Below are 55,279 nucleotides of genomic sequence, written 5' to 3'. Positions count from 1 at the left end.
CAGCGGAAACATGGAGATCGTCGAGTCGGATGCTCCCCGGAGTATCAAGGTCCGCCTTGAGTTCACAAAGCCGTTCAAGGCTGTGAATCCCACCACGTTTACGTTCACACCGGCCGACGGCGGGACCCAGGTCACGTGGCGGATGACCGGCGAGAACAAGGGGCTCGCGAAGATTTTCGCCATGATCGTGAACATGGACAAGATGGTCGGCGGCGACTTCGAGCGCGGGCTGGCCGCCCTCTCGGCCGCCGCGACGGTCAACAAGGCTTGACCCGGCGCTGCTGACGCCGGCGCTTGCCCGGCGTCAGCCGTTGAGGATCTGCTCGCGCAGAATATCGGCGTGCCCGCAATGCTGGGCGAACTCCCGCAGCACATGCAGGTACACCCAATGCAGCGGGAGCGGGCCGCGGCGGTTGCCGCGCAGCACGTCGTCGAGCTCCAACAACGACGTCGCCTCGCGCGATGCCTCGCAAGCCTCCCGGTGCGCGCGACGGACGCTGGCGATGGTGTCCTGGTCCGTGAGGATGAACGACTCGTCAGGTGTTGGGCGCGCACGGGCTGGCGGATGGCGTTCTCGGCGAACGCGGCTGAAGGAGCAGACATCCCCGAAGTATTGCAGGCAGGGGTCGCGGGCAATGCGCCGCTCGCTGGGGAAGGCCCGACGTCGGCCGCTCACCCATGGTGATCGCCGCGCCGCGCGCCTATGGTGAAGTCATGTCTGATTCCTTTTCGTCCTTCGTGGACACCTTCAAAAACATTGGCGTCACCAAGGCCTATGGCCCGGCCGTCCAGGTGGGCGGGGAAGAAATCATCCCGGTTGCACTGGTGTCCTTCGGGTTCGGGGGAGGCGGCGAAGCCGGTGACGGTGCCTCCGGCGGGGGTGGCGGCGGAATGGTGCTGCCGCTGGGTGTGTACCGGACCGTCGGCGGCCGCGCGGCGTTTCGCCCCAACACAGTGGTCACCCTGATGTGCCTGGTCCCGGTGATCCTGGCCGCCGGCGCAGCTGGGGCCCGGGCTATCCGCGCCGCGCAGTCCTAGCCGTACTGCCCGGTCAGAAGCCTGCCCCGCAGCCTGCCCAGAAGCCCGCCTGACCGGAGGGGCGACTAGCCGGAGACTCTGCGGTCGCGCGCCTGGCGTGCCAGCCGGATGAATCCATAGACGAAGACGGCCTCGATCAGCACCATCAGCCCGAGCAGCAGCCACTGCCCCTGCGCGATGAAGACCACCGCGCCGGTGAGGACCAGCATGGTTCCCAGCGCCAGCGCGTACACGGCGAAGCCGAGGGCCACTTTGGCGCTGCGCACACCCGTCCGGAAGCCAAAGCCCACCGGTTCGCCGCCGGGATAGCCGGCCACACGGTCCGGGACTGCGGGCTTGAGCCTGTCGAATTCCGCCCAGGGATCCGGGTCCTGATTGCTCATGCTTCCATTATCCCGCGGTTCCCGGCCCACTTGCGGCCGACGGATTCTGCTCAATCATTCGACGGCGGCATGCGGGCCGCCCCGGAAATCCAGCCCTGCCGACAGGGTGGGAGTGGATGATTGAGCAGAATCCGACGCGAGGCCCAGGCGCGCGGGGTTGCTCGATCAGGTTTGGTGGCTAAACCACCTGGTTGGGGACCAGAAGTGACAGGTCAACCGGGGTGAGCGGCTCGTAGATGGCGGGTTCCTGGTGGGTAACCACGACGGCGTCGCTCACCACGTCTGCCAGCCGGCCGTGGCGCGCGTAGGCCTGCCGCTGCAGCCTGGCGCCGGTTCCGTTGGCGAAGATCCGGTGCAGGGATTCCTCGACGTAGGCTGCATCGCCCGCCTCGACCAAGGCGTCGCGGACATGGTGGTGGAGCGCGGCGATGACATTGCGCGCGGACTCCGGCTTGTGGGTCAGCGGGTGGAGCAGTTCGCCCTGGATTCCCCACCGGCTGGCCAGCCAGGCCCCCTGGCGCAGGATGATGGCCGGAACCATGTCCGGCTCCTGGCCGGATTTCCATTCCCGGGCAGCGGTCTCCACCAGGCCCCGCACCAGGGCGGCGATCAGGACGGTGTCGCGGGGATCGAGGCAAACATCGGATACCCGGATCTCCACGGTGGGGTGGCGGGCGGAGAGGCGGGCGTCAAAATCAGGGTTGTTGACTACGCCCGTGGCAGCCAGGTCCGCCACGCGCTGGTGGTAGGCCTGCGCCGAGCCGAAGATTTCCGTCGGCCCGGCCGAGGACCAGCGATTCCAGGCCTGCGTGCGGAAGCTTGCATAGCCGCTGTCAGCGCCGTCCCAGAACGGTGAATTGGAGCTTAACGCCATCAGCGGCGGCAGCCAGGACCTGATCCGGTCCAGGATTGCGACGCCTTCCTCATCGGAGTCGACGGAGACATGGATGTGGCATCCGCAGGTCAGCTGCTCACGGGCTGTCAGGGCGAACTTTTCCAGCAGCGCGTCATAGCGGGGGTTGCTGGTGGAATGGGGTGTCACTGCCAACGGGGACGTGGCAAGCGCGGCGATTCTGGCGCCGACTTTCCGGGCAAGCGAGTCCGCGTAGGCGCGGCCTGACAGGATTTCGGCGGAGAGTCCGCTCAGGGTGCTGTGCGGGTGGGTGATCACTTCGAGCTGTTCCTGGTGAAGCTCGACGGCGAGCGCCGGGTGCGTGGAAAGGTCCGCCGGTTCGCCCGGGTCCTGGAGGCGCAGCAGGTCTGCTGCCAGGGGCAGGGGACTGCCGTTGGAGGGATCAACGATCAGGAATTCTTCTTCAACACCAAAAGTACGCACTAGCTAAGTGTGCGGCAACAACAGCGGCCCCGGATGCCATACTTGTTCCCGGCATCCGTGGGGCCTCCGGGAGGGACGCTCGAAGCGGTAGAAATCCCCTATATCCGCGAGTGCCCTTTCAGTTCCATAATGGCCACATAGGCTTCGGGGATCCTCTCGCTGATGATGGCTGGCGCGGCGCAGGAGAGTCCCAGGTGGCCGCTCCGGCACTTGGCGTAACGGGCGGCCACGCGGCACCGGACAACGGGGTTCCGGAACCGCCTCCGGGGGAGAGCATCGCCATCAACGCGAAAGCAAGGCACAAAGGAAATCATCATGCTCAAGGATCGAACCGTTATGGCTGTTCTCGCTGCGAAGGACATCAACAGGGCGAAGGATTTCTATCGGGACAAGCTGGGGCTGGAACCGTCCGATTCCATGGAGGACGACAGCCTGTTTTACAGCGGCGGCAACGGAACGGGTTTCCTGATTTACCAGACGGAGAATGCCGGGACGGCCAAGAACACCCAGATGGGCTGGGAAACGGACAACCTCGAAGCCGAGATGGAGGAACTGCGGGGCCGCGGGGTCGTCTTTGAAGACTACGATTTCCCCGGCCTGAAGACGGAGAACGGCGTTGCGGATAACGACTGGGGGAAGTCCGCCTGGTTCCTGGACAGCGAAGGGAACATTCTCAACATCTCCCAGCGCAAGTAGCCAGCCGCAGGGCTGATTGGCGCACGAAGGGGCCGCACTTGCCGCGAAGGCAGGTGCGGCCCCTCGCGCCACGCTCAGGAATAGCGCGTCACGCTCAGGAATAGAATGGGTGCCATGGGCTCCGTTGACATTCCTTGGCCGATCTTCCTGAGCCGGACCGCGGCTGCCTGCAACATGTGATCGATGTTGCAAGGGCCGTTGTGCCGGAGGCCGAGCAGGGGATGAGCTACGGGATGCCGGCCCTGAAATTTGAGGGAAAGCCTCTCGTGGGCGTCGTCCGGGCAGGCAAGCACCTCTCCGTCTTCCCGTTTTCCCCGGCGGTGATTGACGCCGTCGCCGGCCGGCTTGAAGGGTACTCCCTGTCCAAAGGGACCATCCGGTTCACGGCGGCGCATCCCCTCCCCAACGACGTGCTGGAGGACATCGTCCGGCTGCGCCGTGCCGAGATCCTCAAGTAGGGCCGGCGCCGATCAGTGTTTGGACAATTCCGGAAGCAGCCCGAGCTGTCCCAGGAAGTCCATCTGGTCAAAGTAGAAGTGGTGCGATGTGATCTGGCCACCCTCCACCCTGGCGATGTCGCAGCTTCTGACCCTGACCTGTTTGCCCGTGGCCGGCAGGGTTTCGCCGGAAGGCAGGCTCAACGGCCCGGTGTTGGTTCCGGCGACGAAACCCTCATCGATAGCCACATTCCCGGCCCCATGCTTATCGGCGTACTCATACGTGACGTCCGGCAGCGCTTCCCAGAAATGGAAGAGGTAGTTGGTGATTCCCTCCCGCCCGGTGAGCTCGCCTTCATCAGGAGTAAAGGCCACGGCGTCCTCGGCGTAGCACCCCGCTAGTGTTTCCTTGTCCTTTGCTGCCATGGCCGTGGTTAAGCGGTCCATGACCTCGCGTGCCTGTCCCATTTCGACCTCCATGTGTTGAGGGCGGCCGCACGGAAGCGTGGGCCGCTTCGTGATTTGTCCCTGCAATCACAGGCGCCATTTTAAGTACACGTCCGCCGTAGAGGAGTGTCAACGAACGGGGATGCCCTCTGTGAATACCGCGGAGGAAGAGGCAGCCAATGGGCACGGAAACAGTTGAGGCAGTTCTCCATGACGGCTCAACCATCCCCGTCACGGTTCAGGGAGACGGACCCGGAGTCCTCCTGCCGGTCAGCCTGGCGCCCCACACCGCGGCGGAGGCGGAGACGCTGCGCCAGTGGGGCGGGGACCCGGACCTGGGACCAAACCTCATCAACGGACTGGCACCAACCAACCGGGTGATAGCCGCGTACTACGAAGCGCACCGCATGGCCCACCCGGCGCCGCAGACGCTTCACCCCGGGGAACATCGCGAAGGATCTGCTGGCAATTGCCGATGCCGCCGGCGTCGACCGTTTTGCCTACTACGGCTACTCCTGGCTGGCGCTGTGCGGCCTGCAGCTCGCACTCCGCACCGACCGTCTGCGGGCGCTCGCCTTGGGCGGGTTCCCGCCGCTCGAGGGTCCGTACCGAAGCATGCTGGCCGTCACCCGCGCCCCGCACGCCATGTCCGTGGAAAAGGCCGGCGAACCGGCAGGCCAGGTCACGGAACCTGAACCGGGCGACTGGGATTCGGTGTCGGTCCAGACCACCGAGGCGCAGACGCAGCAGTTCGTCACCCTGTACGAAGCGCTGCAGGACTTTGACGATTCCGCCGCAGTGCTCCCGGGGGACCTGCCCAAACTCGCGTTCGCCGGCGCCGAGGACCAGATTGACTACAAACCGGTCTGGGGCGGAGTGCGGGTGTCCATCGGGGAGCCCCTGGCGAGGCATCAAGCGTCCCTGACCAAAGCCGGGTGGGACGTCCGCGTCCTGCCGGGCCTGGATCACATGGGCGCGATGCACAGTATCGACCATTCCTGGCCGGCAGCGACCCGCGGATCATTGCCGTGGACGCCAACCATGAAGTGGTGGGTCTCGCCGACTCGGGTCCCGCACGGGATGAGGACGGCCCGGAGGCGCTGGAACTGTATTCGCTGTACACACTCCGGCGGACGCACGGAAGCGGGCTGGGGGCCGCGTTGCTGAGCGCGGCCATCGGTGAGAGTCCGGCTTATCTCTGGGTGCTGGAGAACAATCCCCGGGCGCAGGCCTTCTACCTCAAACACGGCTTTCGCCCTGACGGCACGCGCGGCCAGCTGCCACCCGAGTGGGAAGAGCTGCCCAAAATCCGCATGGTCCGTCCGGCGAGGGCCCGGTCATGACTATGCGGACAGGATCCTTACCGGATAAGGGGTTGCTACCGCGCTGGGCCAGGATCGCCGTCGCCGTTTATCTGGCGGTGACGGTTGCCGCTGTCGGGGCTTCGCTCGTCACCGGTTCCTTCGAAACGGGGCTGGATGCCGTGTTCCGGGAGCGGCTGTGGCTGGCCGTGGTGGTTCTGACGCTGCCCGTTTCGGCGGCGTATTTCGCCGTGGTCTTCCTCCTTGATTCGTCGGGTCCGCCGCCGCAGGGTGGGTTGAGGCCGACGACGGTTATCCACTACCTGGGATTCCTCGCCCTTGCGGTGGTCAACGCAGCGCTCTTCCGGTGGATGGTCCTGAGCATCCGGAAGCCGGTTCCAGCCGCCAGGCCTCTCGCTATGCCTCAGGTTCCGGGGGTGACAATTCACGGGGTCACCCGGAACGTTCGGCACCTCTGGTGGACCGTGCCCCTCGCTGTCCTGCTGAGCTTTCCGCAGTGGCTCGTGGCGGGTCTTGCCTGGTGCGGGATCAGCGGCTGCAGCGGTGGAGGCTTCGGGGTGTCCACCGGTACCGAATGGTTGGCGGTCACCATGAGCGTGGTGAACGGGTTGATTCTCACGGTGGCTGTTTTTGCAGTGCGCTGGCTGTATCCCACGCGGAGGCGCGCCCTCATTGCCCTGGCGGCCGGAACGCTGTTCGGGCTTCTGGGGGCTGCCGTCACGCACGGGTAGCACCGCAGGACGGTGAGTGAACGGCCCTCGGCAACGCCGTCAATCGTAGGTACGGTTGCGTCATGCAAAAGATATCGATTGAGGCTTTGGCCCGTCAGCAGATCGCTGCCGCTGTTGCGGCACCGAGCGGGCGGGCAGCCGATACAGCGTTCGGCGGGCATGAGAAGAAACTGCGCCAGACCGTCATGGCCTTCCGTGCCGGCACGCAGCTCAGCGAGCACCAGAACCCCGGCGAGGCAACGGTCTACGTGCTGAAGGGATCGGTCTGGCTGAGGGCTGGCGGGGAGTCGTGGCAGGGCAAAGCCGGAGACCTGCTGATCGTGCCGGACGGGCTGCACAGCCTGGAAGCGGAAGAGGACTCGGCGGTGCTGTTCACGGTGGTCAAGACCGACCGGTAGCGCTGGGCTGGTTAACTGGCAGGAAAGTCGAGAGAAGGAGCACCCATGTCCGGTTTGCCCGCATCACCGAAACTACGGGTGAGTCTGCCCAGCCAGAACCTGGTGGACGCACTCGAGCCGTCCGCCGGCGTCGAACTCTTCCTGTGGGACCTGACCGGCCCGGCGCCGGCGGAGCAGTTCGACATTGTGGTGCCGCCCTACATGGGCGGGGTGGGGGCGCTGGCTGCGCTGGACTCCGTGGGCGTCGGCCTGGTGCAGAGCCAGCTGATCGGTTACGACGGCGTCGAGGCGGTGCTGCCCGCGGGGTGCCTTTTCGCCAACGCGGCGGGAGTGCATGAGACGTCGACGGCGGAACTTGCGTTGGGCATGATCATCGCCAGCCAGCGGGGGATCCCGGACTTTGTGCGGAATTCGGCGACGGGAACCTGGGACCACCGCGAGCGCCCTAGCCTGGCCGACAGGCGGGTGCTCCTGGTGGGTTATGGGGGAGTGGGGAAGGCGGTTGAGGCCCGGCTGCTGCCGTTCGAGACCGAGGTGACGCGGCTGGCCAGCCGCGGCCGCGACGATGAGGGCGGCAGGATCCACGGGATTGATTCCCTGTATGAGCAACTGCCGCTCCACGACATTGTGGTGGTCAGTGTTCCCCTGAGCGAGCAGACCCGGCACCTGGTTGACGCCCGGTTCCTGGCGGCGATGCCGGACGGCGCACTGCTGGTGAACGTGGCCCGCGGGCCGGTGGCCGATACCGAGGCATTGCTGCGCGAGACGTCGTCCGGCAGGCTCCGGGCCGCCCTGGACGTGACGGATCCGGAACCGCTGCCGCGCGATCATCCCCTGTGGACCGTGCCCGGTGTCCTCATCACCCCGCACGTGGGCGGGGCCAGCTCGGCCATGCTGCCGCGGGTGGCGCGGCTGATCCGGAAGCAAATCGGTTTGTTGCAGGCCGGGCAGGAGCCGGTGAACGTGGTGCTGGGCGGGCTTGCTGGGCGTTAGCGGCGGCCTGCGCATTCCGGGGGCGAGCCGTGTCCAGGCCTTTTCTCCAACGAATTGCGCCTAGCATGGCGCTGGTAGGCGCATCCACTATCTCCGAGTTGAAGGCCAGAGGCCCGGAAGCTATCCGTGACTTACGGAATGCGGTCCGATTGACGGGTGCCATGCCGCCCCACTGAATTCCTCACTGATTTCGCAATCCCGAGGAATCGCACATTTTTCGCGGTGCCGGACCTTTATCTTCAACCACTTAAGGATCCAATGCGCAACCGCTATCTAATCCCTGCCCTGACCGCTGCAACAGCACTCATGCTTTCGGGTTGTGTGGACAACAGCGCGCCGGCGGCGGCGGATAAAGCGTCTGCTTCCGCGGACACCGCAGTCCAGAAGAATGAGGAACTTGCGGCTTTGCTGCCGGAGAAAATGAAATCCGCGGGCGTCCTGAACGTGGGCATGGCCAACAATTACCCGCCCAACGAATTCAAGGATGGCAACGGCGCCCCGGCCGGCTGGTCGGTGGACCTCACCAATGCGTTGGGTGCCTCGCTCGGGCTGAAGGTCAACTTTGATATCGGCACGTTCGACAACATTCTGCCGTCCGTCAAGGCGGGCAAGGACGACATGGGCATGTCGTCGTTCACCGACACCCTGGAACGCGAAAAGCAGGTGGATTTTGTGAACTACTACTCGGCGGGCATCCAGTGGGCGGCGCCGAAGGGCAAGACCGTGGACCCGGACAACGCCTGCGGCCTGAAGGTTGCCGTCCAGGCCACCACCTATGAGGACACCCACGAGGTGCCGGCCAAGTCCAAGGCGTGCACGGATGCGGGCAAACCCGCGATTGAGATCTTCAAGTACGACGCGCAGGACCAGGCCACCAACGCCCTGGTGGTGGGCCAGGTGGACGCCATGAGTGCGGACTCGCCGGTGACCCTCTACGCGATCTCGCAGACAAAGGAGAAGCTGCAGACCGCGGGGGATGCCTTTGAAGTGGCGCCCTACGGGATTCCGGTGGACAAGGGGAGCGCGTTCACCCCGGTGCTGCAGAAGGCGCTGCAGGCCCTGATCGACGACGGCACCTACAACAGGATCCTGTCCAAATGGGGCGTGGAAAGCGGCGGCGTGAAGACGGCGGCGCTCAACGTGGCGTCGTCGGCCAAGTAACCAGCCGTGACTCTTCCCAAACATGCCGCCGTGGCGCGGCCCAACCCCGCAACCGGCGGAACTCAAGCGCAGGGGGACGCCATTGTGGCCGTTCCCCTGCGCCACCCCTGGCGGATCTCGATCGCCGTCGTCCTGGTGTTCCTGCTGGCGCTGTTCATCGTGGATGCGTCGCAGCGGCCCGACTACGGCTGGGCGGAGGTGGGCAAGTACCTCTTCGACCGCCGGATCAGCCAGGCGGCCTGGGTGACCCTGACGCTCACCATTTACGCCATGATCGGCGCTATCGTCCTGGGGCTCCTTCTGGCCATCATGCGGCTCTCGCCGAACCCGGTGGTCAAGAGCATCGCCTGGCTGTACCTGTGGATCTTCCGCGGGACCCCGGTCTACGTCCAGCTGGTGTTCTGGGGCATCGTGGCGCTCATCTACCCCGTGTTCACCATCGGGATACCATTCATGACGCCGTGGATCACCATTCCCAACGACGTGTTCACCAACCTCTACATCACCGCGGTGATCGGACTGGCGCTGAATGAGGCCGCCTACATGTCCGAGATTGTCCGCGCGGGACTGCTGTCCGTGGATGAGGGCCAGGAGGAGGCGTCGACGGCGCTCGCCATGTCATGGGGCCAGACCATGCGTTACGTGGTGGTTCCGCAGGCCATGAAGATCATCATTCCGCCCACAGGCAATGAGGTGATCTCCATGCTCAAAACCACCTCGCTCGTAGCGGCCATTCCGCTCAGCATCGACCTCTACGGGGTGTCCCGCGGCATCTCCGCGGTGACCTTCACCCCCGTTCCGCTGCTCATCGTGGCATCGATCTGGTACCTCCTGTTCACGTCTGTCCTGATGGTGGGGCAGCACTTCATCGAGAAGCGTTTCTCACGCGGAACGGGACGGCGGCAGGCGGGACCGGCGTCGGAAAGTGATCCTGGGGCGGCGGCAATGACTGCTGCGCCAATGGGCAATGATTTGGGAGGCAAAGGATGAGCGCTACTCCGATGGTGACCGCGGACCGGATCTCCAAGAGCTTCGGTTCCAACAACGTGCTGCGCAGCATCAGCCTGGAAGTGCAGGCCGGTGAGGTGCTGTGCATCGTGGGGCCCAGCGGCTCCGGCAAGTCCACTTTCCTGCGCTGTATCAACCACCTTGAAAAGATCGACGCCGGCCGGCTCTTCGTGGAGGGGCAGCTGGTGGGTTACCGGCAAAAGGGCGACAAGCTTCATGAGCTCAAGCCCAAGGAAGCAGCGCTCCAGCGCCGCGACATCGGCATGGTGTTCCAACGGTTCAACCTGTTTCCGCACATGACGGCGCTGGAAAACATCATCCAGGCGCCGATGCGGGTCAAACGCATTCCGAAAGCCAAGGCCACCCTGCGTGCCATGGAGCTGATGGAGCGCGTCGGGCTGGGGGACAAGGCGGATCACTACCCGGCGCACTTGTCCGGCGGGCAGCAGCAGCGCGTGGCCATCGCCCGGGCCCTGGCCATGGATCCGAAGCTGATGCTCTTCGACGAACCGACCAGTGCCCTAGACCCGGAGCTCGTGGGTGAGGTCCTGGACGTTATGAAGGAACTGGCCACGAGTGGCATGACCATGATCGTGGTGACCCACGAGATGGGCTTTGCCCGCGAAGTGGCGGACTCCATCGCCTTTATGGACGGCGGCGTGGTGGTCGAGGCGGGCCCGCCCCGTGAGCTGCTGGGCAATCCCCAGCAGGACCGGACCAAGGCGTTCCTCTCAAAGGTGCTGTGAAGGAGCGGCGCCCAAGAGCGTCTGGAATGCTGTTCGCATGACGATCAGCTTTGAATGGCGCGAAGACCAACGCTGGTCTATCCGGCTGCGCTAACAGCGCTGGCCGGTCAGCCAGAGAGCTGGATCCAATTGGCACGAAGGATTGTCGCGTGAACAACACTTTGGAGGCCATCCGGAACGCCGTGCTGAGTGCATCGGCCGTTGGTGGCATCAGGATAGTCGGCATTGCTGGGCCTTCCGGGTCCGGCAAGAGTGCGTGGGCGGGGAAATTGGCCCAATTGCTGTGAATCGCAGTGGTAAGTGGCGGTGTTTTTGCAGCGCTAAATGGCAGCCCTGGTGCACCTAAGCCGATCCTTACCGGGCGCTCCACACTCGGGCGGTGCTGGATCTTATGGGACCTTGCCAAGGTGCCTTGACAGGTTGCCGTCGTAAGGACACGCTGACGTTATGGCGAGATACAGCGGCGGGCCAACCGTCCATAGGGCAATGAAGGGGCCTCGATCCACGGGAGCGTCCATGTCGAGCCCACAGAGCTGGAAGGCGGAGGTAATCGCCACCCTGAGGGCTATCCAGCAGGTCCGCCAGACGTGCGACCACACCGAACTCACGACCGTGAAGTACGCACGGAAGGCGGGCCTGTCCTGGGCAGAGATCGCCACCGCTCTCGGGGTCACGCGCCAAGCGGCATGGGAGCGGTGGCATGAAATCGACGAGACCCTGCCCAAGAGCGACGCGTGGGGCCCCTTCTCACTGAACGACACGGTGCCCGAGCGCTTTCGCGGCTCCGGGCAAAGCACCGTCGCTGGCACCTCTGATCCCACATTTTCGCAGCGCTAAATGTTGCGCGCGTTGGAGCTCGCGGTAGACAGTGGCGCGTGAGACGTCGGAGAGCGTCCTGTCGTTTAGGTTTGGGCAAATCTCCATATCGGAGCAATCAGACGGAGTTGGACGAACCGACGGCCGGAGACTGAATCACTCCGCCCTCTAACTGGGCATTTTCCGGTATCGCGTATGCGGCGTCACCGGGGAGCAGCCACCAATATTGGCGCTCCGCATCGCCCGCCGGGTTCGTTGGACGATTCACCGGGCGGCTAAGGCAAGATCTGAAACTAATTTGTGGCCACCAGCTGGTTATCTTCTTCTGATCGTTTCATTCCACCCCTGTCAGAGCTGGGGAATCTGAATATGGGTTTGTGATCTGTGGGCTGGCCTCAAGGTTCCTGTAATCCGAGGATTGCAGCCACTGCTAGCCGCGTGTGGTGTTTGACTCGCGACCCCGGGTGAACCCGGTCAGGAGCGAGTCCCGGAGGCTACCGCGGGCGTCTTGCCCTGGGCCCTCCAATCCGGCCGCCATTGCAGCGATCCAGTCGCCGTAGCTTGTAATGTCCTGGCCAGTGGAGGCAGCCACAGCGTCGCAGGCGAAGCCGACAGCGCGAGTACCGTCTGCCAGACGAACGGAACCCAGGAGCATTGGCTCGGGCAGCGCGGCCAGGAACCGTCCCAGCGCCGCTTCCGGCAGCAGCCAGCGCTCTGCCACGAGCTCCGCCCCGTTCTCTGACCGGTACACCCCGGGTTTCGGTGGCTGGGTGTCCAGTGCGACCATGCGGTAGCAGGCCGCCGTACGCACATCCCCGTCCCAGGCGGCACCTAAGGTTTCGAGTTCGTGGGACAGGGGCTGCCCTCGTCGATGTGCCCCAACCACGACGAGCGGCTCAGCGGAGGCGCCCGCCCGCACCGGCCATGGTTTCCGGGGGCCGGCCGGGGGCGCCTGGACGGCTCCGGCCGCGAACTGGGCCGGTGGGGCAGGCGTTGTTTCGATTCTGCGGGCGATGTCAGCGGCAACCGCATCCTCGAACGTTCGCCCGACAACGGTGAGCCCGAACTGGAAGCCGTCCAATTCCCCGGCCGGTATGGCGACAGCGCACAGGTCGAAGAGATTGCAGAAATTGGTGTAAGTCCCCATCTTCGAGTTCACTCCGACAGGGTCGCGGGCGACGTCCGAGAGGCTCGGGTGGAAAGGTGCTGTGGGGACGATCAGTGCATCGAAGCCCCGCAAATGCGCCATTGCCTGGCTCTTGAGGTCGTTGAGCCTGCCGGTGTCCGAAACGTACCGGTGGGCAGGGACCTCGCCAGCCCGGAGGACAATTCCGGCCACGGTGGGATCCAACCCGTCAGAATTGCCGGAGTCAGCGGTAGCGGAGGCAACAAATGCTCCGACGGCGGCATAGCGCTCAGCCACCAGACCGCCGTCATAAAGCAGACGCGCGCCCTCAAGGAAGTCGTCGAACTCGATGGGCTCCGCATCAACTCCCGAAGCCTGAAGCCTGGCAATCTGGCGGCCGAATTCATCAGCCCAATCTTGCGGAAGTTCCGGCAAGGCCGATGGATAGGCAACTCGTGGCCGGGCCGGTGCGGCAAGCTTGGCGTCCGACGGCCAGGTTCGTGCGTTCCCTGCCATGATTCCCATGGCCAGTTCGGCTGTCGCCAGGTCCCGGGCGAACACAGTGACGGCGTCCCACGAGCGGCATGCCGGAACTACTCCGGCGGTGGAAACCACGTTGAGTGTGGCCTTGATGCCCACAATCCCCTGAAGTCCGGCGGGTACCCGTCCCGAGCCGGCGGTGTCCGTGCCGATCGCAACATCGGCGAGCCCCAGGGCCACTGCGACGGCGGAGCCTGAACTGGAACCGCCGGAAATATGGTCGGGTCGGCGGGAATCGCGGACGGCTCCGTGCGGGCTTCGCGTCCCTACCAGCCCGGTGGCGAACTGGTCCAGGTTGGTGGCGCCGAGAACCACGGCCCCGGCCGCCCGCAGCCGGGCTACGGCCTCGGCGTCCTGCTCCGGCATGTAGGCGAACCCGGGGCATGCCGCCGTGGTGCTGATCCCCGCCACGTCAACGTTGTTCTTCACGGCAAGGAGCATTCCGGCCAGAGGGAGGTCCGCGCCGGCGGCCACTGCAGTGTCGATACGGCCGGCCTCGGCCAGAAGTTGATCCGCCGGGCGCAGCGCAATCCAGATTTCCGGCCTGTCGACGGCGTCGATGGCGGCCAGTGCTGCTCGCACACGCTCGGTGGCGCATCGGCTTACGGGTACGGTGCTCATGCTGCAGCCTCTTCCAGTTCGTCGCTAACCACGTCGGAGTGCCCGGTTGCGTTCTGGTCCGCCGGTGGTGCAATGACCACGAGGGCCTCGCCTTGCACCACCTGGGAACCTGCCACAGGCAGGACCTGCTGGACCACGCCGTCGCACGGGGCAACCAACACCGTTTCCATTTTCATGGCCTCCAGCGAAACCAGCGGCTGGTCTTTGGCGACCCGGTCACCGGGAGCCACATCCACCTTCCACACGCTCGCGGCGAAAGGCGCGGCAACCAGCGTTCCTCCCTCGGGAACCACCAGCTCTTCGGCGATCGGAATAACGGCGGCTGCTGCGTCGGCGCGGTCAAACTCACCAGCGTCGGCCCACGCTTGGCGTTCGACGGTGAACGCTGCCGCCTGCTTCGCGCGGAACACCTCGATCGAGTCGCTGTTCCGGGCAAGGAAGTCCTCATGGTCCGCCAAGGAGAAGGTGCCCTCCTCGATCTCCACTCCGTGGCCCCGGCCCGCGGCCATGTCGGCCCGCAGGTCCAACAGTTCTTCGGGGCTGACCGGGTACCAGGAGATGCGGTCAAAGAACCGCAGCAGCCAGGGCGAACCGGCCTCGAACGGCGCGGAATCGGCGTAACGGGACCACACTTGGGTGGTACGGCCCACGAACTGGTATCCACCAGGGCCTTCCATCCCGTAAATGCACATGTACGCACCGCCGATTCCCACGGCATTTTCCGGTGTCCAGGTCCGGGCGGGGTTGTACTTGGTGGTCACCAGACGGTGGCGGGGGTCCAGCGGTGTAGCTACCGGGGCGCCAAGGTAGACATCGCCAAGGCCGAGGACCAGGTATTCGGCGTTGAAGACCGTGTCAAAGACCTCGTCCACAGAGTCCAGGCCGTTGATGCGCCTGATGAATTCGATATTCCACGGGCACCAGGGAGCGTCATCCCGGACACCGGCCATGTAGCGCTGGATGGCTTCGCGCGTGGCCGGGTCATCCCAGGACAGCGGAAGACGGACGGTGCGGCTGGGCACCACCAGCTCTGAACTTGCCGGCAGGGCAGCCTCGACTTCCTGCACCAGGCCCAACAGCTTCGGGGTCGGAAGCACCGAAGGGTCGACCTTGATCTGCAGGGAACGGATGCCGGGGGTGAGGTCAACGATCCCCGGCAAGCGGAGCCCTTCAATGTGCTGGTGCAGGGCATGCACACGGGCCCGCAGGCTGAGATCAAGGACCATGTCGCCATATTCAACCAGCAGGTTGTCGTCCCCCGAGCGGCGATACGTGACAGCAGGCCGGCCCGGGGCTTGGGGCACCCGTCCCAGCACGCCGTCGTCGCCGTCTCCTCGACGGAGACCGGGGGCCGACACCGCCCCGGATGCCCAGTCGTGATCGCCGGGCAGCACCAACTGCCGGGCGGGACCCAGATCCTTGGTCGACGGCGCCCGGCTGGCTTCCACTGGCACGAAGCGCACAGTATCACCGGGACGTAGCTGGCCCAGCTTCCAACGGTCGGCGCTCACCACGGTGACCGGGCAGACGAAGCCGCCCAGGCTGGGACCGTCCGGACCCAGCAGAATGGGGGTGTCGCCAGTGAAATCCAGGGCTCCCACGGAATAGGCGGTGTCGTGGATGTTTGAGGGGTGCAACCCGGCTTCGCCGCCATCTTCCCGCGCCCATCGGGGTTTAGGGCCGATCAGGCGCACACCGGTCCGGGCAGAGTTGAAGTGCACCTCATAGCTGGCCGAATACAGGTCCTCGATGTCCTCGCGCTGGAAGAACTCCGGCGCGCCATGCGGTCCTTCGACTACCGTCAATTCCCATTCGGACGTCAGCGCAGGCCGGCTGTCCAAGGGGACTCTGCCGGCCAGTCCCGACCCGCCAAAAGCAACGGCCGGAGCGTCGTCGCCGTCGACTGTCGCTGCCCTCAGGACATCGCCGGCGCGAAGTACACGCCCGCCGTGGCCGCCGAACTGGCCCAGGGTGAACGTTGAGGCGCTGCCGAGATACCGGGGCACGTCAAGCCCTCCCTGGAACAGGATGTATCCGCGAAGGCCAGATCCTTCGGCCGTGCCGATGTCAAGCGTGCCTCCAGCGGGCACCGTCACTGGTTCCCAAGCGGAAATCTCGGTACCGTCCACGGTAGCCACCACGTCCGCGCCGGTGACGCACACGGTGGTGCTGTGGCTGAAGCGCAGGCAGGGGCCGGTCATGGTGAACTCAAGCCCGGGCGCGCCCTCCGCGTTGCCCAGCGCCTCGTTGCCGAGCCGGAAAGAGAGGTCGTCCATAGGACCGCTGGGCGGGACACCGACCTGCCACAGGCCCACCCGTCCGGGCCAGTCCTGGACCGAAGTCTGCAGCCCAGGCCTTTCCACGGTGATCCGGGGTTCCGGGTCACCCAGCTCATCCAGGGTTCCAGTGAAATGTTCCGCGCTCCGGACCGCGTCCAGTCCGGTTACTGCGCGGAGCATTCCGAGGTTGGTTTCGATGCCGTCGATCCGGGTGTTCTTCAGCGCATCACCGAGCCTGTCGAAGGCCTGGTGCCGGTCGGCGCCTGTGGTGATGATCTTGGCAAGGAGGGGGTCGTAGTTGGTGGATACCTCACTGCCCGTTTCCACCCATGCGTCCACGCGCACGCCGTCGGCTGCGGGGTAGACGGCGTTTGTCACGGTCCCTGAACTGGGCTGGAAGTTGCGGGCCGGATCTTCGGCATAAAGGCGGGCTTCCACGGCGTAGCCGGTCACGGGAATGCTGTCCGGCCGGCCGCCCAGCACCGAGTTTGCTTCGGTGCCGCCTTGGGCAAGGCGGAGCATCCACTCGACCAGGTCCACACCCGTAATGGCTTCGGTGACGGGATGCTCCACCTGAAGCCGGGCGTTGACTTCGAGGAACGAGGCGTGCTCGCGGACCGGGTCATAGACGAATTCCACGGTCCCGGCCGAGCGATAGTCCAGAGATGCGCAGAGCGCCCGCGAACTGCGGTGCAGTTCGTCGCGGAGGGATTCGGGAAGGTCCGGGGCGGGTGCCTCTTCCACGACTTTCTGGTGCCGGCGCTGGAGCGAGCAGTCCCTGTCCCCGAGGCTCACAACCCTGCCTTCGCCGTCGCCGAAGATCTGCACTTCCACGTGCCGTGCCTGCTCGACGTACCGCTCGGCGAAGACGCCGGCCGTGCTGAAGCTTGCATCCGCCAGCCGCGCGACGCGGGGGTAGCTCTCGGTGAGTTCGTCCTCGGTGCGGCAGACGGTCATCCCGATTCCGCCGCCGCCGCCGGTGGCCTTGAGCATCAGCGGGAAGCCGATGTCCCGGGCTGCCAGTACGGCCTCGTCCACGCCTGCGAGGAGGCCGGAGCCGGCGATCATCGGGACGCCGGCAGCGCGGGCGGCATCCCGTGCCGTGTGCTTGGTGCCGAAGATTCTGAGCTGCTCCGGGGTGGGACCGACGAAGACCAGCCCGGCTGCCTCGACTGCCTCGGCGAAGCCGGCATCCTCGGAGAGGAAGCCGTAGCCGGGGTGGATGGCTCCCGCCCCGGTTGCCGCAGCGGCCGACAGCAGCGCCTCGACGCGCAGGTACGATTCCTTGGCCGGTGCCGGGCCCAAGAGCACGGCCTCATCGGCGAGCCGGACGTGGCGGGCGCCGCGGTCCGCTTCGGAGTACACGGCCACCGTGCGCAGGCCGATCTTCCGCGCGGATTCGATGATGCGGCACGCGATTTCCCCGCGGTTGGCAATGAGCAGGGTGTCGAAGCGGTTCACAGGGCAGCCTCCGGCCGGGTGACGATCATACGGACGGGGGTGGGGTTGAAGCCGTTGCACGGGTTGTTGATCTGCGGGCAGTTAGAGACCAGAACCAGAGTGTCGATGTCCGCCCGAAGGGCCACGCGTTTGCCCCGGGCGGAGAGGCCGTCCACGATGCCGAGGGCACCGTCCGGGTCAACCGGGACATTCATGAACCAGTTAATGTTCGAGACGAGGTCGCGCTTGTCCAGCCCCCAGCGGGAACCCTCGATCAGGAAGTTCTCGACGCAGGCGTGCTGCTCGCGGGTGTGCTGGCCATAGCGGAGGGTGTTGGATTCCTGGGAGCAGGCGCCGCCGATGGTGTCGTGGACGCCGACTTCGTCAGCCATAACCGTCATCAGCGGGGCGCCGGTATCGGAGCGGAGCACGGAGCCGGTGGTCAGCACGATGGAGCGCTGCGCGGCGATGGTGACGGCGGCTGAGTACCTCACCGACGTGTCCTCGGCGGCGTACAGCAGGCAGTCCACTGCCTGGTTGCCTTCCAGGTCCACAATGGTCAGGACGTCGCCGGCGGCAATGACGGCGGACCAGGGCCCGCGCGCTTCCACGTATTCGTCCAGGATGACGGTGCCGGCCACGAGCGCTGTCTGGCTAACGGTTGCGTTGACGGGGGCCCGGGTTTCGGTGGCGGTGTTCATCGTGCGTTCCTTGCCGTGAGGTCGTGTTCGGTGTTGTTCAGGGCCTGGCGGTGTTCGGGCATGAGCGGCCCAACAAGATGGCCCGCGGCGAGCAGGTCCAGGTCTTCGGGGGCGTGCCAGGCGAGGACATCCACGGCGGTTCCGGTAAAAGCGGGCCTCGGATCAAGTGGATGGGCCGTGTTAGCCAGGAGTAGTACCGCATCCATCTGCAGCAGGATGTCGACGGCCGCCCCGGGACCGGCACCTCCGGTGAACCGGATGCCGCCGTCCGGATCCACCCGGATCCCCTTGAACAGCGAGATTGATGGCGCCACGTCGCGTACGCCCAGCCCCTGCTTCAGCGCACCAAGGGTGAGCAGTTCCCGCCCGGCCGGCGAGCTGCTGTGGGCGGTTCCGGCTCCGTAGCGGGTGGTGTTTCCGACTAGGGTGGTGGCACCTGTCAGGGCATCGTGGCTGGCGGAGGTGTCAGCCACGATGGTGGCCATCAGCCGGCCTGCGTCGGAGAGCAGCGGGTGTCCTGCGGTGGGGTACGCCTGCCACGGAACCTTGACGGTGTCTGCGACGTTGAGCCGCTCGTGCAGGGCCCCGGTCCGGTAGAGCAGGACATGGACGCAGGCATCACCCTTGGTGTCTGTGAGCCGGATCCGGGACCCCCGGGCCAGCGTCAGTGCGGTGTAGCGACCAAAGGCCACGGACTCTGCCCAGCTCAGATGCTCCTTGGCACTGTCCGGCAGGTCGGCGGTGAGCCGCTCCGGGGCGGACATGGCCGGGATGTGCCGCATGGTGTCCGCGGCGCTTCCATGCTGCTCCCGGGCGTGGGCGCGGGCTCCGGCGGTGGTGGCGGTGGCTGGTGCTTCAGTGGTCAATGTCATGTCAATCCTGGGGGTGTTGGCGTGGCAGGGGGTGGTGTAACAATCCGATGTTGCAACCGCGCGTTGCAGTCCTGCTGTGTGGTCAGGCTTCCGAGCGTGCGGCCGACCGGGCGCTGGAGCGTCGGACCCACACACCGAGGAGCAGCACTACGCCCACCATCAGCGGAGCCGAGTAGAGGAGGATTCCGTTTTCTCCGGAGGGGTCGTAGACCTCGGGTCGTGGCCAGGCGAGGTTGACCACCATCACTGCCCCGTACAGCACGGCGAGGATATTGATCGGCAGACCCCACCGCCCCAGCGAAAACAACCCCCCCGGCATGGTCTCGCCGACCCGGTCCCAGTCGCCGCGGAGGCGGTTGAGGAGCTGCGGCACGGTGACCAGGAGGTAGGCCAGATAGACCATCACGATGCAAACGCTGCTGAGCGTGGTGAACAGCGCCGCATTGCCTACATTGATCGCCAGAACGCCGACAGCCAGTGCGCCGATGGCAATGGAGGGCCACATCGGCGTGCCGCGCGTAGTATGGACGGCCGAAAGCAGTGCCGAGCCGGGAAGCTTGCCGTCTCGGGCCATGGAGAACACCAGCCGCGAGCCGGCCGTCTGAATGGCCAACGTGCAGACGAAGATAGCCACGGCCACGTCGACCAGGAGTACCTTGCCCCAGAAGGTCCCGAGGACGGCAGTTAACACATAGGGAAGGCCCTCGGTGGCGAGCCGGCCGTCATCGAGGCTGGGAGCTGCCATCAGCGCGGTGATGATCATCAGCGCCCCGCCGATGCCGGAGATGATCAGGGCCGAGAGGATGGTGCGGGGTGCGGTCCGGCGAGGGTCCTTTGTCTCTTCGGAGAGTTCCCCGGCCGAGTTGAAGCCCACCATGACATAGGCGGCCATCAGGCCCGAAACCATGAACGCGCCTACAGCGCCAAGATCGGAGCCCTGCAGGACGACGGTGTCCAGCACGACGTCCGGTCCGCGCTGGGCGGCCGTGATGAGGGCGAGGACCACCGCTATGACGCCGACGATCTCGCACGTCACGCCGACGGAGTTCACGTGGGCCATCAGCCTGACTCCCATGGAGTTGATCACCGTGGTGACCACCAGCAGAATGGCGCCCAGGACCGCGGCGTTCGCGGCACCCGAGACAGTGTTCAGTGCGGCGTCGCCACCAACCAGCTGAAAGCCGCCCCAGAGCTGGGGAAGGACCACCTGCAGGGCAATGGCCGCAGCGGCAGCTGTGACAACCTGAGCCAGCGCCATGAACCAGCCGGCAAACCAGCCAACCGTTTCGCCGCCCACACGCCGCGCCCACTGATACACGGCGCCGGAGAGCGGGTAGCGGGCGGCAAGCTCTGCAAAATTCAGGGCCACAAGAAGCTGGCCGAGCAGGACCACTGGCCAGGTCCAGAAAAAGGCCGGTCCGGCAAAGGAGTAGCCGAACGCGAAGAGCTGGAAGATGGTGGTCAGGATGGACACGAAGGAGAAGCCTGCCGCGAATGAAGCATAGCGGCCGAGCTTGCGGTGCAGGGACGGCTGGTAGCCAAGAGACGTAAGGTCTGCATCATCCGCCTGCGCGGATCTGGGAAGAACAGTGGATGTCATCGGGATCTCCGGGGCTGGGACGGCGTTGGGACAAAGCTTTCCGGCACAAGCAGCGCTGTGGTGCCGGCGCTGCGGAATACCGGTCAATTGATAGTTTTACAGGCCGCGATCCCGAACTCGTTTCCCCGTTGTAAAGAGTTGATTGACGGTTCATTTCCACCACATTTCGGGCTCCTCACCGCCACCGAGGCGGCAGCAGATGGTGCGCCCGGAGTGCAAGAATAATGCAGTGACAACAACCGGCCCCGGACGCCCCCGTAATCAGCAACCCTCCCGCCCGGGAGCCACCGCACGTGAAGAAATCCTCGACGCCGCCGCCGAACTCTTTACCATCCAGGGCTATGCCACCACGTCGACGCGGTCCATCGCGGAGGCCGTGGGGATCCGCCAGTCCTCGCTGTACCACCACTTCAAGACCAAGGACGACATTCTTGAGGTGCTGCTCGCGGGCACAGTATCCAGCGGCCTCGGTTTTGCCCGCGGCATCTGCGCGGGGGCCGACGGCGATCGCGACCCCGTATCGGCTGGTGCCCGGCTCCACGCCGTCGCGTTGTTTGACGGAACCCAACTGTGCAATGCCCGCTGGAACGTCGGCGTGCTCTACAACCTCCCGGAATCACGCAGCGAACGGTTCCACAGCTTCACTAAAGACAGACGGGAACTCCGGGGACTGTACCAACGCCTGGGGGCAGCACTCCCCGAGAACGACTGGACCGCCACCGGCCAGAACGGAGATCTGGCCTTTCGACTCGTGGAGACCCTAATCAGCCTCCGCGCAGACGGGCTGTCCATCCCGGAATCCGCGCTCCAGGCGGCCGACGCCGGCATTGTGCTCAGCGGCATTGGCGAACATCTAGCCCCAATCCGGGCACGGAGTGCGAAACTCATCTCGGATTTCAAAGCCTAGAAAAGGCCGCAAACAACACCGCAACCCAGGATCTTCAACACAAACCGCCAATGCGAACTGCGCTTTCGTTCACCGCCAAACAACTTAGCAATCGCACTTATGCCAACGAGGTGGAGGGGACTCCGCCGGCGCCGAGCTGGAACGTGGTGCCCACCCAGGGCGTGCCGATTTTTGCCGAGCGGCTTGAGGACGGGGCGATTGACCGGCACCTGCTCGTTGCCCGCTGGGGCCTGGTGCCGTCCTGGGCCAAGGACATATTCGGTGATCTCCTGGGTCGTCGGACAACAGTGAGCTGGAGTCCGGTGCTGCTCATCGAAGGCGTTACCTGTACCTGACGGGAGAGCCTCGGCGAAGATTGCCTTCGCGATATGGGTGGAGGCCCAAAAGGACGAGCGTATGCGACGCGGCATAGATCGGGACGGAGAAGGTCACAGGGCGCTTTGGGTCGTTGGATGGATGAAGAGGACAGGTTCTTCGCCGCTGACGGGACACGCCTCCGGGCTGACCTCATTGTTCCTGGAACTTAGGGCACTAGTAATCCCAGCCCTCGGCTTGAGCGACACTTGAACCGCCATCCTCAGCCAAGTTTCACCCCCAGCGGCCACAGCGCTAACGGCGACAGGTAGGAGGGCACGAAGACACCAACGTCGCTGCGCGCAGGCATGGCGCTGCTGGCCGCGGCCGGGCTCCTGCTGGGCCCCGCCGTCGTCGCGCTCCCGGCGTCCGCCGAGGACCCGACGGCGACTGATCCGGCCGTCACTGAAACCACGGTGATCGACGCCGGCTTACCACTGGGCGGGCGGCGTCAGCGTTTTCAAGCCCGGCGAAACGCGCGCTTCCCGCACCATCAAGGTGGGACGTTTTCCCTCGTCGCTGGCGGTGACGACGGACGGGACCCTTTACGTGCTCCAGTCGACAGAGTCCGGGCAGGCCCAGATCGGCGTGGTGGCCCCCGGTGCGGCTGAAGCGGGCTTTGCGATCGGGGTGACCCCGGGCGAGCACTGGCTGACGGCCGGACCGGACGGATCGCTGTACGTGGCCAACCCGGCCTAAGGGAGCCTTTCGGTGGTGCCGCCTGGCGGTGTATGGACCGAGCGCGCTATCCAGGCGGGGCCTTACCCGGTGGAGGTGGCCCTGGCTAAGGACGGGACGGCGTACGCCACCAACGAGTACGAGGGCACTGTCACAGTGGTGGCCGCCGGTTCGCCGAGCCCCTCCCACACCATCACCGTCGGCGCGAAGGACCACCCGCACGGGATTGCCGCCGCGCCGGACGGAACCGTCTATGTGGCAAACATCCTCAGAAACGACGTGGCGGTCATCGAACCGGGCGGTGCCACAGTGGCGCGGCGGATCCCCGTGGGCGCTGCACCGCAGGAGGTGGTGGCCACTCCGGACAGCGCGGTCTACGTGACCAACAGCGCGGACAACACGGTCTCGGTCATCCCGCCCGGGGCCACGGCCGCGGCGGCGGCGATTCCCACCAGTGAGGACCCCGGCCGTATAGCGGTCCGGGCCGACGGCTCCGTGGTGGTGGTCAACAGGGGCGGCAGGTCCCTGACGTTGATTGCCGCTGCAGGTGCGCCCGCGCCTGGTGCGGGAACGCCCGACGGCGGGGAGCCCAGCGCGGAGTCCCCGGGGTCCGGCGGAGGTTCTTCAGCCGGGGGTACCACTGGCGGAGTCTCCGGTCTCGGACTTACGGCGATCGCCGCCGGGGCGGCGGCCCTGTTGCTGGGCGGCGCCGGTGCCCTGATCGCGGTGCTGCGGCGGCGACGACGGGGCAAGGCGGAGTTGCCCGCCTGGACCTTCAATTAGCATCCGGTCCAGGCCGGCCGGCCTGAATTCCGCCAGGCCAACCTGCCCCGCCAGGCCAGACGGCCCCCGGCAGGGGAGCAAATAAGGGGTTCGGGCTATGGACCCTTCGGGCCGGCATGCCTAGACTGGCCGGACCCCCAACGCCAGGAAAACATCCAGCTGCTCAAGCAACGGGCAGGCCCTGCACGTGGGGATCCATCGCAACACTCATGATTCATGGCGGCCCCACTGGGCTTCGCCGTTCTGACCAGAGGAGAGCACTGATGACTGGGAACAAAGCCGTTGCCTACAAAGAACCGGGCAAGGTCGAACTGATCGACATCGACTATCCAAGCTTCGAACTCCAAGACGGCCCGGGCGTGAATCCGGCGAACGTGGGGCGCACAGTACCCCACGGGGTCATCCTGAAAACCGTGGCCACCAACATCTGCGGTTCGGACCAGCACATGGTCCGCGGGCGCACCACGGCGCCGCCCAACCTGGTGCTGGGGCACGAGATCACCGGCGAGGTGGTGGAGGTTGGTCCCGGCGTCGAGTTCATCAAAGTGGGGGACATCTGTTCGGTGCCCTTCAACATCGCCTGCGGCCGCTGCCGGAACTGCAAGGAACGCAAGACCGGCATCTGCCTGAACGTTAATCCGGACCGCCCCGGCAGCGCCTACGGCTATGTGGATATGGGCGGCTGGGTGGGCGGCCAGGCCAATTATGTGCTGGTCCCGTACGCAGACTGGAACCTGCTGAAGTTTCCGGACAAGGACCAGGCCCTGGAAAAGATCATGGACCTGACCATGCTGTCGGACATTTTCCCCACCGGCTTCCACGGCGCCGTGACGGCCGGGGTGGGCGTCGGCTCCACAGTGTATGTGGCCGGCGCTGGGCCTGTTGGCCTCGCAGCGGCCACCAGCGCGCACTTGCTGGGTGCCGCCGTCGTGATTGTGGGCGATCTGAACGAGGACAGGCTGAAGCAGGCGCGCAGTTTCGGGTGCGAAACGATTGACCTGAGCAAGGGCGGCCCGGCGGAGCAGATCGAGCAGATCCTGGGCGTCCCGGAAGTGGACTGCGGCGTGGACGCGGTGGGCTTCGAAGCGCGCGGCCACGGCCATGACGCCAAGGAGGCGCCCGCTACGGTGCTGAATTCGCTGATGGAAATCACCGCGGCCGGCGGTGCGCTGGGCATTCCCGGGCTGTACGTCACCGGCGATCCGGGCGGCGTGGACGAAGCTGCCAAGAAGGGTGCGCTGAGCCTGAGCCTGGGCACTGGCTGGGCCAAGTCGCTCAGCTTCACCACCGGACAATGCCCGGTGATGAAGTACAACCGGCAACTGATGATGGCCATCCTGCACGACAAGGTGAGCATCGCCAAGAACGTGAACGCGAAGGCGATCAGCCTGGAGGATGCGCCCAAGGGCTATGCCGAGTTCGACGCCGGAGCGGCCACCAAGTACGTCCTCAACCCGAACGGATACCTCAGCTGAGCGCCTGCCGGGCGGCCGCCGTCGTCGGGAATCACGACGGCGGCCGCTGGTTTGGTGCCTGACCTCAACCGAGCAAGCTGAGGAACGCCGTCGTATCTTCCGCCACTTGTTCCGGGCACTCCCACAGCACAAGATGTGCCATTCCGGGGTACACCTTCAGCGCGGAGCCGGGGATCCGGGTGGCTAGGGGTTTCCTGGTCGCTGCGTGACAGCAAGCCGTCCTGCGCGCCCCACAGGATCAGCGTGGGGGCGTTGATGGTTCCCGCTTCCGTGGGCGGGGTGGCCTCGCCCAGGCCGTTCAGGATGGCTTTCCACACGTGGGCTGGCATCCTGAGACCGTCGCGCACGCGGTCCTCGAGCGACCACCGCGGAACATCGTGCAGCAGGGCAAACCAGGTCAGGGAATCCCGGACCCAGCCCTCGTCGAGGGGGTCCGTCAGGCGGTCCACTTCGTCGGCGAAGGGTGCCCGCCCGTGGAGGCTCAGGGGACAGCCCACCAGCACCAGTGCGGCAACCTTTTGTGGATGGGAAATGGCGAGCTGCTGGGCGATGTAGCCGGAGGCTGGTCAGCCCGGTTATGAGTCCCCGGCGTCGGCATTGGAGTCAGCGACGCGCTGAACGCATTGCAAGCGCTTGCGTTACTGCGGAATGCTTGTCTAGCATAGGTTGCATGGTAGCAAACGTTGAATCAGTGGCGGAACGTGCTGGGGTCTCCATATCAACAGTCTCCCGTGCGCTGCGTTCCGTTCCGGGTGTTTCGACGGCAACTCGCAAGCGCGTGCAGAAGGCGGCCGATGAGCTAGGGTATTCGGCATCCCCGGCTGCGTCGCGTCTTGCGACAGGCCGGACGATGACCGTGGGCATCGTGGTACCGGTGCTGGCCAAGTGGTTTTTCGGAAAGGTTATTGGCGAGGCCACACACACGCTCCGGGAGGCCGGATTCGATGTGCTCCTCTACGAGCTCGCCACTGCCGGACAGCGTCAGAGGTTCTTCGGCACCGTGCATTTGCATGGCCGTACGGACGGGGTCATCATCATGGCCCTGCAGCCGAGCAGGGAGGAGCTGGAATCGCTCGCCTCCCAGGGGCAGGCGGTGGCTTTGCTTGGGGCTCAAGCGCAGGGCGCCGGATCGGTGTCTGTGGACAACGTCGGGGCCGGGCGGGCTGCTGTGAGGCACCTGTTGAACCTAGGCCATGAGCAGATAGCGTTCATCGGCATCCGTGATGAGGAGGGCAGCAATTTGGGCGGTGTGCCGCCCTTGGAGCGGCTGGTGGGATACCGGGAGGCTCTGGCCGAGGCCGGACTGACCCTGGACGTCGCCCTTGAACAATTCGATGAGAACAGTGTCGCTGGGGGCGCGGCGGCCATGTCCCGGCTGCTTGTCGCTGGACGCGCTCCGACCGCGGCTTTTGTAGCCTCCGATGAGATGGCCTTCGGGGTCCTTAAGGTCCTCCGCCAGGCAGGCCTGGAAGTTCCCCGGGATTTCTCTGTGGTCGGATTCGATAACCACGAGCTCTGCGACGTCGTGGGCCTGACAACGATGGACCACGAGGTGGCCGAACAAGGACAGGACGTCGCCCGGATCCTCCTGGAGGTCATGCATGGAGGGCAAGCGGCCAACCTTGCCCGTCCGGCACGCCTGGTGGTACGGGAGACCACCGCACCGCCCCGGGCCCTGCGCACAACACTTACCGCCCCGGATTCTCAGTATTCCGCCGGACACCCCGGCAAACTCTGAAAGGAAACTTTATGCAGTATCGCAAACTCGGCAACAGCGGCATGTACGTCAGCTCGATCGCGCTGGGCAACTGGGCCACCCACGGCGAAACCGTGGACCAGGATGTTGCCACGGCATGCGTGCGCAAGGCCCTGGACCTTGGCATCACCACTTTCGACACCGCCGACGCCTACGCAGGCACAAAGGCCGAAACGATGCTCGGCGAAGCACTCAAGGGTGTGCGCCGCGAGGGCATCGAGGTCATGACCAAGGCGTTCTTCCCAACCGGCACCGGGAAGAACGACCGTGGCCTGTCCCGCAAGCACGTCATGGAATCCATCAACGGTTCGCTGCGCCGCTTGCAGACGGACTACGTGGACGTCTATCAGGCGCACCGCTATGACTACGAGACCCCGCTCGAGGAGACGATGGGTGCCTTTGCGGATATCGTCCGTGCCGGGAAGGCCCACTACATCGGCGTCTCGGAATGGACCGTGGCGGAGATCCGCGCGGGCGCCGCGTTGGCGGGCGAACTGGGCATCCAGTTCGTCTCCAGCCAGCCGCAGTACAACATGCTGTGGCGCGTGATCGAACCTGAAGTGGTGCCGGTCTGCGAAGAGCTCGGGATCACCCAGGTGTGCTGGTCGCCGCTGGCCCAAGGCGTGCTGAGCGGCAAGTACGGTGCCTCCACCGTACCGGCCGGCAGCCGATTCACCGCCGACGACGGCGGGCTGAAGACTGAGCACAAGTTCATGCAACCCGAGGTGCTGGAGCGGGTGGAGAAGCTCAAGCCGATTGCCGCGGACCTCGGTGTGCCGCTGGCTACCCTGGCCGTGGCTTGGGTGTTGGCGAACCCCAACGTTTCCGCGGCGATTGTCGGCGCCAGCCGCTCTGAGCAGCTCGACGACACTGTCAAGGCCGCCGACCTCCCGCTGGGCCAGGACACTCTGGACCGTATTGACGGGGTGCTGGGCGACGTCGTCGAGCGGGATCCAGCCAAGGTGGAGTCCTTCCCAACGCGCGTCTAGCGGCAGCCGCATTTCCGTCGGTTCAAGCTTGAGGTTCGCGACGCCGTCGAGCAGCCGTTCGCCCGCTCCCAGGAGGATTGGCGAGATGTGGAGCCGCAGCTCGTCGATCAGCCCCGCCGATAGGTATTGCTGGGCGGTCTGCGCTCCGCCGGCAATGGCCACGTCCTTGCTCCTCATCCCACCCAGGATGTGCGCGCGGAAGGCCAGTTTCTCGCCTGGCATAGCGGGAAGCCGATATAGGAACTTCTCCACCAGTCACCGGCTTACAGAGCGCTGGCCCACCCGGCGGGGTCATCGCCGGGTGGGATGGCTGGGATTCCCGGCAACAGCACGAGTGCGTGCAGCCATTTGTGTTCGAGTCGGGTGAGTCGTCGCACTGTTTGGTATCCATCGAGAAAGGCGTCGCGGACCCCTGCGGTTGTAGGTTGCCATGGTTAACGGGGCAGGTGTGGACAGCGCCGGCAATTCCGTGTGCGTGCTTCCAGCCTACGAAGGAGGGGATGAGTAGGTGCAGCCGGTAAGGCCTGCAGCAAGGAAGCCCAGGATCAGCGCAAGTCGAAACAGTTCATAATTCCCCCAATGAGTGTTTGCCTAAGCACCTTAGCCGATGTGCCCGCCCTCGTTGGGGAGAAAATCTTTCAGCTCGTGCCTGATGGCCAGCGAGCCAAGGAACGTGTCACCCTCCACAATCCATAAGTAGGTGCAGGGCACGTACCCCGGCTTGCGCGGGCTCTCCTGCAGGGCATCGTTGACGAGGGCATCGACAAAGCGGCGGAACGTCTGGGCATCTTTGAGTGCTTCCAAGGACCAGTCCTCGGGCCCCCACCGTCCCGGTTGGCGCCGCCAAATTCCGTGGATCCTTCCACCCAGGAGGAGTGATAACTGACGTCCGGAGCGATGAGAACAGGCATCACATGAGCGTAGTCGAAGGGTCCGCCAGGGTGGACGGCAAATCGTCAGCCGTTCTTGTTTTTGCCTTTCCCCTCGGCGCCTTTTGCCTGTTCCGGTGCAGGAGCTGGTGCCGGTATAGGTTCCGGCACGACGGGCGCAGTGTTTTCCTGGGCGGCCTGCGCGGCTTCCGCGTCGGCCTTGGCTTTTTCCGCTTCTGCCGCGGCAACCGCTGCTTCTTCAGCTGCCTTCGCTGCCGCGGCGGCGGCTTCTACGGCGGCATTGAGGTCGGCCCTGACGGCGGTGATGCTGGTCATGATGCTCCGGCGCCGTTCCTCGGAGACCTGGCCGCTGCCGGCTGCAGTCGCCAGGTCCGCTTCCAGATTCTCCAGTGCCGTGAGCGCGGCCGCGTGATCGTTGGCGGCCGCTGCCTGGCTTACGCCGAGCACGAGTTCCTGAAGATGGGAGGCCGTGTCGCGCTGCAGGCCGGTAGCGGCCGGGCCGCAGCCGGCGAGCGATGCCGCCAGCACCAAGGTGGCGGCAAAGCCGGCTCCCCGTGCTCCGGCGCGCTGGCCTGTGGAGTAAAAGCCGGTCATGGTTCCACACTCTTCTGAAGTTCCAGGAGGTGGTCACCCAGCGTGCCGCTCACCGCGGGGTAAGGCACGACGCCGGATGTGGACTCTGGCGCCTGGCCCGCTGTCAGTGCCGCGGCCCCGCCTGCCAGCGCAACAAGGATCAGGATGGCCACCACCGGGAGCCGCCGCATCTTCTGTCCCGCACGGGCCGACCTCCGTCGGCGCACTCCCAGGGGGCTGCTGGGCTGATAGGCGCCAGGCACCGGCCGTGACTGGGCGGCGTTGGCGGAATCCTCACCGTTGGGGCCTTCGTTGGTCGGCCTTGCGCGCAGATTAGGGGAGGGCGACTCTCCTGTGACGGACGGCGTCCTGAACGGCATGGCCGGCAGCACACGCGTGGTTTCCGGTGCAAGGTCGCCGGGAGTGGATGTCGGCGAGACAAGGGCCTGCCGCAGCACCGTCTCGATGTCCGCAGCTGTCGGGCGTTCCAGCGGCTCGATTGCCGTCATCGAGCGGATCAGGTCTGCCCACTCGGCAGGGAGATCCGCAGGAATTTTGGGCGCGCGGTGCAGCCTGGCCACCGCAGATTCCACGGCGCTGCCGGGGTACTCCATTGTCTGCTTGGTGCATTCGAGCAGGACCAGCCCCAGCGAATAGATGTCTGTGGCAGGGGTGAGCGGGGAACCCATGGCCTGTTCGGGGCTGAGGTACGCCGCGGTGCCCACCATTGCCCCCGTAACGGTCAGGCGTGTTGCGTCGGCGATTCGTGCTATGCCGAAGTCTGCGACCTTGGCCCGCAGTGGCTCCCCGGGTCGGATCTGCACCAAGAGGATGTTGCCCGGCTTGATATCGCGGTGGAGGATGCCGAGGCCGTGGACATAGGCCAGTGCGTCGGCGATGCCGGCTCCTATGACGGCGAGCTCGTCCAGGGGGACTTTACTGTGCCTGATCCGGCTGCGCAGATCCTGTCCCTCGACCAGTTCCATCGTCAGGAACGGCCGGGGCTCCTCCGGGATACGTACGTCGACGCCGACATCGAACAATGTCACGAGGCTGGGATGGTTCAGCGTCGCCAGCAGCGTTATTTCAGCTTCCTGGCGTTTCAACTCGTCTGCGTCGGGGGCCTGGGGTGCGAAGAGCTTCAATGCCACGTCGCGACCCAGATTCTTATCCCTTGCACGGTAGACGGACGACATGCCGCCGCGGCCGATCACCTCGCCCAGCCGGTAACGTCCGCCAACCACGTCAATTCTGTTGGAGCTCGGCGATTCCGCCACCATACCCGTTCCTTCCGGCGCTGCGGCAATGTATATACCAAAATCATAAGGCAACTTACTATACTGGCCACTCCGCGAGGCCAGCCATCACCGGATGGCCGTCGAAATCAGGAACCGGCGATGTTGTGCACCCTCAAGGAACCGGCGAGTGGCGCCCGCATCGTTCCCATGGCTCACGGTCTATACTGAGATTCCAGAACTGCGACTCCTGTGGGAGGGAGCCCGGCGTGGCACCTGCTGCAGGAGGCCCTCATGTCTATCCAGGCCAAGTATTCGCTTCGCGCAGGCGTCGTGGCGATCGCGCCAGTGATCCTGCTCGCCGCTCTCAGTTACCACCCGTACCTGCCTGGTCCACAGCCGAACATTGATGCGTTGGTTGCGGAGGTCACCGCCGACCCGACGCGCTGGGGGGTTGTGCACTTGGCGACGGGAGTCGCTTCAGCAGTCCTGGCCGTGGCATTCCTCGCGATCAGAAGCCACCTGCACGAGCTAGGCGAAGACCGCTGGAGCGCCGCCGCGCTGCCCTTCGTCGTCATCGGCAGCACGCTCTACGCGATGCTGCCGGCAATGGAATTCGCACCGCTCGCCGCGAGTGAAACGGGCGGAGACGTCGGGGCGGCTCAAGTTGCCCTGCTCCCATGGTTCATCCCGCTGCTGATCGCCGCGGCGGTCACATTTGCTGTCGGGATGGTCGGCTTTGCCATCAGTGTCTCGCGTAGCGGACTGCTGAGCTTTTGGCTTACCTGGGTCGTCGTCGTGGCGCTGCTTGTCATGGCCCTGTCGCGTGTTGTCCCGCTGTCCGCCGTCCAGTTCTACGTCCACGGTGTCGCCGCTCTCGTGGCCATGCTGCCCATGGCGTACAGCATGTGGAAGCATCCGACGGCATCCGTCCCTGACACCCAGCGTGCCGTGAAGTCGACCTGACGGTTCAGTGCCCGGCGCCGAGTTTCCCGCCGAGGCGTTGGCGCATGAGTTCGCTGGCGTCGTTGAGGCCGATGATCTTCACTTCCGTGCCGTGGTGCCGGTACTTTTCGGTGATCGCATCCAGGGCAGCGATGGTGGAGGCGTCCCAGAGGTGTGAGGCGTGCATGTCGATGATGACCTCCTTGGGGTCCAGGGCGTATTCGAACTGGGTATAGAGGTCGTTGGACGAGGCGAAAAACAGCTCACCGTCTACGACGTAGGTAGCGGTTTCATGACCGTCAACGGTCTTGGCTGTCCGCTCCACCGTGACGAAATGGGCCACCCGGCGGGCGAAGAGAACCATCGCGACGAGGACGCCGACGCCGACGCCGATGGCGAGGTTGTGGGTGGCGACGGTAACGATGACGGTGGCGACCATGACCATCGTTTCGCTCTTGGGCATCATCTTCAGCGTCCGGGGGTGGATGCTGTGCCAGTCGAACGTGGCCCACGAAACGAAAATCATCACTGCGACGAGCGCGGCCATGGGGATCAGCGAAACGATGTCGCCCAAGGCTACGACGAGGATCAGCAGGAAGACCCCGGCGAGGAAGGTGGAGATGCGGGTGCGCGCGCCGGAGGCTTTGACGTTGATCATGGTCTGGCCGATCATCGCGCAACCGCCCATGCCGCCGGTAAAGCCGGTGACGATGTTGGCCACGCCCTGGCCCCACGCTTCGCGGGTCTTATGGGAGCGGGTGTCCGTGACGTCATCGACAAGCTTGGCGGTCATGAGGGATTCCAGGAGGCCGACGAACGCCATGGCCAGCGCGAAGGGGAAAATGATCTGCAGCGTCTCGAGGTTGAACGGAACATTCGGAATGAAGAGCGAGGGCAGCGAATCGGGCAGGTCGCCCTTATCACCCACGGTCGGCACGGCGACGGAGGCAAGCACCGTTATGAGGGTCAGGACCACAATCGCGACCAACGGGGCGGGAATGGCGTTCGTGAGTTTGGGCAGGCCGAACACGATCACCAGTGCCAGGGCCACCAGCGGGTAAACCAGCCAGGGGACACCGAGCAGCTCGGGGACCTGGGACATAAAGATCAGGATTGCCAGGGCGTTGACGAAGCCCACCATCACCGAGCGCGGAATGAATCGCATCAGCTTCGCCACCCCGGACAGGCCCAGGATGACCTGGAAGACTCCTGCGAGGATCACGGCGGCGATGAAGTAGTCCACACCGTGGGACTTCACCAGTGGGGCAATGACGAGGGCGATCGCACCGGTGGCGGCGGAGATCATCGCCGGCCGGCCGCCAACGAACGCAATGGTGACGGCCATCGTGAAGGAGGCGAACAATCCCAGCCGCGGATCCACCCCGGCGATAATCGAGAACGCGATCGCTTCCGGGATCAACGCCAGGGCGACGACCAGCCCGGCGAAGACTTCGGTTTTGAGCCGGCGCGGAGACTTCAGGGTTTCCCGGACAGATTGCAGCTGTTCGGGTGTGTAGGCTGAGGCTTCCCCGGCGGTTTTGACGGCCATTGCTGGCTCCGTTCATGGTCAGGAAGACACGAGAGTGTCTTCGCTTTTTCGAAGAATGCAGGGGGCGCAGCGCCGCGCCGGGAAGTGGGCATCTATCCTTGAAGGTCTCACCACTCACCACGAACTCTACCCTAACGTGATGGTAGAGTTGTACCCGGACAAGGAACGGAGGTCCCTGATGACGGCCAAAACCGGCAGCACCACCATGCACATCGGCGAACTGGCAGAACGGACGGGCTTGTCCCTGCGGACCATCCGGCACTACGACGACGTGGGTCTGCTGCCTGCAACCGCACGCACTGACGGTGGGTTCCGGGTCTATTCGGAAGATGACTTCGACCGTCTCATGGTGATCAAGCAGATGAAGCCTTTGGGGTTCTCGCTCGAGGAAATGGCCGAGATCCTTGGCATCCTCGCCGCAGGTCAGGGCCATGAAGTTCCAGAGGAAGGCCGGGCGAGGCTCTCGGATTTCTTGGAGCAGGCCGTCCGCCAGCGGGCCAAAATGGCCCGGAACCTGGCCCAAGCGGACGAGTTCATCCAACGGCTCAACGCACAGCCGTGACGGGCCTGCGCCGGTAGCTCTTCCCTGGCGGGTTGGCCGGACGTAGGCTGTGGATCGGAGAGCCGGGAAGCCTGGTCGGCCCGCGGGAAGCTGTGCCCGCGGAACGCCATGGCAGCCGCCTCGGTCGTTATCGCTGGACCGAGGGAACGGAACCCACCATGACATCCGCAACGGAACCGGTCATTGACGCCACCCTGCTCGTGAAGACTTTCGGCAGGACCCGGGCACTGGACAACCTTGATCTGCGCGTTGGTCCGGGCGAGGTCCACGGGTTTCTTGGTCCCAACGGCGCGGGCAAATCAACAACCCTCAGAGTGCTGCTCGGGCTGATCCGGCCGACATCGGGAACCGCGCGTGTGTTCGGGCTGGATCCCTGGCGGGACCCGGTCCGGGCCCACCGGGACGTCGCCTACGTTCCCGGGGACGTGAGCCTTTGGCCGAACCTCTCCGGCGGTGAAGTCATTGACCTGCTTACCGGACTGCGCGGCGGATCCGATGAGCGGCTGCGCCGGGAACTGATCGACGAGTTCGAATTCGACCCGCGGCGCAAGGCCCGTACGTATTCCAAGGGAAACCGGCAGAAGGTGGCACTGATCGCGGCCTTCGCCCGCCCGGCCCGCCTCTATCTGCTCGATGAGCCCAGCGCCGGCCTGGACCCGGTGATGGATTCGGTGTTCCGCCGGCAGGTCCGGCGCGTCAGCGCGGACGGCGCCACTGTTCTGCTCTCCAGCCATATCCTCAGCGAAGTCGAGCAGCTCTGCGGCCGGGTGACGATCATCCGCTCCGGCCGGGCCGTGGAATCGGGGACCCTGGCTGAGCTGAGGCATCTGAAACTCACCCATTTCAGGCTCGAGGGCGCTGACGCTGCACTGCTGGCAGCCCTGCCCGGCGTACAGGGGGTTCTGACCGACGGGGACGTGGTCGAGTTTGACGTGGACCCAGCGGACCTTGCCCCGGTTTTGCAAGCGGTCGCCGCGGCGGGGATCAGCGGACTGATCGTCTCTCCGCCGTCGTTGGAGTCCCTGTTCCTGAGCCACTACAGCGATTCCAATGGGCAGGTGCGCTGATGTCCGGAGTCATGACTTTGCTGTTGATTCAGGCGCGCAGGGACCGGATCGTGCTGCCAGCATGGATTCTGGGCATCGCTTTTCTGGGGTTTGCCATCGCAGGGGCGGTTGCCACGGAGTTCGCTGACGAGTCCGAGCGGGCTGCGATCATCGGAATGTCTGTGGCGAGCCCGGCGTTCCGGTTCATCCGCGGACTGCCCGACGGCACCAGTATCGGAGCTTTGGTGTTCTTCCAGGGCTATTCCTTCACCGCCGTGCTCGCAGGATTAATGAGCACGTTTCTGGTCATCCGGCATACCCGCACCGATGAAGAGCTCGGACGGGCAGAGCTGGTCGGGTCCGTACCGGTCCGGCGCGCCGCGTCGTTGACGGCAACCCTGATCCTTGGCGGGGCGCCGATCCGGCCCATGTCACCAGCGGGTGGGTTTCGCTTCTTTCGCCTATCGGATGGGGGCAGCGTTCCCGGCCTTTCACGGCCGCCGATCCCGCACCGCTGCTGATCCTGACCGCGGCCGCAGCCGTCCTGGCCGGTGCGGTCATGGTACTCAGGAGCCGCAGGGATCTGGGCGCCAGCCTCCTGCCCGAACGCGCGGGCCCGGAACGCGCTGGGGCCGGGGGTGCTTCGTTCCTTGGCCTTGCCTGGCGCCAGCAGCTGCCCACCCTGATCGGCTGGTCCGTCGCCGCAGCCCTCCTGGGTGGCATCGCTGGGGGCCTCGGGCCCGCGGTCAGCGACGTGATCGGCGGCAATGACTCACTACGGCAGCTGATCAACCGGCTCGTCCCGGGCGCCCGGGCAGGGATGATCGATGTCTTCACCGCAGCCTTGCTGGGCATCGCCGGTGTCCTCGCCGCAGCCGCCGGCATCCAGGCGGTGCTGCGGCTCCGTGCAGAAGAGGCCGAGGGCCGGGCCGAACTTCTCCTTGCCGCACCCAGAACCAAGGCCCGGTGGCTTGGCGCGAACCTGATCCTCGCCGCCTCCTCGACAGTAGCGGTGGCCGTCGTCGCCGGGACCGCAGCCACCATCGGTCTTGCCCTGGCCGGAGCGGAAAACGGCCCGCCAGGCCTGCTGGTCGGCGCCGCTTTGGGGCACGTCCCGGCCGCCGTCGTCTTCGTCGCGGCAACCGCGGTCCTCTTTGCAGCGGCACCCAGAGTGAGTATTCCACTGGGTTGGGGCATGCTGGCCGCCGGCCTTGTCCTGGGCCAGTTCGGTGAACTTCTGCGCCTGCCGGCCTGGCTGCAGGACGCGAGCCCTTTCCGTCACTCGGCGGCGATGCCAGTCGAAGCCTTCAACCCCGCGCCTGCCCTGACCATGACCGTCATCGCCCTCGCCGGGGCAGGGATCGCTGCCTACCGGCTCCGGCGCCGTGACCTCACCGCGTGATGCCGACCCGTGATGCCGACCGCAGAGGCGGCACCGGCCGCGTGCCTTCATGGCGCACCCTTTTCAATAGTTGAAGGGTGCCCGCCGTCGCATTCGATCCCTGCCGGGCCTTGGGTGCTCCGGGGCAGCTACCCAACGCCTAAGGTGAAGCATGGACTTTGCGGACGTTGTGCTGACGGTCATCGGTGCGGGACTGATTCTGCTGATGGCCGCAGATGTCTTTCACACGCTCCTCTATCCTCACGGCACGGGACCCGTGTGCAGGCTGATCATGCGTGCACTGTGGCTCCTGTCCCGACGATTCGCCGGCCGGGCCTCCACTGTCGCGGCACCCGCCGCCATGGCGGCGGTGATCGGCGCCTGGGCGTCCTTGTCCATCATGGGATGGGCACTGGTGTATTTACCGCATTTACCGGACGGGTTCGTCTACGCAGCGGGCGTCCCCCAGGGAGGGGACCTTGCCGAGGCCATGTATATCTCGATGGTCAGCCTCTCCACGGTCGGCTTCGGTGAGATAGTTCCGGCGGCGCCATTACTTCGGTTCGTCGTCGCTGCACAGGCCGTCACAGGATTCGGGTTGCTTACGGCCACGGTCTCCTGGATTCTGCAGATGTACCCCGCCCTCAGCCGACGCCGCGCCCTTGCCCACGAGCTGAACCTGTTCAGGCAGGCCGCCGGGCCGCAAGGCATGTCGACGTTGGAATCCGGACATGCCGCTGCCTTGCTCGAATCATTCGCCAGAAGTGTAGCCACGGTCAGCATGGACCTGCTGGCGTTCAACGAAACGTACTACTTCCACGAAGCGCAGCAGAGAGGATCACTGCCGGCCACCGTCGCCTATGCGCACCAACTGGCCTCAGAAGCGCAGGCAAGCACGAACATCGACCTGCAATTCGCCGGACGGATGATGCACGCGGCCTTGGATGACCTGGCCGAGGTCCTCCGCGGAAAATTCGGACACACCGGCCAAACCTCCTCAGAAGTGTTCCAAAGCTACGAAAGTCATCACCGGCACCGCCGGAACTAAGGAAGTGCCGCCCGCGATGCCCGTTGAAGAGTTCTCTTGCCGCTAAATAGCGAGCCCGCCGCGCAAGCAATGCCCCGGCACTTTGCAGGGCAATGCATCTGGCGGACTGTGCCTCATCGGGAACCCGAGGTAGCGCGGAACCTTTTTCGCGTAATCACGGTAGGACCGTCCGAAGAGCTCGGCCAGCATGGTCTCTTCGCCGAGGACAAAGCGGTGTTCCACAAGCAATTCGGCCGGCAGCGTCGCGAGGACCCATGATGAACCGGCCAAGGTTCCCGCGCCCAGTTGGATGAGCCACCAGCCGACATACATCGGATGGCGGGTGATTGCATACGGGCCGGTGATGACCAGCTCCACCGGCCGCTCCAGCGCGAAGGGGCCCGCCGAGCGGCGTCGCCGTTCAGCCAGCGCCCAAAGATTCAGGCCGACGCCGGCGAGCAGCAGTGCCGCCCCCGCTATCCGGTGGAGGGAGCGGGAGCCGGGAAGCGGCATTGGACGGACCCGGTCAAGGAGGAGATCCAGGGCCAGCGCGGCCACGATAGGCAGTGGCAGCGGGAGGTTGTCGTAAACCTCCTTCAACCGCCTGGCTGGCGAGCTTGCAGAACGGGCCGTCACAGTACGTCCGATGGCTTGCGGGCGTCAAAGAGGGAGGCGAGGAACGCCGTCGTATCTTCTGCGACCTGTTCCGGGCACTCCCACAGCACCGGGTGCCCCACATCGGGGTAGACCTTCAGCACGGAGCCGGGGATCCGGGCCGCCAGGGTTTCCTGGTCGCGGCGTGGCAGCAAGCTGTCCTGGGCGCCCCACAGGATCAGCGTGGGGGCGTGGATGGTTCCCGTTTCCGTGGGTGGCGTGGCCTCGCACAGCCCGTTCAGGATGCCTTTCCACATATGGGCCGGCATCCTGAGACCGTCGCGCACGCGGTCCTCGATGTACCAGGCGGGAACCTCGTGCAGCAGGGGAAACCAGGCCAGGGACGCCCGTACCCAGTCCTCGTCGAGGGGGTCAGCCAGGGCGTCCACTTCGTCTGCGAAGGCGGTCCGCCCGTGGAGGCTCCAGGGAGCACCCACCAGCACCAGTGCAGCGACCTTTTGTGGGTGGGCAATGGCGAGCTGCTGGGCAACGTAGCCGCCGCTTGAGGAGCCGACGACGACGGCGCTCGGCACGTTGAGGGCCTCCAGGATTGCGGCTGCGTCCTCGGCCTGTTCCGCCAGGGAGTAGCCGCGCTCCGGTTTGTCCGCCTCGCCTTGCCCGCGGAGGTCCGGCGCGTAGACCCGGAAACCGGTCAACAGGGGAATCAGGCGGTCAAAGCTGCCGCGGGATTCGCCCCACGCGTGCAGCAGCAGCACCGGCTTTGCGTCGCCGTCGCCGTGGACGAGGCACGGCACCGTGATGCCGGTGTGGAGCCTGAGATCGCGGACTTCGGAGTCCATAGATTCAGGCTACGCCCCGGGCCGCCCTCGGTAGAGTTTCGCCTATGGAAACCCCGGTGAGGGTCCGGGTTGCGCGGATCAGTCCATCGAATCAGCCCTTCGCTTCGGCTGCCGCTTTCAGGTCGGAGGTGAACTGGGAGAAGCTGGCGTCGAAGGACGGAATCTTGCTCGCGAACAGCGGAAACACCGGCCCGCCGATACGTTCAGACATCTCGAAACGGGTCTTTCCTGGGCCGGTTTCCTTGAGAGTGTAGACGCGGGTTCCGAGCGCGTCACCCCGTGCCAGCCGTGCAGTCGGTGAAAATTCCTTGATTTTCAGGGTGAATGTCCGGCTGAAAGTCGTGACTCTTGTTGTCGCGGTTCCGTCGATGCTCATGACATGGGAATTCCAATCTGTGCGTCGCCGGTGCCCGCCGCTGCCGTGAAGGGCGGCGGACACCGGCCTAATCCATAGGGAGCCAGGACTACATTCCGGGGATCTGCTGGGCCTCGTGGACCTCGATTTCGCAGCCACCTGGCATGTTCAGGTGCGGGTGCTGCTTGGCGAGCTCCAAGGCTGCTTCGACGTTCTCGGCCTCGATGAGGCTGTAGCCGGCGACCTCGCGCTGGCTCGGTGCCGTGGCTCCGCCGGGCGAAACGCGGACGCCGTTGGCCAGCGGGGTTCCGAAGTCGACCATCCCGTCGCCGACTTTGGCAGCCCAGGCGTTCCACTCCGCCATAACGGCTGCCATGTCTTCCGGTGCCGGCGCGGCCTCTGCGGGAGTCATCGGGGCGTGGTAAACAAAGAGAAACTTTGACATTTTCGGTCCTTCTTTCGTGATTGCTGTTTCTGTTGTTTGCCTGGCGGAAACGGTCAGACTGTGACGGTCCGGCCGGTGAAGGCGATGAGACGCTCGAGGCTGCCGGCGGTCTCCGCGACGGGTTGGGCGGGTGCGAAGCTGCCACCGGAGCGGACCTGTTCGGAGATCGTCGCCAGGGCCAGCCCTTCCACGTAGTCGGTGACGACGTCGGACACGGCCAGCTGCTGGCCGCTTGCCTTCGCGAAGTCCCACGCATGCACGAGCAGTTCGAGGTTCAGGATGCCGGCCACCATAGTCGCGGGGAGCTCGGCGAAGCCCATATCGATGGTTCCGTCAACGCCGCGGCGGGCGAAGGCTTCCAGTACGGGTTGCGCCAGTTCGGCGATCCGGACCTCGGGTGCAGCATCTCTGCGGTCCGTGATGTCGGCACCGAGGGCGGTGCCCATGTTTCTGAGCGATCCGGACAGGTGCTCAAGCAGCTCGTGGGCGGTGAACGCCTCGCTCGGCGTGGGCTTGTCGCGGTCCTCCGGCGTGAGCTTGCGCAGCACACCAAGGAGCACGGCAAGTGAGGCGTCCGCGGAACTGAGGTGGTCGATCGGATCAGGGGCAGCGGACCATTCGACCGGGCCGTGCCGGCGACACTTGGGGCCTAGCTTGGCCGTGGTCCTGATGCAGATCGAGCATCAGTTTTCAGCGGATCACCCGGTAGCGCACATGCGTGACGAGGGCGGTGCCGCTCACTTCTGTCGGCTCCAGCGTGAGGTTCGCGACGCCGTCGAGCAGCCGTTCGCCCGCCCCCAGGATGATGGGCGCGGTGTGGAGCCGCAGCTCGTCGATCAGCCCCGCCGATAGGTATTGCTGGGCGGTCTGCGCTCCGCCGGCAATGGCCACGTCCTTGCTGCCGGCGGCCTCCCGTGCCTGGGCCAGTGCCGATTCGATGCCGTCGGTCACGAAGTTGAACGTGGTGCCGCCCTGCATCTGCAGGGGCTCGCGTGGCTGATGGGTGAGAACGAAAACCGGTGCGTGATAGGGCGGCTCCTCGCCCCGCCAGTCCTCATCCCACGCCCCGGGACCTGCGAACATGTTCCGTCCCATGATGTAGGCGCCGGAAGCGAGGATGCCTTCGATCGCGGCCGCGTTGGCCTCGGGTTCCTCGAACATCCACCGGTGCAGGAGCTCGCCGCCCTCGCCCAGCGGCTCCGCCGGGCTTTGGTTCGGGCCGGCGACAAAGCCGTCGAGGGAGATGGTCAGGTCGCACGTGACTCGGCTCATGCGCCCATCATGCCACCCGGTCACGGCTCCTGCGTAGGGCTTGGATGCTCGATCGTGACGGTGCCGGCGTCGCCGTCGACGCGGATCTGCTGGCCGCTGGTGAGCCGCTGGGTGGCAACTCCGGTGCCGAGCACGGCCGGGATGCCGTACTCCCGGGCCACGATGGAGCTGTGGCTCAACGGGCCGCCCACATCGGTCACCACGGCGGAGGCCATCGCGAACAGCGAGGTCCAGGCGGGCGTGGTGATGCGGGCCACCAGGACCTCTCCGGGCTCCATCAGGGCGAAATCCTGGGGCCCCCGCAGGACGCGGGCCGGAGCGCTGACCCGGCCCGGGCTCGCGCCCGTGCCCTTGATGATGTCGCCGAGTTGGTGCTGCGAGCCTGCAGGCATCATGGACCCGAAGGCCTTTTCCATCCACCGGCTCTCCGGGAGCAGTTGCGGGGCAGCGGCCTTCACCTGGCCCCGCCACAGCATCTTGCGCTCCTCAACCGCGGCGGCGCGGACGGGGCGGTTCGCTCCGGTAATGGCCACGGCCGCCGGGGTGCCCGGCGCGGCCAGTCCGAACTCGATGGCGCTGCGCAGCTCCTGGTGCCGCAGCCAGAACACGTCGGCGGGCTCGGTGATGACAGCGGAGTCCACCAGCCGCTGTCCCAGTTCCAGCAGCATCCGCCGCAGCAGCGGCCAGGCCAGACCGACGTCGGCCAAGGCATCCTCGCGGATCGGCGCGGTGTTCTGTGCCCACCGGAGCAAACGGAGGAACGCGGCCCGGCGGCGCGGCCCGAGCCGGGTGCTGATCCGGCTGGTTTCGTCCTCCCGGCGGGCGGCCGACAGCCGCTGCCGCTCGTGCGGGTCAGCACCTTGCCCCCGCAGATAGAACTTCACCGCGCCCAGCAACGCTGACGGATCGTCGGCTGGCACGGGGCTGGCGAAGTCCAGGTTGTACACCGCATGGCCGAACCGGCCGAGGTGGTCCTGGAAGCGAGGACGCCACAACTGCCACAACGGCTCACTGAACCCGGCAGGCGGGAACCCCGTGCGCTGGGACTCGGCCAACGCCGTCGTCGGTTCATGGAGGATCGCCGCGGCGAGCCCAGGGACGCCGCGGGCCCAGGCTGCCAGGTCGTACAGAGACTTCTCCGCCCGGATGGGTTCGCTGTCGTAGCCGAGGATGAACGTCAGGGCGGGGGGATCCCCCTCGCGGCGGACGAACTTGTCGTAATACGCACCGAAGGAGATTTCGCTGGTCGCGGCGAGCGCAATGACTGACTGCACGGCTGTGTAGTACACGGTGCCGGCGTCCAGCAGCGCCTGCACGCCGTCCAGCAGTTCCGCACCGGAGAGCTCCGCGGCGGGCTTCGCCTGCCAGTCTTTGATCACGCGTTCGTAGCGGGGATGCGAGAATTCGCGCCAGCCGGCCACTCCCATGTGCGCCTGGCCGCGGGCCAGTGCGCGTACCGCCGTCAGCGCCCTGCCCATTACCCGCCACATTCCGGAGGTGCGGTAGTAGTAATAGGCGTAGCCGTTGATGGTGGGCAGCCCCACGTCGTCCTCGCGGATGACGTTCGTGCCGACGGCCTCGTTCATCAAGGCTCGCAGCGACCTGGACACCGAGCCGTCAATGAGGTCGGCAAACAGCGGCGAGAGCGGGTCGGGCAACTGTTCCACGATGCTCGCCCTGAAGTACATCCCCTTCGGGTACGGCACGGGCCAGGTGTCCGGGATGTCGGCCGCCGGTTCGGGGAGCGCGGTGATGGGCCGGGATTGCAGGATGAAAAACTCGCCCCCGGCCCGCGCCCACTCGATGTCCTGCGGTGCCCCGAAATGATCCGCACTCCGCGTCCCGTAGCCGGCGAGCTCGGCTGCGGCCCGGTCGTCCAGTACGGGCGCACGACGGCGGGCTGCCGCCACCGGCTGCTCCCGGGTGCCGTGCTCAGCGTAGACAGTCATAACCGCCTTGTCGGCCGTGTGCCGCGACACCACGGTGCCAGTCCCGGCGTCGACCACGAGGTCATCCGTGGTGACCGACCCGCTGACCACGGATTCGCCCAGTCCCCACGCGGCACTGATGGCGATCTGGTCGCGGCGCCTGTTGGCCGGGTTGGCGGTGAACATCACCCCGGCGGCGTCGGCCTGGACCATCCGCTGGACCACCACGGCGAGCCGCACCGAGTCCGGTCCGATGCCTTCGCGGGCCCTGTAGGCCATGGCCCGCGCCGTCCACAGGGAGGCCCAGCAATCGATCACGGCCGCGGCCAGCGCCTCGGCCCCGCGGACATTCAGGTAGGTTTCCTGTTGCCCGGCGAAGCTGGCTGCGGCGAGGTCCTCGGCCGTGGCGGAGGAACGCACCGCGACGGCTGTTTCCCCGCCGTCATCGAGACGCGCGTCGCCAAGACGCCCGTAGGCGGCGCCGAGTTCCGCTGCGACGGCGGCCGACATGGTGCCGGCCGTGAACAGGGTTCGGATCCGCTCCGAGGCGTCCTCGTAGTCCTGTGGCGTGGCATCCGGCGGCACAGTTGCCAGTTCCTGGATGCGTGCCTCATTGTGGTTGGTTTCCACAAAGTGCGAATAAGCTGCGGTGTTCAGCACAAACCCCGGGGGGACGGGCAGCCCGGCCAGAAGGAGGCCGCCCAGTCCCACGGCCTTGCCGCCGGCCATGGCGATGTCGGCTGCTCCCACATCGGCCAAACTGTTGACGTAGGTCATGACTGCGCGTCCTTACTGCCCGGTTATGGGGCGCCTGCAGCGAACCTGATTCTCCACATACTGGCACTGCCGCAGACAAGAGGCCATAGCTCACGCGTGTCTTAGGATTCACTCCCGCCGTGGCGCACATAAGCTCGATACATGGGCAAAAACCAGCACAGCGAGTTGGAAGGGCAGACCTCCATCAACGACTTGCTCGACAAGCCCATCGGCGACACCCACATCCAGCTGGTGCTGCCCATCCATGTCCAGCTCCGGCCGGGGGAGTTCCGCCGCGTGTCCTGACGGTTTCGGTGATTGAGCTAAACCACCGGGCCCTTAATGGCGGACCTTCCTGATTTTCAGACTGTGTCGTCTCGACGGAGTTCCAGTGTTCTGGTCCGCGATCCGGCGGAGGCGGCGCCAGCGCATGCCGGTCCGGGGGTGAGCCTGGTCCGTGGGATGCGTTGGATGTACCGGCCTCGATGCACTCCTTCGGCGCCGAGAGCGGAGAATGACGACTAGCGTCACGCCCAGCCAGGCGAACGCTGCCCCGATGACGAGGAAAACCGCCGGGATCGTGTCCATGATTAAGTTTAGATCCCAACCCGTAAGTGCACTTACTAAACCTTAGGCACCTGGCCAGCGGCCGCCGTCGGTAATTACGACGACGGCGCACGGCTTAGGAGCGCCGCTCGCGTTGGTACTTGGGCGCGCCGGTGGATGAAGTATTCGGCCACCGCCAGGCTGAGTGCCCATGATGCGCCAACCAGAAGCGCCCGGGTCAGTTCGTCAACCGGTCCAACCAGGAGAATCCACGAAATGGTCACCACAACAATGGTTTCCTGGGCGATGCCGATGGCGTACGCCCGGGACATCCATTCGCTGTGCCGGACGTAGTTCCGGCGCCGCACGGCGATGAATCCCAGGACAATGAACGCCACCATGGCGGACCCGAAGGCCAGCCGAAGGACAAGTAGAAGCGGCCCGTCCAGGGGCGGGAGATCGTAGAAAACTGCCATCCACAAACCCGACAGGGCGGCGAGCAGGCCGGTGGGGGCAAGAATGCGTCCCGCGATTTTGTGCCAGCTGGCCCTGCCGCGCTTGCCCCGTCGAAGCGAGGGAACGAACTGAAACGCCCCCAGCACCAGGTACACCGTGACGGTGGGGATATGGATCAACACGGGGACTGGCGAATCAAAGAACCGCGCGTTATCCGGCGTGATCTGACCTCCCGAGAGCTCGGTCAGGCGCCCGGCCCCGGCGATGACCGGGACGAGGCTGAGGAGGATCAGGGCGGCAGGTACGAGCCAGCGGGTCCGGGGGCTTTGACGGGAGCGGGGAAGGGATGCAGATTTCATGAGTTTTGCTCTCTGGTCTGTGCGCTCGCGCGCTCGCCCGGGGTTGCGTCAGTCCAGGAACCCCCAGCCTTATGCGCAAATCGAAGTTTCCGAGAGTTGGCGGCCGGAATAACGGTGCCCAACAGCACCCTATTCGCACGGCGTCGGCCCAACGTACTGCAGTGAGTTCGAAATAGCGATAAGAGGGAATCCACGCGCCATCGATAATTTACGACGGCGGTGCGCGGCTTGGGCAGCGTCGGTCGCCTTGGAGATTGTGTCCGGGTTTTCAGCTACTGCGTCAGAAATGATCCTGCGCGGCAGTGCTCCGATCAAGATCAGCTCAAGACTCAATCAACGTTGTGCGAGGTTCGTCGAAGTTTCGGTTTCCCCAGCTCCCCAAGAAATAGGCTCGGCATTTACGTGAAGTTTCAAGGAATGGGTCAGGCTAACCCGGCCGTATTGGGGAAAAAGAATGTCGAACTATCAGACCCTTTTCGGGTCAGCACCATCTGCTCCTGCGCCCGGACCTAATCCGCCCCGCAGGCCACGCGCTTCGACGTTCGTCGTCGGCGGCATCACAGCCCTCTTCGTGATTATTGGTGCCTTCAGCGGCGGGTTCGGGGGCGCCCTGGTTGTCTTGGCCATCTCGGCTGCCATCACCGGCCTGTATGTCCTGGCCACCGGACGCCGGTCCTGGGCGTGGCTCCCGGCCAAGCGGAAGGCAGGGGCCATCGCCCTGGGGGTTTCCTTTGTTCTCTTCATCGGCGGTGCGGCCGCGTTGCCGCGGACGAATGCGGATGACCTTGAGGCAGCCTCCTCAGACTGGAATGCCTCACCAGCAACGGCCACAGCGAGTGCCTCTTCCGCAGGTTCGCCGACGCCGTCGTCCGCTCCAACTGCGCAGGCGACGGGCGCCCCGCTCGATCCTGAGACGGCTTTCGCCCTGGCGAACGGCGTCAGCGCAACGGCTCCGAAGACGCAGCCGGCGTTTGCTACCAAAGCGATCGACCTGCTGGCGGCCCTTCCCGTCAAGGGCCGGGCGCCCAAGACCGGATATGACCGCGCGCTGTTCGGGCAGGCGTGGATGGACGTTGACCGCAATGGCTGCGACACCCGGAACGACATGCTCAAACGCGACCTAACAGGGATCGCGTACACCAACAGCGTGCCCTGCAAGGTTCAGTCCGGAACGCTGGCGGACCCCTACACGGGTAGCACCATCAGATTCCTGCGGGGGAGTGCCACCAGCAGCGCCGTCCAGATCGACCATGTTGTTGCACTCAGCGACGCTTGGCAGAAGGGCGCGCAGCAGCTGACCACGGAGCAGCGGACGGCCTTCGCGAATGACTCCCTGAACCTCCAGTCCACGGATGGTCCCACCAACATGAAAAAGGGCGACGGCGACGCCGCCACGTGGTTGCCGCCGAACAAGGGCTTTCGGTGCGAATACGTGGCCCGGCAGATTTCGGTGAAGGCAACGTACAGCCTGTGGGTCACCCAGGCGGAGCACGACGCGATGGCCAGGATCCTGGCCGACTGCTCCGGGCAGCTCGCACCAACAAACGAGCAGGCACCAGTCGCCGCGGTGCCGGCACCTGCACCGGCGGCCGCCCCGGTAGCTCCCGCTCCTGTCCCAGTGGTTGTGGTGCCTGCTCCTGCCCCGGTTGCTCCCGCTCCTGTTGTGCCGGCACCTGCTCCTGTAGCGCCGGCCGCCGTCTATTACGCCAACTGCACGGCGGCCAAGGCGGCCGGCGCCGCACCGATCTATGCGGGGCAGGCCGGCTACCGGGCCGGGCTGGACCGCGATTCCGACGGTGTGGCCTGCGAGAGCTAGCCACGCCCAAATTACTCCACCTATTTAGAAAATTTTCCAAGGGGGAAAAATGAAGAAGACACTGACATTAATTGTGCTGACCGGCCTCATGCTGACGGGATGCAGTGGTAAGCAGGCGTCATCAACGTCAACCGCTGTTGCAGTGGTTGCAGATGCTGTCACGGTTCCAGGGGTGCTGAGCCTGACTCTGGACAAAGCCACGGAGCAACTGGAAGATCTCGGGTTCAAGGTCGAAGCTGCGGACACTGCCGATGGCAAGTCCATCATCGTAAAGAAGAACTGGCAGGTGACGTCCCAAGACCCAACCGAAGGCGCACAGGTGGCAAAGGGCTCCACCGTTCACCTCGGCGTCAAGAACCTTGAAAAGGCTGCGGCGGAAAAGGCCGCCGCTGATAAAGCCGCAGCTGACAAGGCTGCAGCAGAGGCGGCTGCTGCAGCAAAGGTTGTGGCGGACAAAGCTGCGGCAGATCAGGCAGCCGCGCAGCAGGTTGCAGCCCAGAAAGCAGCCGAGGCAGCCGCACAGCAGGCTGCCCAGCAGGCGGTCGTAAAGCCAGCACCCGTAGTCCAGGCACCAGCCCCGGCACCGGCAGCGGCCTACTTCGGCAGCTGTGCCGAGGCCAAGGCTGCCGGGGCAGCACCGCTCTTTGCCGGGCAGGCCGGCTACCGGGCGGCGCTTGACCGGGACAAGGACGGCGTTGCCTGTGAGAGCTAGCGCCACCTCTCGACTTAGCTTGCATGCGCTGTTTTCGTTCGCGAACAGACCCGGGAGCCAAAAGGCGTTCGAAGGCCAACAGTGCGAACGTTTTTGGAATGCTCAATCAATAGGAGAATCATGAAATATCGCAGCATCGCAGCGCCCTTACTTTTGCCTCTCATCACCTTCGGTATTTATTCTTTGGTGTGGAGTGTAAAGACAAAGAACGAAATGAATAAGTACGGCACTGCAATACCCACGGCGTGGTTGCTGATCGTGCCGATCGCCAACATTGTCTGGCTGTGGAAGTATTCAGTCGGCGTTGAGGTGTTCACTCGCCAAGGCCTCGGACGTCACGCCGCCTTCTGGCTTATGTTCCTCTTGGGCTCCATCGGCTCAGCTATTGTGCAGCACGAATTCAATAGGAAGATTTCGCCGGCTTCCCTTAGCGTGTCTGTCTCCGCCTGATATACGGGCAAGTGCTGGCCACATGACATCCGACAAGGAGATACCGCCTGTGAACACTTCAGAAGCTAACAATTCGCCGCAGGACGAGCCACGTCAATCAGAGGAACCTCACCCGGAACCGAACAGCCTTGCCAACAGTTCGACAGCAGTCGGAGCACCGGACTCAAGAGAGCCACACGAACCGCAGACCAAGATTTGCCAAAAATGCAGTGTCCAAAGTCTGACGCTTGGTGGCTATTGCCCGAGTTGCGGCACCCCGTACATCGCCCGAAGCCGCTTCGCTAACGTAAACAAGCGCATTGTCCTTATTGCGGCAGCTGTTCTCATTGTTGTGATCGCGGGAATTGGAATCACGCTAAACATTCAGCATACAAACCAGGTCAACGCCGAGCAGGCTGCCGCGGCGTCAGCGGCTGAAGCCGAAAACAAGCGGCAGACCGAGGCCACGAGGGCAGCGGCCGCTGCGACTGCTGCAAAACAAGCCGCTGATACGGGCAAGCGGGCACAACGAAAGCTGATTATCACAGCGCTGGAGGACTCAGTTCTGAAGGACGCAGAGTCACGTGTCACCAAGGGTGTCCTGGAGTGGCCGATCACGCGGGCTTCCTGCACTCCGCTAGGAGGAGGTTCCTCCGATGACTTGACGGCTATCACTGGCACGTTCCAATGCATCGCAGTCAACAAGACCGAACCGGATGGCTCGTCATCGGGCTACCGTTTCTCGGCAACTGTCAATTGGAATGATGCTAGCTATTCGTGGCACCTGGGCAGCTGACAGAAGAACCTCGGCGTAACCCCGGTGGCGGGGTTCAGCGTCGAAGCGGAAGAGGGGCGCCTCGGTGCTGTTCAATGTGGCTGCGACGGCTCGGTAGCGGCGGCGCCCCGCAGTCGCGCGAGCAGCCAGACCGTCCGCGGGATCGGCCAGAGTATGGCCAGCACGAGCACAGGCACCAGCGAGACGCCGACGTCGGGAAACTGGCGGATGATCACGAACAGGTGGGTGTCGAACCGTGCGGGGGCGTAGACGAGGCACAGCCAGAGGGCGAACCCGTCGAGCACGAGAGCCGCAACTCCCCAAATCAGAAGCACCCAGCGCTTCCGGGACGCGGCACGCCGCCGGAGCAAAAACCGCAGCACCAGCCACAGGCTCACCAGCTCAGCGAGGAGCAGGGCCAGGGCCACCGCCCAGCTGTAGCGCTGCAGCCAGTCCTCGAACACAACTGCGGGCACAGGGGACTGCCCGTGCAGGATCCGCAGGACGTTGGTGTCGATGGCCTTGAGCCGCGACGGGGCAGCGGTGTCGTTGCCGTTGATGACCAGCGCGACGCCGAGGCGAGACTCCTGAACCAAAGCCAGATAGGTGTGGCTGTTGCCCCATTCGCCCTGATGCTCCAGCAGCAGCGGCAGGTCCGCCTCCGGGACTGGCGGCGCTGCGGGATCGGTGGACTCCACGAGCGGCCGGGTGAACCACCCCATGGCGTACCCCTTGGACCCGTCCACCTGCACCCCCGGCTCGAACATCGCCTCCAAGCTCCCGGGCCGGAGGATGCGGGCATTGCCGTACCGTCCGCCGTCGAGCAGCGCGATCAGCTGGTGGCCGAGGTCCTCGGCCGAGGCGTACAGGGTGGACGACGGCATGCCGGTGGTGGGTGCGGGCACGCCGGTCTGGCGCCAGAAGGAGCCGAACCACAGCGAGTAGCCGGCGGCCGCCTTGTCCGCGCGGGCGGCAGCCTGCGTGGGATGCGTGTGCGTCATCTCCAGCGGTCCGAAGACGTGCTGCTCCAGGTACTCCCCGAAAGGCTGGCCGGAGACTGTCTGCACCAGGAGGCCCAGGATGTTGAAGTTGGCGCTGGCGTAGTGAAAGGCCTCGCCCGGTTCACCGGCCAGCGCGGAGCCCGACAGGGCGCGGACCCCTTCTTCGAGAGCCTCCGGGCCCTGCGCGTCTGAGGCTTCGAAGGCCGTGTCCTTGGATGACATGCCGCTGGCCTGGTGGAGCAGGTGACGGACCGTGATGGCTTGCGAGCGGCTGTCGTTCAGGGTGAACCAAGGCAGGTACGTCTGCACCGGCTCGTCCAGCCGCAGCCGGCCGGCCTCCACCTGCTGCATCACGGCGATGGCGGTGAGGGACTTGCTGGTGGAGGCCAGCAGCACCGGCGTCTGGGCGGTCATCGGGCGCCCGGAGTCGTCGGCGCGTCCAAATGTGGCGGAGTGCACCTGGACGCCGTCCCGGACGACGGCGATGGCGGCGCCCGGAATCCCGAGGATGTCCAGTTGCTCCCGGAGGAAGGTGTCCAGCGCGTCGTAGGTCTGCTCGGGGCTCGCGGGTCCTGTGGCCGGCGGGCCGGCAGGGGCCGGTGCCGGTGTGGTGGCGCCGCCGAGGATCCCCACGGTCAGGAAGCACATGAGGATACAGGGCGCTGACCAGGAAATAGCTCGCATGCCCGCACCTGCACTTCGGCTGACCGTCCCTTCACGGTATGGCCTGGCCAGGTGGAAAACAATGCATCCATGCAGTCGGGCGGCGGTTGCGGCAAGTGCACCCCTGTATCCTGACAATGCAGGTTGAATGGTTCCAGCGGCCATCAACCAAGCTCGGTTCGCGGCCGGATGACGGTCCGGAATCTTGGGCCGTCGCCTTCCACGTCGTGGAATCACCGCCGCAATCGTCAGTCGCCGATCGGCCCCCGGACTCTTGGAATGGATCTATATCACTACTGACTCGCCAGCTCCCGTGGGAATCCCGACGTCGGCCCTCCAGCCCCCGCGCGGAGCTGCGGTGGATGAGCCCGCCGTCGTGACCTGGGCCGAGGCGGGTGTCAGTATGACCGCGCGATGGCGTTCGGCGAACGGCAGACCAGCGCCGACGCGCGTCGAAGTGGTCTCCGACTCCCTCACGGCCGATGAAGCGAACCGGTTGGCGTCACAGGGGATCGCGATGCTCTGGCACGGCGACTTCCACAACGGGCGGCAGATCCTCAACGCCATGGACCGGCGGGTAGGTGCCGGAAAGAAGATCACAGGAACTCCGGCCGAAAAGTTCTATCGGCATCGCCAGTCCCGCTCGCATCGTGCACGCATTCTCGGCCTGCTGCTGATTCCTCTTGATCCGGGCCCTGTGGTGCCGCTGCGCCGCGCACCGGATATCCGGGAGGCCGCCGCTGAAGCGTACGGCGATATCCGCGAATCTTCCGTTGTGTCCCTGCATGAGCTTGTCGGGGCAATTGGCGCCCACGAGTGGCGACGGAACGGCGTCTACGTCGATGCCCTGCAGGGCCGCATCCACCCGCACTATGGCACGTTCTTCCCCACCCGGAGTGAGTATGTGGATCTCGTGGCCGCCGCGCCGCTGCCCTCGGACACGCTGGCGTTCGACGTCGGAACCGGCACCGGGGTGCTCGCTGCCGTCCTCGCGCGCAGCGGCGTCCACCGCGTGGTAGCGACGGACAATGAACCGCGTGCCATCGCCTGCGCCGGTGAGAATTTCCGGAACCTCGGTGTCCAGGACCGTGCTGAGGCCGTCCTGACCGACATGTTCCCGCCCGGACGGGCGCCGCTCGTTGTGTGCAACCCGCCCTGGATTCCAGCCACGCCGCATTCCACCCTGGACAATGCCGTCTACGACCCCGGCAGCAGGATGCTGTTCCGCTTCCTGAACGAACTCTCCGACCATCTGAAGCCGGGCGGTGAGGGCTGGCTTGTCCTGTCCGACCTAGCCGAGCACCTTGGCCTGCGGACCCGTGAGGATCTGCTGGCCGCCATCGACGCGGCTGGGCTGAAGGTGGTGGAACGGCTCGACACCAAGCCAACGCATCCTAAGGCATCGGACCGCGATGATCCTCTGTTCGAGGCGCGCACGGCCGAGGTCACGTCCCTGTGGCGGCTTGTTCCCCGGTAGTCACAAGCTTCGCCGCACGTGCGCCAGCCACCGGACAGAAGCAGGCTATGGATCTCCTTGGTCGAAGATCGGGTAGGGAGGTTCCAGCGCCGGGCGCCGAGGGGATCGGCGGCATCCGGAAACAGCCGCTACCTTGGCGCCATCACAGCCACGGTGATGATCGGCATCTTCTACGGGACCGGCGTTACCCAGGCCAATTGGGGAGTCATAGTGATCACCATGCTGGTGCTCGGCGCCGTCGCGTTCGGCGTGACGCTGCTGTGGCGGGAGCGGAAGTAGGTTTTCCGGCTGACCCGGATCGCGCTCTGCAAGGCTGGGTTAGCTGGCCTATGACATGGCCGGTACTTCGCCGGCATCCAAGGAGCCGCCGTCTGCCTCCGGCAGTGTCAGGGTGACGGTGGTCCCCCGTCCGGGGCTGCTGGCCAGGGCGATCGTCCCGCCATGGTTTTCGATGATGGTTTTGGTGATCGGCAGTCCCAGGCCTGCACCGGGAATGGCGGAGGCGTGTGCGCGTGCTGCGCGGAAGAATCGGGTGAAGGCCTGGGCCTGTTCTTCCTGGGTCATCCCGATGCCGGTATCGGCGACCTCGCATCTGATGTTGTCCCCGTCCCGGCGGGCTCGGACCGTGACGGCCCCGCCGTCGGGGCTGTATTTGATCGCGTTGGAGAGCAGGTTATCGATAACCTGCCCGATGCGGGCCGGATCGAACCGGCCGGTTACGGGTCCGGACGGTTCAAGGTGCAGGCTGATGCCCGCGGCACTGGCATGCGGAGTGGCGGATTCGATGCTGTGGCGGATCACTTTGGTCAAGTCTGCTGGCCGGGGGTTGATGGCCAGGGTATCCGAGGCGACTGAGAGCAGGTCGGTCACTAGATGCAGCAGCCGTTCGGCGTTGCGTTTGGCCACGACCAGATACTGGGCCAGGTCGGCGGGAAGGTCGGGGTGTTCGTCCTGGGCCAGGCCGAGGTAGCCCAGGATCGAGGTCAGGGGAGTCCTCAGCTCATGCGAGACACTGGCGACGAACTGGTCCTTGGCTGCAAGGGCTGTGACCAGCGCCGTCACGTCGGTAAAAGCCAGCACGGCGCCGGAACTCCGGCCGGTGCCGTCCTTGATCAGCCGAGACGTTGCGGAGAAGGCGCGTTGACCGGTGCCGGTGCCGGTGCCGGTCCAGATCAATTCGTCGGTGAACGCTTCGCCCCTGGCCGCTCGGCGCAGCGGGTGCCGGGCCGGCGGCAGTGGGCTGCTCCGGTCAACGCCGAACACCGGCACCTCCTCACTGCCGGGCGCCGGCGGGTTTTCGCTGAGGGTACCGGCGAGGTAGTGGCTTTGCTGCTTGTTCATGAGAATTTTCCGGCCCTGTTCATCGACCGCGCACACGCCGACACTGACGGTATCCATGATGGTGCCCAGCAACCGCTCGCGCTGTTCGCTGGCCGCGAGCAGTTCCTGCAGTTCCTTGTCCTGGTTTTCCAGCTGCAGCCGCTGACGCAGGACAGCATTGGAGACCACATGCGCGGTGAGGGAGATCACCCCGAGGATGACCGGGAGCAGTACGATCCGGATGAACGACGGCCCTGTGAAGCCCATTCCAAGGATCAGCGGCGGAAGGACCGCACTGAGAATCGTGGCCGATACCGCCATCACAACCCCGCTACGGTGGCGGCCGAGGGATAGCCAGACGACCGGGAAAACCAGCAGGAAACCCAGCACAGTGAGGTATTGATCCGCCGCTTCGCGGGAGAACCCGATGGCCAGGCAGTCCAGGACCGGAATGACTACCCAGGCGCGGGTCGGCAGCCGCCCCCACGGCACCAGCGCGCACGCGGCCAGAAGGACCAGATGGGCGCCCAGACTGTACAGGAATGGACCGGGCTGCAGGAGCCCGGGGCGAAATGCCTCCGCAAGGACGGTGACCAGCAGCATCGTCACCGACAGCGGCAACTGGAATATCACCATCCGACCCCTAAGGTCCAGGCTCCGGAAGTAGTTATCGAGCGAAAGGAGCGGCATCGCGTTACCCATTCGTGCTTCCTTTCAAATCTGTCCAGCCGTTTGTTTCCGCCGCCTGCAGTTCCGGGAGATTTCTGAATCCTACTGCCACCAGAGGCCCACTGGCATGACTGTGTCCGTATTAGCGGTGAGTGCTTCTGAACCCGACGACAGCACCCCTGGTTTATCAACCACAAGGGACCCCTTCGGCGCCCTATTTCCTCGGCGTATTGACACACAGATTTCGTCGGAATACTGTCTGCCTTAACGGGGCTTTCCGTCCCGTTCCTGGGTATATTCGGCGCTGGAGTCTGGGCCGCTTCTGCTAGGCGAGGGTGCCAGCAAGGAGTTCTAAATGTCTTGGGAAATGACCGGAAAGTATGTCGCCAACTGCAATTGCCAGCTGATTTGTCCGTGCCCGGTGGATGGTACGCCCACGGGATCGGATGGCGAGTGCCGCGGCGTGGCTGTGTTCCAAATCGCGAGTGGAAAACTCGATGACACCGATCTGTCGGGCATCGCCTTCGCCTTCTGCAACTGGTTCCCGTCGAACCTCTCGGCCGGCGGCTGGAAGGTGGGAGTCGTCCTTGACGACGGCGCATCGGCTGCGCAAGCCACTGCCTTGGAAAGCATCCTTCATGGTGAGGCCGGCGGCCCGTTCGCGGATTTTGCGGCGTTGTACGGAGAATGGCTGGGAGTGGAGCGCGCCAGCGTCACATTCTCGGACGGCGACACCCCGTCCGCGTCGGTTGCCGGGCGGGTGAGCTACACGTTCGAGGCCCTGCCGGGACCCGACGGTGGTGTCACCACCGTCAAGAACGCGATGTTCGGGTTCGCCCCGGAATTCCGGATCGGCAAAGCGCAGGTACACTCGGACCTCTTTGGCCTTGACTTCGACGGCGTCTACGGTGAGACCGCGGACTTCACGTTCGCCAGCGCGATGGCCGAAAACGCCCCCAAAGGCCGGGCATGAGCGCCGACAGCTGATGCTGCGCAGGAAGCAGTCCACAAGAGGCGGCGTTCGCCCGTCTGCGCGCGCCGCCGTTTCGCCTGCCACAGCGGCCGGTTCTACGGCAGCCGCGTCCCGGGTCGATCCGCGGGAGGCTGGCCTGATCGCGGTCCTGCTGATACTCGCCGCGGCGAGTTGGGTCTTCACGTCCACTCAGCTGAGCGGGATGGACATGGGTCGGTGGACTGAGCCGGGGCCGCTGGGATTCTTCGTCGCCACGTGGGTGGTGATGCTGGCGGCCATGATGTTCCCGTCCGTGGCACCCATGGTGGTCGCATATGGCCGGATTCAGAGCCACCGACGCAAGATGGCGCGGTATGCTCCGGCAGGATCCACCGCCGTTTTCGTGGCCGGATACCTGATCACGTGGACGGTCTTCGGCGTCGTGGCGTATTCGCTCTACATGTCAGTAGCGTCGCTGGCTCCCGGGCTCTTCGCCGCGGATCAAGGCGGCCGGTACCTGGCGGCCGGGGTGATTATGGCGGCGGCGGCCTATCAGCTCACGCCCGCCAAGAACGTCAGCCTGATGAAATGCCGGACACCCATGGACTTCATCCTGCACCGCATGCGCCCCGGATACCGTGGCGCGCTGCGCATGGGAGTTGAGCACGGGGCGTGGTGCGTCGCATGCTGCTGGGCGCTGATGGTGGCGCTGTTTGCGCTCGGTGTGATGAGCATCGGCTGGATGGCGCTGATTGGGGCCTTCATTGCAGGAGAGAAGATGCTCCCGTGGAAGCGGCTCGCCAACCGCTCGGTTGCGGTGGCACTGGCCGTGATTGCGCTCGGAGTTGCCCTCACTCCAGCGGCGTTGGTCGGGATGGGGATGTAAAACGGGGGGTTCTTGAATGGTCTCATGTACTAGAGGAGTCGGAAATGTCTGACGGGACTGGACTGATCCAGCGGTTTTACAAGGAGATAATCGAGGGCGGAATTCTGTCCCTCATTGACGAGTTGGCGACGGATGACTACATCGATCACGAAGAGGCTCTTCCAGGG

59 protein-coding genes and 2 pseudogenes (2 of these 61 only partly in view) are annotated in these 55,279 nt (G+C 65.3%); 35 read left to right on the top strand and 26 right to left on the bottom strand.

Going from position 1 to position 55,279, the window contains the following annotated elements; genetic code table 11:
- A protein-coding gene (locus NG698_RS06100; protein WP_252599339.1) for an SRPBCC family protein crosses the window boundary here: on the top strand, positions 1–271 show its 3' portion. Its footprint begins 197 nt before the window's first position; 271 of the gene's 468 nt are visible here — the last part of the coding sequence; its start codon lies beyond the left edge, outside the window; its stop codon occupies positions 269–271.
- Positions 272–304: 33 nt separating this feature from the next.
- Here NG698_RS06100 and NG698_RS06095 read toward each other — a convergent pair whose 3' ends face one another.
- Positions 305–676, bottom strand: a complete 372-nt coding sequence (locus tag NG698_RS06095; RefSeq protein WP_308216164.1) for a mycothiol transferase — start codon at positions 674–676, stop codon at positions 305–307.
- 38 nt (positions 677–714) lie between these two features.
- Between NG698_RS06095 and NG698_RS06090 the strand changes: the two genes are divergently transcribed.
- Positions 715–1,038 carry a hypothetical protein gene (locus NG698_RS06090; protein ID WP_252608828.1) on the top strand — a complete coding sequence of 108 codons (324 nt, stop codon included), beginning with the start codon at positions 715–717 and terminating at the stop codon, positions 1,036–1,038.
- 65 nt (positions 1,039–1,103) lie between these two features.
- Here NG698_RS06090 and NG698_RS06085 read toward each other — a convergent pair whose 3' ends face one another.
- Together NG698_RS06085 and NG698_RS06080 are read right to left on the bottom strand one after the other, a co-directional pair.
- On the bottom strand, positions 1,104–1,421 hold the full coding sequence (locus tag NG698_RS06085) for a hypothetical protein (RefSeq protein WP_141139649.1): 318 nt from the start codon (positions 1,419–1,421) through the stop codon (positions 1,104–1,106).
- Between the two features lie 178 nt (positions 1,422–1,599).
- On the bottom strand, positions 1,600–2,757 hold the full coding sequence (locus tag NG698_RS06080; RefSeq protein ID WP_252599335.1) for a glutamate--cysteine ligase: 1,158 nt from the start codon (positions 2,755–2,757) through the stop codon (positions 1,600–1,602).
- Positions 2,758–3,072: 315 nt separating this feature from the next.
- On the opposite strand from NG698_RS06080, the gene NG698_RS06075 reads away from it, so the two are divergent.
- Positions 3,073–3,453, top strand: a complete 381-nt coding sequence (locus NG698_RS06075; RefSeq protein WP_252608826.1) for a VOC family protein — start codon at positions 3,073–3,075, stop codon at positions 3,451–3,453.
- A 176-nt stretch (positions 3,454–3,629) separates the two neighbouring features.
- Complete coding sequence (locus NG698_RS06070) at positions 3,630–3,911, top strand: iron chaperone (RefSeq protein ID WP_252608824.1); 282 nt, start codon at positions 3,630–3,632, stop codon at positions 3,909–3,911.
- A gap of 12 nt (positions 3,912–3,923) precedes the next feature.
- Here NG698_RS06070 and NG698_RS06065 read toward each other — a convergent pair whose 3' ends face one another.
- Positions 3,924–4,358, bottom strand: coding sequence for a nuclear transport factor 2 family protein (locus tag NG698_RS06065; RefSeq protein WP_252608821.1), 435 nt, complete (start codon positions 4,356–4,358; stop codon positions 3,924–3,926).
- Between the two features lie 914 nt (positions 4,359–5,272).
- Between NG698_RS06065 and NG698_RS06060 the strand changes: the two genes are divergently transcribed.
- The 8 genes from NG698_RS06060 to NG698_RS06025 all read left to right on the top strand — a co-directional run bounded on the left by NG698_RS06060 (position 5,273) and on the right by NG698_RS06025 (position 11,533).
- Complete coding sequence (locus NG698_RS06060; RefSeq protein WP_308293018.1) at positions 5,273–5,680, top strand: GNAT family N-acetyltransferase; 408 nt, start codon at positions 5,273–5,275, stop codon at positions 5,678–5,680.
- Positions 5,677–6,390: a hypothetical protein gene (locus NG698_RS06055; RefSeq protein ID WP_252608816.1), complete on the top strand. Its 714-nt coding sequence runs from the start codon at positions 5,677–5,679 to the stop codon at positions 6,388–6,390. The genes NG698_RS06060 and NG698_RS06055 overlap by 4 nt, the downstream gene beginning before the upstream one ends.
- Positions 6,391–6,452: 62 nt before the next feature.
- On the top strand, positions 6,453–6,788 hold the full coding sequence (locus NG698_RS06050; protein WP_056346835.1) for a cupin domain-containing protein: 336 nt from the start codon (positions 6,453–6,455) through the stop codon (positions 6,786–6,788).
- A gap of 45 nt (positions 6,789–6,833) precedes the next feature.
- The gene (locus NG698_RS06045; RefSeq protein ID WP_252608814.1) at positions 6,834–7,781 is read left to right on the top strand and encodes a 2-hydroxyacid dehydrogenase; all 948 of its coding nucleotides are present in this window, start codon (positions 6,834–6,836) and stop codon (positions 7,779–7,781) included.
- A gap of 258 nt (positions 7,782–8,039) precedes the next feature.
- Complete coding sequence (locus NG698_RS06040; protein ID WP_252608811.1) at positions 8,040–8,942, top strand: ABC transporter substrate-binding protein; 903 nt, start codon at positions 8,040–8,042, stop codon at positions 8,940–8,942.
- 30 nt (positions 8,943–8,972) lie between these two features.
- Positions 8,973–9,932, top strand: coding sequence for an amino acid ABC transporter permease (locus tag NG698_RS06035; RefSeq protein WP_252608916.1), 960 nt, complete (start codon positions 8,973–8,975; stop codon positions 9,930–9,932).
- The gene (locus NG698_RS06030; protein ID WP_305887088.1) at positions 9,929–10,696 is read left to right on the top strand and encodes an amino acid ABC transporter ATP-binding protein; all 768 of its coding nucleotides are present in this window, start codon (positions 9,929–9,931) and stop codon (positions 10,694–10,696) included. The genes NG698_RS06035 and NG698_RS06030 overlap by 4 nt, the downstream gene beginning before the upstream one ends.
- A gap of 516 nt (positions 10,697–11,212) precedes the next feature.
- Positions 11,213–11,533 carry a hypothetical protein gene (locus tag NG698_RS06025; protein WP_252608809.1) on the top strand — a complete coding sequence of 107 codons (321 nt, stop codon included), beginning with the start codon at positions 11,213–11,215 and terminating at the stop codon, positions 11,531–11,533.
- Between the two features lie 409 nt (positions 11,534–11,942).
- Here the strand turns inward: NG698_RS06025 and atzF are convergent, their stop codons facing one another.
- The 5 genes from atzF to NG698_RS06000 form a co-directional block, all read right to left on the bottom strand.
- On the bottom strand, positions 11,943–13,799 hold the full coding sequence (atzF, locus tag NG698_RS06020; RefSeq protein ID WP_252608807.1) for an allophanate hydrolase: 1,857 nt from the start codon (positions 13,797–13,799) through the stop codon (positions 11,943–11,945).
- Positions 13,796–17,539, bottom strand: coding sequence for an urea carboxylase (uca, locus tag NG698_RS06015; RefSeq protein WP_252608805.1), 3,744 nt, complete (start codon positions 17,537–17,539; stop codon positions 13,796–13,798). Before uca ends, atzF begins: the two co-directional genes overlap by 4 nt.
- Positions 17,536–18,219, bottom strand: a complete 684-nt coding sequence (locus NG698_RS06010; protein ID WP_252608803.1) for an urea amidolyase associated protein UAAP2 — start codon at positions 18,217–18,219, stop codon at positions 17,536–17,538. The genes uca and NG698_RS06010 overlap by 4 nt, the downstream gene beginning before the upstream one ends.
- On the bottom strand, positions 18,216–19,091 hold the full coding sequence (locus NG698_RS06005) for an urea amidolyase associated protein UAAP1 (RefSeq protein WP_252608801.1): 876 nt from the start codon (positions 19,089–19,091) through the stop codon (positions 18,216–18,218). The genes NG698_RS06010 and NG698_RS06005 overlap by 4 nt, the downstream gene beginning before the upstream one ends.
- An 82-nt stretch (positions 19,092–19,173) precedes the next feature.
- Positions 19,174–20,691 carry an amino acid permease gene (locus NG698_RS06000; protein WP_252608799.1) on the bottom strand — a complete coding sequence of 506 codons (1,518 nt, stop codon included), beginning with the start codon at positions 20,689–20,691 and terminating at the stop codon, positions 19,174–19,176.
- A gap of 229 nt (positions 20,692–20,920) precedes the next feature.
- Here NG698_RS06000 and NG698_RS05995 point away from each other — a divergent pair, with 229 nt between their 5' ends.
- Positions 20,921–21,598, top strand: coding sequence for a TetR/AcrR family transcriptional regulator (locus NG698_RS05995; RefSeq protein ID WP_252608797.1), 678 nt, complete (start codon positions 20,921–20,923; stop codon positions 21,596–21,598).
- A gap of 50 nt (positions 21,599–21,648) precedes the next feature.
- Positions 21,649–21,855 (top strand): annotated as a pseudogene (locus NG698_RS05990) (SOS response-associated peptidase family protein); the annotation flags it as partial.
- Positions 21,856–22,175: 320 nt separating this feature from the next.
- Here NG698_RS05990 and NG698_RS05985 read toward each other — a convergent pair.
- Positions 22,176–22,358, bottom strand: a complete 183-nt coding sequence (locus NG698_RS05985; RefSeq protein ID WP_252608794.1) for a hypothetical protein — start codon at positions 22,356–22,358, stop codon at positions 22,176–22,178.
- 92 nt (positions 22,359–22,450) lie between these two features.
- Between NG698_RS05985 and NG698_RS05980 the strand changes: the two genes are divergently transcribed.
- The 3 genes from NG698_RS05980 to fdhA all read left to right on the top strand — a co-directional run bounded on the left by NG698_RS05980 (position 22,451) and on the right by fdhA (position 24,888).
- Positions 22,451–22,651: a hypothetical protein gene (locus NG698_RS05980; protein WP_252608793.1), complete on the top strand. Its 201-nt coding sequence runs from the start codon at positions 22,451–22,453 to the stop codon at positions 22,649–22,651.
- 12 nt (positions 22,652–22,663) lie between these two features.
- Positions 22,664–23,413 (top strand): YncE family protein, encoded by a 750-nt coding sequence (locus NG698_RS05975; RefSeq protein ID WP_252608790.1) that lies wholly within the window; start codon positions 22,664–22,666, stop codon positions 23,411–23,413.
- Positions 23,414–23,676: 263 nt separating this feature from the next.
- On the top strand, positions 23,677–24,888 hold the full coding sequence (fdhA, locus tag NG698_RS05970) for a formaldehyde dehydrogenase, glutathione-independent (RefSeq protein ID WP_252599322.1): 1,212 nt from the start codon (positions 23,677–23,679) through the stop codon (positions 24,886–24,888).
- On the opposite strand, the gene NG698_RS05965 is transcribed toward fdhA, so the two are convergent.
- Positions 24,822–25,385 carry a hypothetical protein gene (locus NG698_RS05965; RefSeq protein WP_252608788.1) on the bottom strand — a complete coding sequence of 188 codons (564 nt, stop codon included), beginning with the start codon at positions 25,383–25,385 and terminating at the stop codon, positions 24,822–24,824. The two genes, fdhA and NG698_RS05965, sit on opposite strands and share 67 nt — an antisense overlap.
- Positions 25,386–25,558: 173 nt before the next feature.
- On the opposite strand from NG698_RS05965, the gene NG698_RS05960 reads away from it, so the two are divergent.
- Together NG698_RS05960 and NG698_RS05955 are read left to right on the top strand one after the other, a co-directional pair.
- A complete protein-coding gene (locus NG698_RS05960; protein WP_252608786.1) occupies positions 25,559–26,626 on the top strand; it encodes a LacI family DNA-binding transcriptional regulator in 1,068 nt (355 codons plus the stop codon).
- A gap of 11 nt (positions 26,627–26,637) precedes the next feature.
- Complete coding sequence (locus tag NG698_RS05955; RefSeq protein WP_252599319.1) at positions 26,638–27,633, top strand: aldo/keto reductase family protein; 996 nt, start codon at positions 26,638–26,640, stop codon at positions 27,631–27,633.
- 6 nt (positions 27,634–27,639) lie between these two features.
- Here NG698_RS05955 and NG698_RS05950 read toward each other — a convergent pair.
- The 4 genes and pseudogenes from NG698_RS05950 to NG698_RS05935 form a co-directional block, all read right to left on the bottom strand.
- Positions 27,640–27,804: pseudogene (locus NG698_RS05950) on the bottom strand (dihydrofolate reductase family protein); the annotation flags it as partial.
- A 429-nt stretch (positions 27,805–28,233) separates the two neighbouring features.
- Entirely contained in the window at positions 28,234–28,437 is a 204-nt protein-coding gene (locus NG698_RS05945) for a hypothetical protein (RefSeq protein ID WP_252608784.1), read from the bottom strand.
- A gap of 152 nt (positions 28,438–28,589) precedes the next feature.
- On the bottom strand, positions 28,590–29,117 hold the full coding sequence (locus NG698_RS05940; protein ID WP_252608782.1) for a hypothetical protein: 528 nt from the start codon (positions 29,115–29,117) through the stop codon (positions 28,590–28,592).
- Complete coding sequence (locus tag NG698_RS05935) at positions 29,114–30,376, bottom strand: serine/threonine-protein kinase (protein ID WP_252608780.1); 1,263 nt, start codon at positions 30,374–30,376, stop codon at positions 29,114–29,116. Before NG698_RS05935 ends, NG698_RS05940 begins: the two co-directional genes overlap by 4 nt.
- A gap of 249 nt (positions 30,377–30,625) precedes the next feature.
- On the opposite strand from NG698_RS05935, the gene NG698_RS05930 reads away from it, so the two are divergent.
- The gene (locus NG698_RS05930) at positions 30,626–31,297 is read left to right on the top strand and encodes a hypothetical protein (RefSeq protein ID WP_252608777.1); all 672 of its coding nucleotides are present in this window, start codon (positions 30,626–30,628) and stop codon (positions 31,295–31,297) included.
- 4 nt (positions 31,298–31,301) lie between these two features.
- Here the strand turns inward: NG698_RS05930 and NG698_RS05925 are convergent, their stop codons facing one another.
- The gene (locus NG698_RS05925) at positions 31,302–32,825 is read right to left on the bottom strand and encodes a SulP family inorganic anion transporter (protein ID WP_252608773.1); all 1,524 of its coding nucleotides are present in this window, start codon (positions 32,823–32,825) and stop codon (positions 31,302–31,304) included.
- A gap of 178 nt (positions 32,826–33,003) precedes the next feature.
- Between NG698_RS05925 and NG698_RS05920 the strand changes: the two genes are divergently transcribed.
- The 5 genes from NG698_RS05920 to NG698_RS05900 all read left to right on the top strand — a co-directional run bounded on the left by NG698_RS05920 (position 33,004) and on the right by NG698_RS05900 (position 36,862).
- Positions 33,004–33,387, top strand: a complete 384-nt coding sequence (locus NG698_RS05920) for a helix-turn-helix domain-containing protein (RefSeq protein ID WP_252608911.1) — start codon at positions 33,004–33,006, stop codon at positions 33,385–33,387.
- 158 nt (positions 33,388–33,545) lie between these two features.
- Positions 33,546–34,454 (top strand): ABC transporter ATP-binding protein, encoded by a 909-nt coding sequence (locus NG698_RS05915; protein ID WP_252608770.1) that lies wholly within the window; start codon positions 33,546–33,548, stop codon positions 34,452–34,454.
- Positions 34,455–34,465: 11 nt separating this feature from the next.
- A complete protein-coding gene (locus tag NG698_RS05910) occupies positions 34,466–34,954 on the top strand; it encodes a hypothetical protein (protein WP_252608767.1) in 489 nt (162 codons plus the stop codon).
- 38 nt (positions 34,955–34,992) lie between these two features.
- Positions 34,993–35,835, top strand: coding sequence for an efflux permease Rv1217c-related protein (locus NG698_RS05905; protein WP_252599306.1), 843 nt, complete (start codon positions 34,993–34,995; stop codon positions 35,833–35,835).
- A gap of 151 nt (positions 35,836–35,986) precedes the next feature.
- Positions 35,987–36,862 carry an ion channel gene (locus NG698_RS05900; RefSeq protein WP_252599305.1) on the top strand — a complete coding sequence of 292 codons (876 nt, stop codon included), beginning with the start codon at positions 35,987–35,989 and terminating at the stop codon, positions 36,860–36,862.
- Between the two features lie 42 nt (positions 36,863–36,904).
- Here NG698_RS05900 and NG698_RS05895 read toward each other — a convergent pair whose 3' ends face one another.
- The 7 genes from NG698_RS05895 to NG698_RS05865 all read right to left on the bottom strand — a co-directional run bounded on the left by NG698_RS05895 (position 36,905) and on the right by NG698_RS05865 (position 43,072).
- Positions 36,905–37,399: a methyltransferase family protein gene (locus tag NG698_RS05895; protein WP_252608765.1), complete on the bottom strand. Its 495-nt coding sequence runs from the start codon at positions 37,397–37,399 to the stop codon at positions 36,905–36,907.
- 74 nt (positions 37,400–37,473) lie between these two features.
- Positions 37,474–38,295 carry an alpha/beta fold hydrolase gene (locus tag NG698_RS05890; protein ID WP_252608763.1) on the bottom strand — a complete coding sequence of 274 codons (822 nt, stop codon included), beginning with the start codon at positions 38,293–38,295 and terminating at the stop codon, positions 37,474–37,476.
- Positions 38,296–38,386: 91 nt separating this feature from the next.
- Complete coding sequence (locus tag NG698_RS05885) at positions 38,387–38,671, bottom strand: SRPBCC family protein (RefSeq protein WP_252599302.1); 285 nt, start codon at positions 38,669–38,671, stop codon at positions 38,387–38,389.
- A gap of 88 nt (positions 38,672–38,759) precedes the next feature.
- Positions 38,760–39,095 carry a YciI family protein gene (locus tag NG698_RS05880; protein WP_252599301.1) on the bottom strand — a complete coding sequence of 112 codons (336 nt, stop codon included), beginning with the start codon at positions 39,093–39,095 and terminating at the stop codon, positions 38,760–38,762.
- 53 nt (positions 39,096–39,148) lie between these two features.
- Positions 39,149–39,691 (bottom strand): TIGR03086 family metal-binding protein, encoded by a 543-nt coding sequence (locus tag NG698_RS05875; protein ID WP_308216165.1) that lies wholly within the window; start codon positions 39,689–39,691, stop codon positions 39,149–39,151.
- A gap of 94 nt (positions 39,692–39,785) precedes the next feature.
- Positions 39,786–40,367 carry a dihydrofolate reductase family protein gene (locus NG698_RS05870; protein WP_252608761.1) on the bottom strand — a complete coding sequence of 194 codons (582 nt, stop codon included), beginning with the start codon at positions 40,365–40,367 and terminating at the stop codon, positions 39,786–39,788.
- Positions 40,368–40,387: 20 nt separating this feature from the next.
- Positions 40,388–43,072: a PEP/pyruvate-binding domain-containing protein gene (locus NG698_RS05865; RefSeq protein ID WP_252608759.1), complete on the bottom strand. Its 2,685-nt coding sequence runs from the start codon at positions 43,070–43,072 to the stop codon at positions 40,388–40,390.
- 141 nt (positions 43,073–43,213) lie between these two features.
- Between NG698_RS05865 and NG698_RS05860 the strand changes: the two genes are divergently transcribed.
- Entirely contained in the window at positions 43,214–43,357 is a 144-nt protein-coding gene (locus NG698_RS05860; protein WP_252599294.1) for a hypothetical protein, read from the top strand.
- A 356-nt stretch (positions 43,358–43,713) separates the two neighbouring features.
- Here the strand turns inward: NG698_RS05860 and NG698_RS05855 are convergent, their stop codons facing one another.
- Positions 43,714–44,412 carry a DUF2306 domain-containing protein gene (locus NG698_RS05855; RefSeq protein WP_252608757.1) on the bottom strand — a complete coding sequence of 233 codons (699 nt, stop codon included), beginning with the start codon at positions 44,410–44,412 and terminating at the stop codon, positions 43,714–43,716.
- 454 nt (positions 44,413–44,866) lie between these two features.
- Between NG698_RS05855 and NG698_RS05850 the strand changes: the two genes are divergently transcribed.
- The 4 genes from NG698_RS05850 to NG698_RS05835 all read left to right on the top strand — a co-directional run bounded on the left by NG698_RS05850 (position 44,867) and on the right by NG698_RS05835 (position 48,165).
- Positions 44,867–46,228 (top strand): GmrSD restriction endonuclease domain-containing protein, encoded by a 1,362-nt coding sequence (locus NG698_RS05850; RefSeq protein ID WP_252608755.1) that lies wholly within the window; start codon positions 44,867–44,869, stop codon positions 46,226–46,228.
- A 49-nt stretch (positions 46,229–46,277) separates the two neighbouring features.
- On the top strand, positions 46,278–46,940 hold the full coding sequence (locus NG698_RS05845) for an excalibur calcium-binding domain-containing protein (RefSeq protein WP_252608753.1): 663 nt from the start codon (positions 46,278–46,280) through the stop codon (positions 46,938–46,940).
- Between the two features lie 120 nt (positions 46,941–47,060).
- Positions 47,061–47,390 carry a DUF4234 domain-containing protein gene (locus tag NG698_RS05840; protein ID WP_252608750.1) on the top strand — a complete coding sequence of 110 codons (330 nt, stop codon included), beginning with the start codon at positions 47,061–47,063 and terminating at the stop codon, positions 47,388–47,390.
- A 49-nt stretch (positions 47,391–47,439) separates the two neighbouring features.
- Positions 47,440–48,165, top strand: a complete 726-nt coding sequence (locus NG698_RS05835; RefSeq protein WP_252608747.1) for a hypothetical protein — start codon at positions 47,440–47,442, stop codon at positions 48,163–48,165.
- Between the two features lie 71 nt (positions 48,166–48,236).
- On the opposite strand, the gene NG698_RS05830 is transcribed toward NG698_RS05835, so the two are convergent.
- Positions 48,237–49,829, bottom strand: a complete 1,593-nt coding sequence (locus tag NG698_RS05830) for a serine hydrolase domain-containing protein (RefSeq protein WP_252608741.1) — start codon at positions 49,827–49,829, stop codon at positions 48,237–48,239.
- Positions 49,830–50,211: 382 nt separating this feature from the next.
- Here NG698_RS05830 and NG698_RS05825 point away from each other — a divergent pair, with 382 nt between their 5' ends.
- Together NG698_RS05825 and NG698_RS05820 are read left to right on the top strand one after the other, a co-directional pair.
- A complete protein-coding gene (locus NG698_RS05825; protein ID WP_252608908.1) occupies positions 50,212–51,285 on the top strand; it encodes a methyltransferase in 1,074 nt (357 codons plus the stop codon).
- Between the two features lie 57 nt (positions 51,286–51,342).
- Entirely contained in the window at positions 51,343–51,564 is a 222-nt protein-coding gene (locus NG698_RS05820; protein ID WP_252599286.1) for a hypothetical protein, read from the top strand.
- 48 nt (positions 51,565–51,612) lie between these two features.
- On the opposite strand, the gene NG698_RS05815 is transcribed toward NG698_RS05820, so the two are convergent.
- Complete coding sequence (locus NG698_RS05815; protein WP_252608739.1) at positions 51,613–53,307, bottom strand: PAS domain-containing sensor histidine kinase; 1,695 nt, start codon at positions 53,305–53,307, stop codon at positions 51,613–51,615.
- Between the two features lie 322 nt (positions 53,308–53,629).
- Here NG698_RS05815 and NG698_RS05810 point away from each other — a divergent pair, with 322 nt between their 5' ends.
- The 3 genes in view from NG698_RS05810 to NG698_RS05800 are tightly spaced (at most 44 nt apart) and all read left to right on the top strand, a layout consistent with a single transcriptional unit that may run on beyond the window.
- Positions 53,630–54,247: a DUF1326 domain-containing protein gene (locus tag NG698_RS05810; protein WP_252563703.1), complete on the top strand. Its 618-nt coding sequence runs from the start codon at positions 53,630–53,632 to the stop codon at positions 54,245–54,247.
- A 13-nt stretch (positions 54,248–54,260) separates the two neighbouring features.
- Positions 54,261–55,112, top strand: a complete 852-nt coding sequence (locus tag NG698_RS05805; RefSeq protein ID WP_252608721.1) for a DUF2182 domain-containing protein — start codon at positions 54,261–54,263, stop codon at positions 55,110–55,112.
- A gap of 44 nt (positions 55,113–55,156) precedes the next feature.
- Positions 55,157–55,279, top strand: partial view of an ester cyclase gene (locus NG698_RS05800; RefSeq protein ID WP_252608718.1) — the beginning only. It continues 294 nt past the right edge of the window; the window shows 123 of its 417 coding nt (coding positions 1–123); the start codon lies at positions 55,157–55,159; the stop codon falls past the right edge of the window.

Origin of the sequence: Pseudarthrobacter raffinosi (assembly GCF_023913735.1) — a bacterium.
Classification (GTDB): Bacteria; Actinomycetota; Actinomycetes; order Actinomycetales; family Micrococcaceae; genus Arthrobacter; species Arthrobacter raffinosi.
Note: the sequence above shows the minus strand (reverse complement) of the source record. Positions and strands in the feature narration are given on the sequence as shown.

Excerpts from the sequence above, each read along its gene's own strand:
- NG698_RS06090 (WP_252608828.1), top strand. The coding sequence starts at position 715 with ATGTCTGATTCCTTTTCGTCCTTCGTGGACACCTTCAAAAACATTGGC.
- NG698_RS06085 (WP_141139649.1), bottom strand. The coding sequence starts at position 1,421 with ATGAGCAATCAGGACCCGGATCCCTGGGCGGAATTCGACAGGCTCAAG.
- NG698_RS06075 (WP_252608826.1), top strand. The coding sequence starts at position 3,073 with ATGCTCAAGGATCGAACCGTTATGGCTGTTCTCGCTGCGAAGGACATC.
- NG698_RS06065 (WP_252608821.1), bottom strand. The coding sequence starts at position 4,358 with ATGGGACAGGCACGCGAGGTCATGGACCGCTTAACCACGGCCATGGCA.
- NG698_RS06055 (WP_252608816.1), top strand. The coding sequence starts at position 5,677 with ATGACTATGCGGACAGGATCCTTACCGGATAAGGGGTTGCTACCGCGC.
- NG698_RS06050 (WP_056346835.1), top strand. The coding sequence starts at position 6,453 with ATGCAAAAGATATCGATTGAGGCTTTGGCCCGTCAGCAGATCGCTGCC.
- NG698_RS06045 (WP_252608814.1), top strand. The coding sequence starts at position 6,834 with ATGTCCGGTTTGCCCGCATCACCGAAACTACGGGTGAGTCTGCCCAGC.
- NG698_RS06040 (WP_252608811.1), top strand. The coding sequence starts at position 8,040 with ATGCGCAACCGCTATCTAATCCCTGCCCTGACCGCTGCAACAGCACTC.
- NG698_RS06030 (WP_305887088.1), top strand. The coding sequence starts at position 9,929 with ATGAGCGCTACTCCGATGGTGACCGCGGACCGGATCTCCAAGAGCTTC.
- NG698_RS06025 (WP_252608809.1), top strand. The coding sequence starts at position 11,213 with ATGTCGAGCCCACAGAGCTGGAAGGCGGAGGTAATCGCCACCCTGAGG.
- atzF (WP_252608807.1), bottom strand. The coding sequence starts at position 13,799 with ATGAGCACCGTACCCGTAAGCCGATGCGCCACCGAGCGTGTGCGAGCA.
- NG698_RS06010 (WP_252608803.1), bottom strand. The coding sequence starts at position 18,219 with ATGAACACCGCCACCGAAACCCGGGCCCCCGTCAACGCAACCGTTAGC.
- NG698_RS06005 (WP_252608801.1), bottom strand. The coding sequence starts at position 19,091 with ATGACATTGACCACTGAAGCACCAGCCACCGCCACCACCGCCGGAGCC.
- NG698_RS06000 (WP_252608799.1), bottom strand. The coding sequence starts at position 20,691 with ATGACATCCACTGTTCTTCCCAGATCCGCGCAGGCGGATGATGCAGAC.
- fdhA (WP_252599322.1), top strand. The coding sequence starts at position 23,677 with ATGACTGGGAACAAAGCCGTTGCCTACAAAGAACCGGGCAAGGTCGAA.
- NG698_RS05960 (WP_252608786.1), top strand. The coding sequence starts at position 25,559 with ATGGTAGCAAACGTTGAATCAGTGGCGGAACGTGCTGGGGTCTCCATA.
- NG698_RS05955 (WP_252599319.1), top strand. The coding sequence starts at position 26,638 with ATGCAGTATCGCAAACTCGGCAACAGCGGCATGTACGTCAGCTCGATC.
- NG698_RS05940 (WP_252608782.1), bottom strand. The coding sequence starts at position 29,117 with ATGACCGGCTTTTACTCCACAGGCCAGCGCGCCGGAGCACGGGGAGCC.
- NG698_RS05935 (WP_252608780.1), bottom strand. The coding sequence starts at position 30,376 with ATGGTGGCGGAATCGCCGAGCTCCAACAGAATTGACGTGGTTGGCGGA.
- NG698_RS05930 (WP_252608777.1), top strand. The coding sequence starts at position 30,626 with ATGTCTATCCAGGCCAAGTATTCGCTTCGCGCAGGCGTCGTGGCGATC.
- NG698_RS05925 (WP_252608773.1), bottom strand. The coding sequence starts at position 32,825 with ATGGCCGTCAAAACCGCCGGGGAAGCCTCAGCCTACACACCCGAACAG.
- NG698_RS05920 (WP_252608911.1), top strand. The coding sequence starts at position 33,004 with ATGACGGCCAAAACCGGCAGCACCACCATGCACATCGGCGAACTGGCA.
- NG698_RS05915 (WP_252608770.1), top strand. The coding sequence starts at position 33,546 with ATGACATCCGCAACGGAACCGGTCATTGACGCCACCCTGCTCGTGAAG.
- NG698_RS05910 (WP_252608767.1), top strand. The coding sequence starts at position 34,466 with ATGACTTTGCTGTTGATTCAGGCGCGCAGGGACCGGATCGTGCTGCCA.
- NG698_RS05905 (WP_252599306.1), top strand. The coding sequence starts at position 34,993 with ATGGTACTCAGGAGCCGCAGGGATCTGGGCGCCAGCCTCCTGCCCGAA.
- NG698_RS05900 (WP_252599305.1), top strand. The coding sequence starts at position 35,987 with ATGGACTTTGCGGACGTTGTGCTGACGGTCATCGGTGCGGGACTGATT.
- NG698_RS05890 (WP_252608763.1), bottom strand. The coding sequence starts at position 38,295 with ATGGACTCCGAAGTCCGCGATCTCAGGCTCCACACCGGCATCACGGTG.
- NG698_RS05885 (WP_252599302.1), bottom strand. The coding sequence starts at position 38,671 with ATGAGCATCGACGGAACCGCGACAACAAGAGTCACGACTTTCAGCCGG.
- NG698_RS05880 (WP_252599301.1), bottom strand. The coding sequence starts at position 39,095 with ATGTCAAAGTTTCTCTTTGTTTACCACGCCCCGATGACTCCCGCAGAG.
- NG698_RS05870 (WP_252608761.1), bottom strand. The coding sequence starts at position 40,367 with ATGAGCCGAGTCACGTGCGACCTGACCATCTCCCTCGACGGCTTTGTC.
- NG698_RS05865 (WP_252608759.1), bottom strand. The coding sequence starts at position 43,072 with ATGACCTACGTCAACAGTTTGGCCGATGTGGGAGCAGCCGACATCGCC.
- NG698_RS05860 (WP_252599294.1), top strand. The coding sequence starts at position 43,214 with ATGGGCAAAAACCAGCACAGCGAGTTGGAAGGGCAGACCTCCATCAAC.
- NG698_RS05855 (WP_252608757.1), bottom strand. The coding sequence starts at position 44,412 with ATGAAATCTGCATCCCTTCCCCGCTCCCGTCAAAGCCCCCGGACCCGC.
- NG698_RS05850 (WP_252608755.1), top strand. The coding sequence starts at position 44,867 with ATGTCGAACTATCAGACCCTTTTCGGGTCAGCACCATCTGCTCCTGCG.
- NG698_RS05845 (WP_252608753.1), top strand. The coding sequence starts at position 46,278 with ATGAAGAAGACACTGACATTAATTGTGCTGACCGGCCTCATGCTGACG.
- NG698_RS05840 (WP_252608750.1), top strand. The coding sequence starts at position 47,061 with ATGAAATATCGCAGCATCGCAGCGCCCTTACTTTTGCCTCTCATCACC.
- NG698_RS05830 (WP_252608741.1), bottom strand. The coding sequence starts at position 49,829 with ATGCGAGCTATTTCCTGGTCAGCGCCCTGTATCCTCATGTGCTTCCTG.
- NG698_RS05825 (WP_252608908.1), top strand. The coding sequence starts at position 50,212 with ATGACCGCGCGATGGCGTTCGGCGAACGGCAGACCAGCGCCGACGCGC.
- NG698_RS05815 (WP_252608739.1), bottom strand. The coding sequence starts at position 53,307 with ATGGGTAACGCGATGCCGCTCCTTTCGCTCGATAACTACTTCCGGAGC.
- NG698_RS05810 (WP_252563703.1), top strand. The coding sequence starts at position 53,630 with ATGTCTTGGGAAATGACCGGAAAGTATGTCGCCAACTGCAATTGCCAG.
- NG698_RS05805 (WP_252608721.1), top strand. The coding sequence starts at position 54,261 with ATGCTGCGCAGGAAGCAGTCCACAAGAGGCGGCGTTCGCCCGTCTGCG.